Below are 57,671 nucleotides of genomic sequence, written 5' to 3'. Positions count from 1 at the left end.
GGCGCTTTTGTCCTTACGCCCAAAACTGGCGAAACCTATACCGCTGTGGTTAAACAGCAGGATGGAACAGAAAGGAGCTACTCCTTGCCTGTTGCCAAAAAATCTGGAGTTATATTTAAAGTAATTAATGAGCAATTGAGCGATTCGTTGCTTATCCAGTTCTTGGCTACGGCTGATCAGAGAGGAGGAAGCTATTTTTTTATTGGCCAAGCTCGTGGCGTGGGTTGCTATGGTGGTGTGGTTAAGCTAAGCGATTCCATTGTACAGATCAAAATCGGCAAAAATCTTTTCCCATCGGGCGTCATCAAATTCGTTCTATTAGACGGACAAAAACAAGCGATAGGCGAACGATTGGCATTTAACAGCGGCAATGATTTGTTAAAAGTAAGCCTCCAAACCAATAAGCCCAATTATGCCAACAGAGATAACATCGATCTGGATATAGCTGTTAAAGATGAAAAAGGAAATCCCGTTCAAGGCAGTTTTTCGCTTGCGGTAACAGACAACGGCCAGGTTAAAATAGACTCCATTAAAAATGAAAACCTGCTTTCGCGCATCTTGCTCAGCTCAGAGCTGAAAGGCTATGTAGAGGACCCGGGCTATTATTTTCCAAAGCAAATGACGGCAACAATTTGGAGCGATTTGGATCATTTGCTGTTAACCCAAGGCTGGACAAGCTACAATTGGAATGTAAAATACAAAGCCGTTGAACCTCGTTTTAAGCACGAATCGACTTATGCCATAAACGGCAACGTAAGTTCGGGTTTGGGCAAGCCAATGGAGAATGCCAATGTGGTGTTGTTGTCCAAAAAACCATCGCTTTTGCTGCAGGCCACCACTAATGCCAAAGGCGCTTTTGCCTTTAATGAAGTAAAGCCAGCAGATTCTGCAGTGTATTTTATCCAGGCAAAAAACAAAAACGGCAAGAGTTTTAATGTGGCCATTAAGGTAGACGAATTTACTGCTCCTAAATTCGATTCGGTTTACCATCTTAACAAGCCATGGTTTTTAAATATCGATACCAGCACGCTAGGTACGGTTAAAAACAGGATCGAAAATATCCAGGAACAACATAAGCGTTCAGGGAAAAAACTCAACGAAGTTGTCATTATAGGCAAGAAAACGGTTAAGGGCTCAAGTAGCCTAAACAATGGCGAGGCAGACCTTACCCTAAACGAATCGGATTTGAATAAAGCCAATAAAAAAAACTTGGGTCAATTGCTTTATCAGTATATCCCTGATTTAAGGATTGACGAAATGAAGCATGTGTACATGATCAGAGACCAGTTTGTGCATTTGGTCATCGACGGGATCGATGTGCGAACAATTAGGCCGCAAGGCATGACTTATCGCGATTTTTATAAAGATTACTACCTCGATTTAATGACCGCCGAAGACATTAAAGGCATAGAACTGATGCGTTCGCCAGGAATGATCGCCAATTATGGGAAGCGATTTTTAAACTCCTCAAAGGATGTGTTCGATTACCATGCCTTTATCGAAATTACCACCTATTCTGGCAACGGAGCTTTCATAGCCAAAACGCCAGGCACATTTCTCCTAAAGCCTCTTAGCATGGTTGAAGCCAAGCAGTTTTATAGTCCGAAATATACCGTAAAAGCCAATGTCTCGGCCGTAGATGCACGTTCAACGGTTTATTGGAATCCAAATGTAGTGACGGATAAAAATGGCCAAGCGCATGTCAATTTTTATGCTACCGATAAAAAAGGCTCTTACACCATCATTGTTGAAGGCAGCAACATGAACGGAGGCATCGGCAGGGAGAAATCGAATATTATTGTTAAATAGAATTTAAAATGAATAAAATAGTAGGCATTTTGGTCTTGGTGATCCAGCTGATCGTTTACCCCGCACTGGCTAAACCAAATAGCTCAATAACCACGATTAGAGTTGGGACGAATAGTCCGCATATTGCCCAAATCAATGCCAGCCAACTCCTATTGGTAACAGGAACGACCTATCGTTTTACGGTAGACACTCCCGAAGATAAAGGCTTAACCGCCACAAGGGCTACAGTGGCCGAAATCATCAATGAACTAGCTTCTACAGATGGTTCAGTACAGCAATATCAGATTAAAGACAGCAGTGGGGCACTGAAAAGTGAGGGTATAATCAAAGAAGATGATTGGCTACAGGTAACTGCCCAAGATGGAAAAACCATAAAAAAATATGCCATTGCATTTAAACAGCTGGCTTTGGGTGGAAAATTGAGCCTGCTCAAAAAGCAACTCACCCAAAATACCAATACCAGCATTACCCTTAGCTATACTGCCGGGCAAAGAAGCCCTAATGCAACCGTAAAATTGTTTTTTCCTTTGGGTATTGAACCAACTTTAAGCAATACAAGCGTAAACGTAATTGGAAGGGGCTTTGTGAAACTGGGCGAATTAAGCAGACAATCAATCGGCAGGGCGGGCTCGCTTTATTCTTATTCGAAAGTTGGAGAAGTAGCAATAACCAAATCTGCCAACGGGAGCATCCTCACTTTTAAAAATTTAGACCTCAGGCCAGCAAATGGTGCCGATCTGATCTTAAAAATAGGCGACGTTCGTTTAAAAAACAGCGGAGATCTCGTTTTCAAAGCTACTTACACCACTTCCTTGCCAGAGGTGTTGAGCAGTGCTGGTACCGGAAACGAAACCGTTAGCTTAAAAGTGACTAAAACTATAGCTGATTTCGAACGCGTGGTAGATAAGAATTTGGCCTATCAAGAAACCCCGGCTACCTATACCTCGGTAAAGTTCAAATGGCCGTTCATCAACGATGCTGAAAATATCCAGTTAGAGCAATCGCTCAACGAGGGCAAAACATGGTCGCTTATGCCAACAGCTGTGCTAGATGTGAAAACAGGTACGGCCAAAGTAAGCAATCTTCAATCTAATTTGCTGTATAGTTTTAGACTCGCGGTAAAAGATGGCGAGAAAAAGGGTTATTCTAATCAGGTACAGTTTTATACTGGAAAAATGGATGTCAAAAAGTTTGGTGTGAATGCTGATGACCAAACAGACGACACCCAAAAAATCAATGAGGCCATTGCTTACCTCCACAAAATTGGTGGCGGTACCTTGTACTTTGGCAAAGGCACCTACTTGGTTAAAACGGTTCATCTACAGAGTAATGTTTACTTGTTTGTGGACAAAGAAGCAACTATTAAAGCCATTAAAGGAGCTGATGCGCCAGAAGAGACCTGGTTTAGCGATAAACAATACCGCTCAGGATTATCGCCCACGGCTATCGGCCCTTATGCCGATCCAGAAAACTACCTTACCAAACAAGATGTGGGGCACCATTATTTTAGAAACACCATGTTTTTTGGCGAGCGTTTGGACAACATCAAAATTATAGGAAATGGCAGGATTACCGGTGATGGCAATTTGGTAAATGGCGATAATGTAATGAATAATGCGCCCGATAATAGGACTGATAAGATGTTTACGCTAAAGCTCTGCACCAATATAGAAATTGGCGGCCTGCCTAAAACCGAAGATTTATGGTACGATCCTGCAAAAGACGAACCTTATTATGTAGGCAAAGACGGCAGCAAAAACTTCGACACCCAAAACATGCTCAATATAGACCGGGCTGGGCATTTTGCCTTATTGGCAACAGGCTCTGATTCGATCAATGTGCACAACACTTATTTCGGCAGAAACAGTACCTCGAATGTACGCGACATTTACGATTTTATGGCTTGCAATGACGTAACCGTTACCAATATTTATTGTAAGGTAAGTTCAGACGATATCGTGAAACCTGGTTCGGATTGTTCCTTGGGCTATACCCGACCGGCTCGAAACTACAAGGTGCGTAACATTATTGGCGATACCAATTGCAACCTGTTTCAGATCGGATCGGAAACCGCCGATGACATTATGGATATCTGCGTAGACAACATTTATGTATTGGGCGCGAACAAGGCTGGATTTTCCATCTCAACCAACGATGGCGCCCATATCAAAAACATCCACCTTAATTGTGGACATACCGGTACTTTGCATGCCAGGTCTAAAATGTTGCGCAGCACCACACCATTTTTTATTTCGATTTCTAACCGTGGCAGGATTTTAGGCGCAGCTGTAGGCAGATACAACTTTACCGACAACGGCGAAAAACACAGCGAGCTCTTGGTCAAAAATATCAACATTGGGGTGGTTGAAGACATCATCATCAATGGGGTAGATATTACCGAAGTTTATGGAGGCAGTTCTTATGGCGATGCCGACAAACGTTGGAAAGCTTACGACGGCAAACAGCGCAAAGCAAGTCCCATTATTGCGGGTTATAAGTTGCCCGATAACGAAGCCGTAGAGGGAGGACTAAATTTTAAACTGCCCAATGGTCAGCATACCGGCTACATCAAAAACGTATCTTTTACCGATGTGCATGTGCTCGTTAAAGGCGGTAATGGGGTGGCAGATACTGCACAAAGTCCTCCAGAATTGGGTGTTGGACAATACAACGTATCCAATTTGAAAGTACAGCCTTCGTATGGCTTGTGGGCACGCCATGTAAAAGATTTGACAGTTAAGCAAAGTTCTTTCAATTACGAGAAGAGAGATAGCCGTTATGTTATATTTTTGGATGATGTAATTGGTGCCACATTCTCAGACCTTAAGATGGTAAAGCCTGCGGATAATCCTGTTTTGATTGGCCGGAAAAATGCATCACAAATTAGCATAGACAAAATAATGTACGATGATGATGTGCTGGGCAAAGATCCCAAAGCCTTATCAAAGCCGAACTAACTTTAAATAATCATTATTCAAAATAAATGAACCTTACTTTCCGATACCCTTCCGTTTTATTTTTTGCTCTTCTCTTTTCAACATCAGTTAGCTATGCCCAAAACAATAAAATCTACCATAAAGGTTGGATAGATTTTAACAAGAATGGAAAAATGGATGTTTTTGAAGATCCATCTCAACCCATCGATAACCGGGTGAACAACTTGTTGAGCCAAATGAATTTGGATGAAAAAACCTGTCAAACGGCCACGCTTTATGGCTACGGCAGGGTGCTGAAAGACGAAATGCCAACGGCCGAGTGGAAGACAAAAATCTGGAAAGACGGTATCGCCAATATTGACGAAGAACTCAACAGCTTACCTTACAATAAGAAAGCGGTAACCCAATATTCATTCCCTTTTAGCAAACACGCCAGTGCCATCAATACGGTGCAAAAATGGTTTGTAGAAGAAACCCGTCTCGGGATCCCGGTCGATTTTAGCAATGAAGGCATCCATGGGCTTTGCCACGATCGGGCTACGCCTTTTCCGGCACCTATCAACATTGGCAGCACTTGGAATAAAAACTTGGTTTTTAGAGCTGGCAGTACCGTTGGGAGAGAAGCCAAGGCTTTGGGCTATACCAATGTATATGCACCTATTCTCGATGTGGCCAGAGACCAGCGCTGGGGCCGTGTGGTGGAATGTTATGCAGAAGATCCTTACTTGATTGCAGAACTGGGTAAACAAATGACATTGGGCATCCAAGATCAAGGAGTAGCGGCTACTTTAAAGCATTATGCCGTTTATAGTGTGCCTAAAGGTGGTCGCGATGGCAATGCCAGAACCGATCCGCATGTAGCACCTAGAGAATTGCACGAAATGTTTCTCTATCCCTTTAAACGCGTGATCCAAGAAGCCAAACCCATGGGCGTAATGAGCAGTTACAATGACTGGGATGGCGAACCTGTAACCGGAAGCTATTATTTCTTGACCGATCTGTTGCGCAATCAATATGGTTTTAATGGTTATGTGGTTTCAGACAGTGAGGCGGTAGAGTTTATCTCGAGCAAACACCATGTGGCCGACGATTATAAAGGAGCAGTAAAACAAGCCCTGGAAGCGGGTTTAAATGTACGCACCAATTTTACCATGCCCGAGACTTTTATCCTGCCCTTGCGCGAGCTGGTGAAAGAAGGCTCGGTTTCGATGAAAACACTCGATGAACGCGTTGCTGATGTTTTGCGGGTGAAATTTAGATTGGGTTTGTTCGATAGCCCTTATGTGAATGAGCCGGCACTTGCCGATAAAAATGTGCATACACCTGCAGATGAAGAATTGGCTTTGCAATTGAACCGGGAGTCGATGGTGTTGCTGAAAAATGATAAAAACCTATTGCCACTCAATGTTAATCAATACAAAAATATATTGGTTACCGGTCCGCTAGCAACCGAAACGAAATACACCACCAGCAGGTACGGCCCTTCTAACAATCCAATTGTGTCTATTTTGGATGGAATCAAGACTTTTGCAAGCAAGTCTGCTACCGTTAATTACAGTAAAGGCTGCGAGGTAACCGATTCCAAGTGGCCCGAAAGCGAAATCATGCCTGTTGCGGTAACTGCCCAAGAGCAGGCCCAAATCAACGAAGCCGTAACAGCAGCCAGCAAAGCTGATGTGATTATTGCCGTAGTTGGTGAAACCGATGATTTGGTGGGCGAAAGCAAAACCAGAACAGGCTTGAATTTGCCTGGTCTGCAGTCGCAATTGTTGCAGGCTTTGTATGCAACCGGAAAGCCGGTAGTGATGGTTATGGTAAACGGTCGTCCTTTAACCATCAATTGGGAAAACAAATACCTGCCAGCAATTCTTCAAGCCGGATTTCCGGGGCCTTCGGCAGGTAAAGTTGTTGCTGAAACTTTGTTCGGAGAAAATAATCCTGGTGGCAAACTGACCATGACCTATCCCAAATCTGTTGGCCAAATCGAATACAATTTCCCTTTCAAACCGGCATCGCAAGCGGGGCAAAGCAAAAATGATGATCCAAACGGTTTTGGCAAAACCATGGTATTAGGCTCGCTTTACCCTTTCGGTTATGGCTTAAGCTACACCACTTTCGAGTTCAGCAATTTAAAGCTAAGTGCAACACAAATCCGCTCGCAGGGAGAAATACAGGTATCGGTTGATGTGAAGAATACGGGCAACCGCAAAGGCGATGAAGTGGTACAGCTTTATTTGAAAGATGTGGTGAGCAGCGTAACCACCTACGAAACGGTATTGAGAGGTTTCGAAAGGGTAGGCTTAGCTCCAGGAGAAACCAAAACTGTTCAGTTTACATTGAAGCCAGACGATTTGATGCTCTTGGACAAAAACATGAAATGGACGGTAGAGCCGGGTAAGTTCGAGGTGTTGATCGGCAATTCCTCAGAAGCGATTAAACTCAAGAAGGAATTTACGGTGATTAGATAGCTGCTGTTGTTAATCGAAGAAAAGAAGTTCTCGAAGAATGTAAGATGGAAAATGTAAGATGGAAGATAAAGTTAACAGAGAACCTGTCATCCAGAACGTAGTGAAGGATCTATATCCAAGATAGATGTCTTTCCCAGCAAATCTAGATCGCAATGACCTATCTTTCTTTGATTTAACCACAATGCCACAAAATTCTTTGGTAAGTGGTTTCTATTCCTCCCCCTACTCCCCTCCAAAGGGGGACAGAGACCTTGTTATCTTAGGTGGTAAAAATACTAACCACATAGGCACATAGAAAAGTTAAGGCTCAAAAGAGGGACAAGAGCCATAGCTAAGATGAACTAAGGTGTCTTATATGGTGGAAAAATTAACCACATAGGCACATAGAAGAAGTTAAGGCTCAAAAGAGGGACAAGAGCCATGGCTAAGATGAACTAAGGTGTCTTAGGTGGTGAAAAGACTATCTAAGGTGGTGAAAAAGAAAATCCTCATGCCAAAATACCTGATTTATTAGCTAAACTCTCTTACCTAATTCTTGATTTTTATAGATAGGTTGCATCATTATAAACCAGATAGTTTTCTTTATATGAAAAAAATCAACCTAATTGGCCTAGTACTGTTACTTGTACTGAGCTCATCGAGTCTTTTCGCAGCCACCATTACTGTGGCATCCATCGCAGAATTGCAAACGGCCCTCAATAAAGCCAAACCTGGCGATGTAATCTTGCTTAAAAAAGGCGTCTACACTACTAGAGAAGATATCACTGTAAATAAAGAAGGTACTGCCGGAAAGCCTATTGTCATTGCTGCGGAGCAAATTGGTGAAACGGAAATTACCGGAAAAGGAGGTTTTAATTTGGTAAAACCTGCCAAATACATCACTATTAAAGGCTTTAAGTTTACACACCTGGCCTCAAGAGCCAAAACAGGCAATGGCACCAGCTTTTGCAGGTTTACCCAAAACATTTTCGAAACGCCCGGCGATGGAGAAGATTTGACCGTGGCGGGTACCGATCAGGAAGTAGATTACAATACCTTCCAAAATAAAAATGCCATGGGCAGGTTTGTGGCCATTAGGGGCGAAGGTAAACAGATCGCGGAGCGGTTGCATATCCACCATAATTATTTCAATACGGCAACCAGTCAAGGAGGTAAAAACGGAGCCGAAGCTTTTCAGTTTGGCTTAAGCGGCTTTAGCATGTCACTGAGCAATAGTGTAGTAGAGTATAACCTGTTCGAGAAATGCGAAGGAGAAAACGAACTCATTTCTGTAAAAGTTGGAGGGGTAATTTTACGCTACAATACCATCAGAGATTGCCCGGCGCAGTTTACGCTTCGTCATGGCAATAAAAATCAGGTGTATGGGAACTACTTTGTCAACACGCCTGGCTTAAGGATTTTTGGAGACGACCATTTGGTTTTCAGCAATTATTTTGAGAACTGCAAGCCGGCAATTACCATTGGAAACGGTGGTGCAGAAGTAGCCGATGGTGCTCCATTAACCTCTCATGACAGGCCAGATCGGATTTTGATTGCCTTCAATACCTTGGTCAATAACAAAGAAAACATCGTGCAAACTCCTCGAAAAGACGGGTTGGGGGCAACTTATGTTACGGTGGCAAATAATTTGATCCAAGGCGGGAATTTGGCCACCAAAATTTCTGGACCAATGACCCAGGCCCAATGGAAAGGGAATGTTCTTTTTAACGTAGGCCCGGGTGATTTGCCAGGCGATTCTTACAGAACTATAGATCCGAAACTGGTGAAAGATGCTTCCGGTACTTTTCATTTATCGGCCAATAGCCCTCTAATCAATACCGTTAAAGAGGCTTACCCAGCGGTAAGTGTTGATATGGATGGCCAGCCAAGAGTTAGCCCTTTAGATGCTGGTGCCGATGAGGTGAGTACAGCTCCGGTAAAAGCCAGTATTTTATTGCCTAGCCAAGTAGGCCATTTAGCCAAGAAATAATTGCAGCACATGAACAAACTTAGCATCGCCTTTTTGTTGGCATTCAGTTTTATTATTGCTAACGAGGCATCCGCACAAAATAGCGAATGGGTTAAATACGACGATCAAAAGGGAAAACTCAATTACAAAGCTACTGCTAATGGCGACCGCATCATGGATTTCTCTCATGCGGGCTATCAAGGTGGAGGCGTGCCCTTGCCCAATATAGCTACCCAAATCAAGGTAAAACCATCGGGTACTGGTGATGACACCAAGACCATTCAAAATGCAATCGACCAAGTAGCCAAAATGCCTCTACGAAATGGCTTTCGGGGAGCAGTGGAGCTTTCGGCTGGGGTGTTTACCTGTGCAAGTTCTATCATCCTTTCAGAAAATGGCATCGTTTTACGTGGAAATGGCAGCGAAAAGGGCGGTACAACTATTAAAATGATTGGCGAACCCCATACAGCCATCGTTATTGGAAGAGGAAATACCAAAGTGGCGCTAGGCAATACAGAAGATAAAGAACAAATCGCGCTAGCTAGTACACATTTGGCAGCTGCCTACGTTCCGGCCGGCGCTTCCGTTTTTAAAGTGAGAGAGGCGAAAAGCTTTAAGGTAGGCGATACCATCGCTATACAACGCCCAGTTACCGATGCCTGGATCAGCTTCATGAAAATGGACGACATGTATCGGGAAGGCAAAAAGCAAACCTGGCTGGGAACAGGAAGACAAGAAATTTCGAAAAGAATTATCAAAGCCATTAATGGCAATCAGTTTACGGTTGATGTGCCATTAGCTGATTCCTATGATACCAAATTTTTGGAACCCATGGGTGCAAAAATTGTCAAGATCAGAACGTTGAACAGGGTAACGAATGTGGGTATAGAAGACCTGCACATCCAATGCGAACCTTTAGAAATCGACTATGGCCATGCACCTTATGCTGCGGTGAGGGTAGGTGGCGATGATTGCTGGGTGAAGAACGTATTTGCCGAAGAAACCATGAACAGTACCGTGTTGGCAGGAGATCGGATTACCATGCAAAAGATCAAAATCAAACATACCTATACTAATTTAGGCGCTTCAAAGCCTGCTGATTTCAGCTTAGAAGGGAGCCAGAATTTAATAGACCGATGCGAGGCCACTGGAGGAAATACGTATTTTGTATGGACTTCGAGTATGGTAACTGGTCCAAATGTGGTATTAAACTCTACTTTTAAAGGCATAGGCAGTCGCATCCAACCTCACCAGCGCTGGGCAACGGGCTTGTTGGTCGATAACTGTACCATTCCCGATGGCAATATCGATTTCATGAACCGCGGCATTGCTGGCTCTGGCCATGGCTGGACAATGGCCTGGGCAGTGGCCTGGAACTGTGTGGCCAAAAGTTACATCATCCAAAATCCGCCAGGCGCAGCAAACTGGGCAATTGGCTGTATTGGCCTCAGGGAACAAACTGCTAGATTATTCGACAGCAGCCCTGTTATTCCCGATGGCAATTTTGATTCGCATGGCAAACCCGTGTCCATTCAAAGTTTATATTTGGCACAATTGGAAGAAAGGCTAGGCAAAAAAGCCTTAAAAAATATCGGTTATCAAGCCAATCAAAGGAGCGAGTTTAACAATAAATCAATTGAGCCAACACCATTCAAGCCAGATAGCGATCCGCAGTTAGGTATAAATCTGGCCTATGAACGTCCGGTAAATACCAGCAACGTACGAGGCACTACCCGCCAATTCGGAGGCGAAAAAGCTTTAGATGGCAACGATAAGACCTATTGGGCCATTAACGATGGCTTGAAACAGGCTACTTTTGAGGTAGACATGGAAGGTCCCGTAGCAATTAATGCCCTGAAAATAGGCGAAGCTTTAGGACAAAGGGTGCAGGAGTATAAAATAGAAGTACAACTGGATAGCAAGTGGATTTTGATAGATCAGGGAACTACCATAGGCGAAAATAAAACCGTGAAGTTTCCGCAAATAACCGCTTGGAAAGTCAAGCTTACGGTGAGTAAATTCAGTGACTATCCGGCTATCAAAAACTTTGCTTTATACTTGGCCAAATAATAAGGAGTTAAATCAATCTCATTTACGCTAAAAGATACAAGCCTAGGTTTTTGATGTCAATATTGTTGAATAAAAGGACAATTGAACTGCGTAAAACCCGACTAATTATCACTTAGTTGCAGTATCAAATATAATTTCTTGTATGGCAAGCGGTATCAAAAAAATAAGCCTTTTGTTGTTTTTGCTGTCAGTGTTTTTTAGCGCAAAGGCAACAGATTTCGACGTCACCAAATTCGGTGCAATTGGTGATGGCCTAACGCTAAATTCCCAGGCTATTCAAAAGGCCATAGATGCCTGTCACCAAAGCGGTGGCGGCAAAGTCATTATTCCGGCAGGCAAATTCTTATCTGGTACCATCGCGCTCAAAGATAAGGTGACCCTCTCCCTACAAAAGGATGCGGTATTATTGGGTAGTATCGATTTAAAAGATTATCAGAATCTAGATCCCTTTACCGAAGGTTTGGGCATTGATGTAGGCTGGGCCTTGTTGGTGGCGGTTGATGCGAAAAATATCGGTATCGAAGGCGAAGGAACAATAGATGGGCAAGGCTCGGCCATCAAGGCTAAACATATTTTGACCGATACACGTCCAGAAGGCGAGCGTTGGGGCTTGAGGCCTTTTTTAGTACGCATTGTGCGTTGTACCGGCGTAACCGTGCGTGGCGTGACTTTGAAATATGCCGGTGCCTGGACTTCCCATTATTTTCAAAGCAAACAGATTTTAATCGAAAATGTAAAAATCGAAAGTGTTGGGGTTGCCCATAACGATGGGATTGGGATTGATGGTTGCCAACAAGTGCGCATTAAGGATTGCGATGTAATTAGTGGCGATGATGCCTTGGTATTCAAAACCACATCAAGGCTAATGGCCTGCAAAGATATTGAAGTAAGTGGATTGAAACTAAAAAGCAATCAGGCGGGTATCAAAATAGGTACAGAATCCATTGCCGATTTCGAAAACATCAAAATTACCAATTGCCATATTTACGATACTAAAAACGGAGGGATCAAACTCTTAACGGTTGATGGTGCCCATATCAGAAATGTATTGATCAGTGACATAACAATGGACGAAGTGAGAACGCCGATGCTGTTTCGTCTGGGCTCGAGGCTCAATGTATTCCGCAAAAATACCGAAACGAAAAAACCTACCGGAACTTTCGAAAACGTAACGATTAAAAACGTGAAAGCCAAGGCAGCCGACAATGCGCAGCTGACGCCACCATCGGGGATCTTGATTACAGGTGTTTCGGGTCACGACATCACCAACTTAACTTTAGAAAACATTGAAATTACCTTAGCTGGTGGTGGTACAGCAGAAGATTCGCGCAAGGTAGTGCCAGAGGCGATAGACCAATATCCGGAAGTGAAGACATTTGGACCAAAAATTCCGGCTTATGGCATTTGGGCACGTCATGTGAAAGGCCTCAAACTCATCAACGTCAAATTTAACTTAGCAAGCAACGATTTACGCCCAGCCTTGGTTTGTGACGATGGCAAGGCGCTAACCGTAAGCAATTGGAATTTGCCAGCAATCACAGGTGCCGAAGCCATTATCCGTTTAGAAAACGTGGTGGGTGCAAACATCAAGGATATAGCTGTAAAGGGTGACGCACAAGCTTTGGTGAGGATTGAAGGAGCCACTAGCAAAAGCATCAAGGTGACCAGCAATAAGGCATCAGCAATTAAAAAAAGAGCTAGAATTTGCATCAAACGCTAAGCCCAACTAATTACCACATCGCTATGAAAAGACATTTTAAACTATTGCTTTTATTATCCCTGCTCCAATTTAATGGCTTTGCACAAACCATGGATCAGATGTGGGACAGTAGCGTTGCGGGCAAGGAAAATCCAAACCTCAAATGGTTTAAGGAAGCCAAATTTGGTCTTTTTATCCACTGGGGATTGTATTCGAAGTTAGCTGGTGAGTATAAGAGCAAACGTTATTATGGCAGTGGCGAATGGATCATGAACCAAGGCAAAATTCCTGTAGCCGAATACGAAAAAGTGGCTTCAACCTTTAATCCAACCGGTTTTAATGCTGAAGAATGGTCGCAATTGGCGCAAGATGCGGGAATCAAATATATGGTGATCACCGCCAAGCACCACGAGGGTTTTGCCATGTACAACTCTAAAGTGAGCAATTTTAACATTGTAGCGGCTACGCCCTATCAAAAAGACCCCATGAAGGCATTGGCCGAAGCGAACCAAAAGCGGGGCATCCATTTCGGCTTTTATTATTCGCAGTTTCAAGATTGGCATGAACCCAATGGTGGCGGAAACGGCTGGGACTTTGTAAACGACAAGAAAGATTATCAAGCCTATTACAAGGAAAAGGCAATTCCGCAACTCAAAGAACTCTTAACAAATTACGGTCCTTTGGGCATCGTTTGGTTTGATACACCTGGCGGAATGACCAAAGCACAAACCCAAGACTTTGTAAACGAATTAAGGGTATTGCAACCCAAAACATTATTTAGCAGCAGGGTAGGCCAGGGTTTGGGCGACTACAAAGACTTTGGCGATTCGGAAGTGCCAACCACTCCGATCAAAGGTGCTTGGGAATCGATTTATACGCATAACGATTCTTGGGGCTACATTAAGCACGATATGAACTTTAAGAGCAGCAGGGAAATTATCCAGTTGTTGGCCAATGTGGCTTCGAAAGGTGGTAACCTGATGCTCAATGTGGGGCCAGATGGCGAAGGTAAAATACCCGAATATTCGATTAAATTTCTGCAGCAAACGGGCAAATGGCTCAAAGCAAACGGCGAAAGTATTTACGCCACTACTTACGGATTAATTCCGGCACAGCCATGGGGCGTAAGTACTTCGAAGCCGGGAAAGCAATACCTGCATGTAACGACTAGGCCAAAAAACGGTAAATTATTGCTCCCGAATTTTAACGCAAGCATTCAAAAAGTTTATGCTTTGGCCAATCGTAAAGCTTTAACTTTTAAAAAGATTGGCAACGAGGTATGGATTGACCTGCCCGCATTTGATCAAGATGCGGTTAACACTGTGTTTGTGGTCGAATACACAGGCACGATTCCCGAATATGACCTGCAAACACCCATCACCGTATCTGCTCAGTTTGATCAAAATACAATTGATGCTGTTTTTGCCAAAGTGAATGGAAACGGCAAAACCACTTCTTTAACCTATAGCCACTATTTCGGCGATTGGAAACACACCACCTGTGTAACCAATATGAAAGACAGTACCGATCAAGCTGTTTTTACCATTAAAGTAGCCGAAGCGGGCGACTATCATGTCATTGCCGAATACAATTGCCCACAAGAAAGTGCCAAGCTGGAAGGAAGCTTAAGTATCAACAACCAGGATTTTTTGTTTCGGACTTTGCGCACATCAGAATTTGATAAAAGCGCACCGCTCATGTTCATCAAACACACGATAGCCACTACCACCTTTACAAAACCCGGAGTTTATAGCATCGTTATACATCCGCTACAAAATGGCAAAGAGCTCTTTAAGTTGAAATCCATTATCCTCGAACCTGTAAAATAAGATGAAGAAATTTACCACCACACTATTGATTTGCCTATTTTTTGCAATTGTCGCAAAGTCGCAAACACTAAAAGACGCCATGCAGCCTGCCGTAAAAAACGGAGGTTTTAAAATGGAGGGCTATATTTTATGGTGCCCATCGGTAATCAAAGTTGGAGATACCTACCATATGTTTGCCTCTCGCTGGCCAGAAAAATATGGTTTGGGTGGCTGGACAACCTATTCGGAGATTGTAAGGGCAAGCTCAAAAAACCTGTATGGACCTTACGAATTTAAAGAGGTGGTGATCCAAAAAAGACCCGATTTCTGGGACAATGACCGGGCGCATAACCCAAAAATCGTAAAGGCTGGCGATACCTTTGTGCTGTATTACATTTCATCGGCCAATGAAACAGGCTACGCCTATAGTAAATCGATTACGGGCCCTTGGACAAGGATAGACAAACTGGCCATGCCTTTTTCTAATCCGGCACCTTTGGCTAAAAAAGATGGCAGTATTTATGTTTTTGGTAGAAAATCGGTTGATAACATCCGCATTGCCCAAGCGTACAAGGCGCCTGCTTTTAATGGTGAGTATCAATTAGTGAGTGATCAATATAATTTGTTGCCCGGTAAAAACCAATTGGAAGATCCAACCATTTGGTGGGCCAAAAACCAATACAATGTCATCTTGAGCGATTTTAGGGGCGATGCCACAGGCACAGGTAAAAACGGAGCACAATATGCCTCTAAAGATGGCATCAATTATACTTTGGTCTCAAAAGAATCGGTGTATACCAAAACGGTAAGCTATGACGATGGAACGGAGCAAACTTTTAGAAGAAGAGAAAGGCCGTTTGTTTTTGTGAACGAGAAAGAACAAGTTACTGCCTTTTTTACTTCTTGCCTAAGCCAGGCTAAAGACGGGAGCGAAAAATCGTGGATCGAGGTTAATCCGGTTAAAAACTATGTGCCTGTAGCACTCAAATAGAACTGAAAAGATGAGAAATCCCAACCTAGATGAAACTACCTTTTCGAGAAGGAAATGGCTGAAAAATGCAGCTGTTCCTGCAGTGGCCGCTATCGGTGCAAGCTTTATTGGCCAAAGCGTCCAAGCAAAAGAAACCGATATTGCAGAAGACCAATTGCTTGGTGCCAAAGTTTATAACATCAGGGATTTTGGTGCTAAAGGCGATGGACAAACCTTAAATACTTTAGCCATACAAACTGCCATAGATTTATGCCACAAAGAAAATGGCGGAACGGTAATGGTGCCTGCAGGAGATTTTGTAATCGGTACCATCGAACTTAAAAGCAATGTGACCCTACACCTGGCTAATCAGGGCAGGTTATTGGGCAGTGCGAAAAAGGAAGATTATTCGGGCGGAAAAGATGTGCCGGCTGGCAATGGAAACATCGTAATGATCTACGCAGCCAATGCCGTTAATGTGAGCATCCAAGGTAGGGGAACGATTGATGGCAATGGAACAGCCTTTTTTACCGGGCAAGGCGATAATACCGGCCCCAACTCGCAAGGCGGGGGCTATTTCGATAGGCCACACTTATTGATTTTTTACAAGTGCTACAACCTCTTGTTGCGCGATTCGTTTTACACCAAAAGCGCCTACCATTGCTTCAGGATTTTAAATTGCGAGCAGGTAAATATCGATGGCGTAAAAATTTATAACCGCGTAAACAAAAACAACGACGGTTTCCACTTCAACAACTGCAAATATGTACACATTGTTAATTCAGATGTACGTTGCCAAGACGATGCCTGTGCCTTATTTGGGAGCAATCAATTTGTAACCGTAACCAATTGCTCTTTCAGTACCCGATGGTCTATTTTTAGGTTTGGCAGTGGCGATGCCCAAAACATCAGCATCTCTAATTGCCTGATTTACGAAACCTATGGCTGTCCGATAAAAATAAGCGCAGGTAATGCGAGATTAGAAAACCTTACTTTCTCCAATATCATTATGCGCAATGTAACGGGGCCAATTGGTATCGGATTTAGTGGATCGGCAAAAAGAGGCCCCAATGATAAGACCCCTGCAACAACACAGCCAATCTTTGTAAGAAATATTGTTTTCAATGGTATTCGGGCCACAGTGGTACCTGTTCCCATTAATCACCCAGATATTCCTTTCGACGTAAAAGTGTATCCTGGAGAACATTTCAGTTGTATTACCTTAAATGCGTTGGGCAATAATTTCATCGAAAATGTAAGCTTTACCGATGTGCATGTGAGCTACGCTGGTGGTGGCTCTGTAGCCTTGGCCGCAAAAAAAGAGATCCCCCAAACGGCACAAGAATATTTTACGGTTTGGGATCCTGAACCTTCCGGTCCGCCAGCTTATGGCCTGTATGCCCGAAACGTGAAAGGCTTAACGCTTCAAAATGTGCGCTTGGAGTATGAGCAGCCAGATGCCCGACCAGCCATTATTTTTGATAACGTACAAGATTGCAGCATCACGGGCCTCGCCGTAAAAGGGAGCCCAACTGCCGATTGTACCTTCAAATTGATCAGTGCCAAAGAGGTATTGATTTCCTCGGCAAGACTGTTAAGTCCTGCAAAGGCATTTTTAAAACTAGTAGGGAGTGCCAATTCAGATTTAACACTAGATGGCGGTGATGTAAGAAAAGCCACAAAAGCCGTTGTTTTTGAAAATGGAGCAAACTTAAAAGCCATTAAGATCAGAGCGTAGCTATCGTTTTACCATAAGTTAACAGACAAGGGTTTTCCTGAAAAGGATTGCCCTTTTTATTTTTAAAGATTATTGGTGAATGGTAAAATCAATTAATAATCAGTCAATTGGCTTGATTTTTTATGGCCATTTTAAAGCTAGCTTTAGTAAAACAGAGCGGCCGAAAATCTTTAAAAGAGTAGGAGAAACTAATGCTTGCGCCTATAGAAACATCCATTTAATCATCCCCAAAAGGACAGAAATTTAACCTGTTTAAGTCGATGTCCATTGCAACCTCACGTTTAACGTGATTAAAAACCAACAATATCTTCAAACCTAATTTAACTTAATTGATGATGAAAAAGCTATTCCTAGTTTTATTCCTATCCTTTGCCTGCTCAAGCATCTATGCACAGGTAAAAGCCAACCAGCCGAGTGATGTAAAATACGCCAATGGCGATTCTTATGGATTTTATATTGAAGAAGTAGCCGATGCAGTGTCGTACACTTGGTCTGTTGAAGGCCCCGCTCAAGCCACTGTTTGGCCAGCTTGGGATACGGCCGTCGATCTTACCTTTTCGCATGCCGGTTATTGCATACTGAAATGTACCGTGGCCAAGAGTACAGGCCCAGATGAAGAATTTACCCTTTACATCGATGTTTACGATCCCGAAGAATAAAAAAGGCTGCCTTAAATAGGCAGCCTTTTTTGCAGATTAGATTTGCAATCCAATTATTTCGAAGCCCTCACCGCCTTAACCTGTGCTGCCGTGATTGCACTGGCCTTATTGCCAAAACCATTGCGTACAAAGCTCAGTACATCAGCCACTTCTTGGTCGCTCAAATGCCCTAATGCTGGCATTGGGTTGGCATAGCTCTCGCCATCTATTTCAATTTCTTTGTTCAATCCTTTTAAGATGATATTGATCAATCTTTTTTGATCGCCCAAAACGTAATCGGTTTTAATGAGGGGTGGATTTAAACCCATCACGCCTCCGCCATCAGCCTGGTGGCAAACGAGGCAATGCTTGTTGTATAGCAATTTGCCTTTAGCCAAAGATGGCCCCGCACTTGTAGGGGCAGTGGTTTTGGCTGGAGTTGTTTTCTTGGTTTGCGCATGTAAACTGATCGATAAACCGATCAACAAAAAAGCCATGCAGTATATCTTCTTCATAAAATCTATTTCTTAGCGGTATATCCAATTCTATAAACTGTGCCTTTCACGTCGTCGGTAACGTATAAAGAGCCATCTGGGCCTTGGGCCAATCCACAGGGCCTGTGCACGGCCTCTCTAGGAACCATTACGGCATCCATTCCAGAAAAACCATCTGCAAATACTTCCCATTTGCCACTGGGTTTTCCATTGGCAAAAGGAACAAAAACCACAAAATAGCCGGCTTGTTTTTCAGGCGCCCTGTTCCACGAACCATGGAAAGCAACAAAAGCTCCGTTTTTATACCTGGCTGGAAACATATTGCCTGTATAAAACAACAAGGCATTAGGCGCCATGTGCGCAGGGAAGTCAACTATCGGATCGATATAATCCTTGCTGCCTTCTTTTTTTCCGTCGCCACCGTATTCTGGAGCCAGGATCTTTTTATGCTGAAAAGAATCATAATAGGTGTATGGCCAACCTGCATTATCGCCTTTTTTAACCCTATACATTACCTCGGCAGGAGTTTCGGCCGATTGTTTTTCGGTAAAAAGCTTAGGCCATGAAGAATTTAAATTATCCCTGCCATGTTGCATGACGTAAAGCGTATTATCTTCGGTGTTCCAATCCAAGCCCATTACGTTTCTGATACCAGTTGCATACCTTATGCCATTGTTGTACGATTGGTTCAATTGGCTGGCCTTGAATTGCCAAATTCCGCCAGCCGAATCCAATATTGGACAACCTGCTTTGCCTTTTGATTCCAGTCCACGGTCGTTTTCTTGACACGAATTGGTAGGCGCACCAATATTTACATAAATGTTGTCTTCGTTATCCAATACAATGGATTTGGTTTGATGCTGTTTGCCTGCCAATAAGCCGGTAATGATTTTCTCAGGGTTTGCCGGATCGATCACCTGTTCGTTGGCATCGAGCTTGTAGCGAAATACTTCCTTGTCAGATGAGGCGTAGAGGTAACCGTTTTTAATGGTAATGCCGGTGCCACCGTAATTGCCAAACGAAGTTTGTACCTCATACTTGCCGTCTTTATCCTTATCCTGAAGAAACAAAATGCCTTTTCCGTTTACTACTTTCATCAGTTTGATATAAACGCTGCCGTCTTTGGTTACCACGATATGTCTGGCCTTGCCCAAGTTGTCTATCACTTTATTGGCCCCAAAACCAGTCGGCAATTTTAGCCCGGCATTATCGGCATCGGCTTTGAATGGCGTAATTTCCTCCCCATGCCTGTACATAAAGGCGCATAATGAGCCCACCAATAAAAAACTGGCGATGGAGAGTGGAATGATTGTTTTCTTTCTCATTTGATTTATTTATTAGCTATTTTTTAATACTTCCTATAAAAACATCTCTGTTGGCTACATCCAAAGTATTGTCGCCAGCTTCTGTAATCATTAATTTAATGGCCGGATTGGCATTGGTTATGGTATGCACCCGATCTACTTTTTGGCCTACATCAATAGTACTTTCCAATTTCCAGCTTTGGCCGCCATTGGTAGTGGCATAAACTTTTATGAAGTTATCAGATGGTTTGTAAACCCTAAAAGAATCTGCACCAAATTTTTCTAATTCTCTCGGATCTCTTAAATCCCGCACACTGTTGCCTGGGCTTTCGATATTGGTGAAGATCCATTTGCTGCCATTCCATGTGGCAGAGCTTGGTCCGCCACCAATCTGATTATCGAAATAGATAAGTGGCAAGCCATTGTCACGGTAATGAACCGACACCTGCAGGCCTGCCAAATGCCCGGTCTCTGGAATTCCAGTATCCAATACCTGGCAAAATTCATCCAGTTCCTTGGCATCAATGGTTGGGCCTAAGTCTTTGCCCTGTATATTATAAAGATGGTCGTTGGTTGGATCGAGGTAGGCGTAATAAACATTTCTGCCATAAGTAGCGTGGGCATGTTTGCCGATTTTTTCTCCAGCAATTGTCCATGCCAGATGGATTTTGGCTTTCTTGCCATTCATGGCGGGTTGGTAGGTTACCTTTCCGTTATACACTTCGCACATGTTGTCTGTAGTTCTGGGAAAAGGATCGATAGCCATTTGCCTAGACCAGGTTTTTCCATTATCGGTCGATTTAACGAATTGATAAGGCCTGTCATCAGAATAGCCCTTGGTTTGGCGGGTTTCTCTATAAAAAACATAAAAATTACCTTCTGTAGTAATTATTGGTGCCGGATAGGAAGCTTTTTCGGCCAAGGAAATAAACTGGTCCTGCCAAGTTCCGTCAATACTAAGCGGATTAGGCGAAACCGTCATTTTTAAGGTAGAGTTATGGCAACCATAAAAAACATAGATGCGGTTATCGCGTCCTTTTAGCATGCCTGGATAGTTGTGCTTGTCTACAAATGGAGAGGTGCCCACCACTTTATTGTCGCTCCACATCTTTTTGGTATGATCATAAGCCTTTATAATGGCTGTGCTTTTGGCGCCCATCCAAGTCATAAAAGTTTTGTTCGCTTTTTGATCATAAAAGCCAATGGAGATCGGCCGTTGGTCTGATCTGATGTTTGCATCCTCGCTAATTTTAGCCACCGCATACGTTTGCTGACTGTTTGCATTTTTGATGCTTGCTATACATAAACCTAATATAACAAAGTGTTTAATAGAGATCTGCTTCAAGATTGAAATATTTAAATGTATTTCAAAGCTAGCTGATGGCAGAAATCATAATTGCAGATTTTTGGCTTTTTATACAATTATTTTGGCATCAGATTAAAATAAATAGCGCCTATTGCCCTGTTGGCGAGCCAAAATTGATGACAAAAAGTTCACATTTTTGACATTGTTGCCAATTGTAGGATCGCTTTAAGAAATGTCACAATTATAGCATCAAGGCCTATTTTTATGAAAACAAGGGCGAAGAACAATTGTCTTTTTGGCCATCACTTTTTTGGCCGACTGTCAACTTTTTAAGCATGTTTAGATTGAAATCTATTTCGAGCATGTTAAAATAGCTTACTAAAACGCTAAAAATACTCACTAAAGCAAGGTTATAATTCCTTTCTATTGTAATACCAAATATAAACTATCATGACACTAAATCTGAGCGGTCTGCAAATTCATGCAGTCCAAAATCGACATCCTACGTGAATGAATTTTGAGCAGCCTTAAAACAATTCAAACATTCAAACAAAATATTCACTATATGGACAAGACAATTACTAAATTATTTAATCATAGCATTTGGAGAACACTGGTTTTCCTGATGGCTATGTCTCCATTTGCTTCTTTGGCTCAAACCATTACGGTTACGGGTACGGTAAAAGAAGTTTCTGGAGAACCAATTCCTGGGGTAGGCGTTAAGCTAAAAGACGGAACTGCTACCACGGTAACAGACAATACCGGTAAGTTTACCATTAAGGTGCCAGATTCGAAATCAGTACTTATTTTCACCTTTATTGGCTACAATGCCTACGAAGAACAGGTAGGCAACAGAAAAGAACTGGCTATCGTATTAAAGGAAAATGTAGGCTCGTTAACCGAAGTAGTAGTACAAGGTTATGGTGGCTTTGCCAAGAAATCTGATTTAACCGGTGCCACCGTATCTATTAATGCTACACAAATTGCCGAACGTCAGCCAACCAATATTTTCGATGCCATACAAGGACAGGCTTCAGGGGTATTGGTAGTTAACGATAATGGCGAACCTGGAGCCGAAGGTACCATCCAAATTCGTGGTGCTTCTACATTCAGCTCATCGGGTAACAACCCTTTATACGTAGTAGACGGAGTAATTACCGATGGTATCTCTAACATCAACCCGAATGATATCCAGAATATCGAAATCTTAAAAGATGCGGCTTCTACTTCTATCTACGGATCGAGGGCAGCCAACGGCGTAATTTTGGTAACCACGAAAAGAGGACAAGCCGGCAAGCCTCGTATCGATGTTTCCTACGGACTTAAAATGGGTAACATTGCCCACACCATCCAACAGGCCAACTCAAAAGACTTGCGCTTGTGGAGACAAATCCAGAACAACAACAACCCAAGCTCGGGCAGCAACACCGATTCCTTAAACGTAGCCTATAATGCAGATAACTATTTAGAAGAGATGCTGTTGGGCAATACCGCTTGGTTAAACGATGTGAAATTGGGGGTGAGTGGTGGTCAGAAAGGATTGACTTATTACTCGAGTTTGAACTATTTGGATGACCGTGGAAGCGTATTGAACACTTGGGCCAAGCGTTTGCAGGGCAGAATGAACATCGATTTTCAGGTGGCTCCCAAATTGAGAAACACCGCCAACATTACTTTTAACTGGAACAAGCGATCGACCTGGAGTACGGGTGGCTCTTTAAATCCGGTATTTGATAGGCCTAACAACTTAAGGATTTACCTGCCCGACGGCAGCTTAACAAGTTATACGTCGACCAAGCGTAACCCTATTGCGAATGCCTTGCTCGAAACCAATATTACCGATGGCTATGCTGCTTCGTTTACTGATATCCTCGAGTATAAAATCATCGACGATTTGAGGTTCACGACCACGGCAAGTGCTTCTTTGAGCAATACCAACAACAAATACTTCCAGCCACAGTTCTTAGACGATAACGGAAACGAGAACAGGGGATCACAAAGTTCAGGCATCAATTTTAACTGGACAGTACAGTCGTTCTTTAACTACGATAAAACCATTGGCAAAGACCATAGGTTCAATGCAACCTTAGGGGTAGAGGCTTCGAAAAACAATTCAAGATCATTGAAGTTTCAGGCCTTGCCAGGCTCATTCGTAAACGAGAATGTAACCAACTTTAACTTAAGTAATATCGATATCAGAAATAGCAATACTGGCGGTGGCGGTAACTCTTTGGCCTCATTGATCGGTCGTTTGGGCTATAATTTTAAGGGTCGCTACATCGTGAATGGTACCTACAGAAGAGACGGATCGTCTAAATTCGGTCCAGATAATAAGTGGGGCGATTTCCTGTCGGGATCATTGGCATGGCGTTTATCAGACGAGAAATTCATGTCGTGGGCCAAAGGAAAAGTGCTGAACGATGCCAAAATCAGGGTGAGTATAGGTGCGCAGGGTAACAATGGTATCGGCGATAACGAAGATGCCACTTTGGTGAGCTTCGGCGATGTGAGCTATTTGGGCAATGCGGGTGCAGTAATTTCAAACAGGTTGGGTAATCCCGAAATCCAATGGGAAAACACCATCCAAACCAATATCGGAACAGATATCAGCTTGTTTGGCGGAAGATTACTTTTGGTAATGGACTATTACCATAAAGCCACCAACAAGTTGTTGATGGATAACTTGTTGCCTAAAGAAACGGGTTTCCAAACCGTACGTGTAAACGCAGGCGATTTGTATACCAACGGGGCCGAATTCTCTATTTCTGGAACACCGGTTTCGAAGCCTAATTTTACCTGGTTCGTCAACGCAAACATCTCTTTTGAACAAGGTAGGGTGAAGTCTTTATTTAAGGATGAGCCTTTTATCACCGGATCGAGGTATTTGATTAAGCCGGGAGGTCGTTTGGGCGATTTTTATGGCTATAAGCAATTGGGCATTTATAGGTGGACTGCATCTAATGCCTATTCATCAGATTGGACAAGGTTAGAACCGGTAAACGTTGCTCCCGACGGCCAAACTGCTGAATATTATACGCTAAACGGACGCCGTTATACTGGTACGATCCAAAAACTAAGCGGACCAGCAGGTTTTCTTAAGGGTGGCGATACCGAATGGGATAACGTAAACAAAGATGGGGTGATTGACGATGCCGACCGCCAGGTAATTGGCAATGCAACACCAGATTTTTATTTGGGTCTTTCGAACACCTTTAGCTATAAGAGATTTTCTTTAAACGTAATGCTGAACGCAACTATTGGCGGACAAATCTACAATGCATTCAAAGAGAACTTCTCTACTTTCGGATCAACTAACGGAACTGCATTTCCAGAAGCGATTTATGGGGCATGGAGAAAAGAAGGCGATATTGCCATCTATCCTTATTTCCCTACCAAAGACAACAACGGAAACCAGAAAAGAGGGGTAAACAGCTATTATATTGAAGATGGCTCTTTTGTAAGGCTATCAAGCGCCAGGTTAAACTATTCTTTTCAGCCGGCCTTAGTCAATAGATTCATGCTGAAATCGCTATCGGTATTTGTTTATGGAACCAACTTGTTAACCTGGACAAACTACTCGGGTTTCGATCCAGAATTTAGCAACAGCAACCCATTAACGCCTTCAACCGACGGAGGTCAATATCCTAAGCGTAGGGAATTTGGTTTTGGTATTAACATTAGCTTATAATTATTTATGAAAAAGATATTCGGTATCGCTTTGCTAGCAACAATGATCACGCTAGGAAGTTGCAAGAAATTTTTAGAAATCCCACCTGTAACAGCTATCAGGGCAGAAAATTTTTATCAATCGGCTAAAGATATGACTGGTGCCATGGCTTCGCTATATGGCAACTTTCAGCAGGCCATGGTGGGCGAGTCTCAAGCTAACAACAAGTATACGATGTGGGGCGAGGCGCGATCAGACAATTATGAAAGAGGGGGCAACTCTAACGCTACCTATGCAGAGTTGCAGCTGAATGGCTTAACAGCTGGCAATCCTTTTGCAGATTGGTCTAGTATGTATAAGGTAATCAACATTGCCAATTTAAACATTAAATATATTCCGGGCATTGCCAATACAGAGCTCAATAAAAGCCTGATTACGCCATTGATCATCACTGACAATGTTGCGCAAAGCAGGGCCCTAAGAGCAGTTGCCTATTTTTATATCGTTCGTACTTGGGGCGATGCGCCAATCAAGTTGGTGCCTTTTGAAGATGCTACGAAAGATGCAAGACAGGGCAGAGATCCGGTTGACAAAATCTTTGACGAGGTAATCATCCCTGATTTGGTTTTTGCCTATAACAATGTAGACAATGCCAATTACAGCGTTTTTAAATTCGGCCGGGCCGCAGCCTGCGCAACCTTGGTTGATGTGTACATGTGGCGCAAGGATTATGCGAATGCCATTAAATGGTTCGGTTTGTTGGGTGCCACAAAAGCTCCTGCAAAGGCAACTTATGGCGGAAATGCGATTACAGATTTGGAGCCAACTGCCAACTGGAACAAAATGTTTTATGATCCATCAAACAGTATCGAAGCCATTTGGAATATCCACTGGAATACCACTACCAACGGCTGTCCATGTATGGCAGGTGTAACTGCTACGCCAAACAATACTCCTTTGGTAATCGATTATGGTATTTTTTACGATTGGCCATTGAAATATCCAACAGATATCAGGCATCGTGCCACCTACGATATTGCCAAAACCGATGCCAGAGACAGGGTTTGGAAGTTTTATAAAGGAACAGGAACTTTAGGTACCGCTGGCTATACGGTGTTGGCTGCCGATAGGGATGTAAACAACTCTACCGTTTATATTTCGATGTATAGGCTTGCAGATATGTATTTATTATATGCTGAAGCTTTGAATAAAACTGGCGACAGAACCAATGCCCTTAAATACTTGAATTTTATCCGTACCAGAGCAAACATTCCAGTATACACGGTAAACAGTCCAGAGGTTTCGGTTACGCCAGGCGTATTAGATCCAACGAAGTTAGAAGACGCCATTATCCAAGAAAGACAGTATGAGCTTTTTGCCGAGGGTAAAAGATGGTTCGATTTGGTGCGTACCGATAGGGTAATCCAGGTAATGGATCCAATTATCAAGGCACGCCAAGTAAGGGCTGGTGTATTGCCTGCCGAGGCAACTGGTTTTGGTACCGATAAGCGCAAATACCTATGGCCAATCAATAGGAATGTGATGAACTCCAATTCGCTATTGAAACAAAATCAACCCTATACTGACTAAGAAATTGATATCATGAACATGAAAAAAATATTTAATAGACTGATGGTAATGTTAGGCCTTAGTTTATTTATCACAGGCTGTAGCGTGTTTGGCTTAGATCTCCAAGAAGATTACGATTACAAAAAATCGCTCTTAGAAGAGAATGTGAATATGACCGCATGGGCCTACCTGAAAAAGAGAGCCGATGGCAATAATCCGAACGATACCGTTTTTAGATGGATGAAAAAAGCAATCGACTATTCTGGAATTGATACCCTCGAGTACACCAAACCAAATAGAACCTATATTTTTCTACATAACGAAGCCATCAGAAGGGTTAACGGTTCGCAGGTATTGCAAAACAACTGCTTCTTTTACGACTTCCCGATCATCAGTAAAAATCCAGATGGGTCAATCATTTTTACCACGCCTACCTCAGGCATTCCGGTAACGACTACGCCTACCAAAAGCTGGAAAGATTACGACAAGGAAACAGTTAAAAAGTACCTGTTGTACCTCATTGGTGTAGGAGAATATAATTACAGCAACTTAACCCAGGCCGAAGTAACGGTTCAATCGCTGTTGCAGCCTGGTAATGTGGCTACCAAAGAGTCGAGGTTAGGTTACATGATTACGCCTTCAACGGTTCCGGGCTTTACCACGGCAAGTACGGGCACACCAGCGGTATTCGGTTTCGATTATGTTGGTGCAAATGGAAAGGGCTTTGATCCTGAAGGTAAATTTACCCTCAAACTATCAAATACAGCCGATTCTAAGTTGTTTATTAATGGAGGACTGATTGTAAGATCTTCTAATTACAGGGCAACCAATGGAACCATCCACGTTTGGGGTGTTACCGTTCGTCCATCTAGATAATTCATTTTAACCGTATATATGATGAAAAAACTTTTATTTCTGCTCGTTATCCTCATGGCTAGCCATGGGGTATGGGCTCAAGAAACGCAATTTGGGGTTAAAATGGGAATCAACTTTCCATCGCTCCAGCCAAGAACGGGCTTTAGTCCAGGGTCTGAATATAAAATAAGTGCTAAATTTTTGGTGGGTGGCTTTGCCAATATCAAAATCGGAAAGTCGACCACTTTACAACCGGGCCTATCGTTTTCGGTGAAGGGAAATAAATCGGTTGAGCAACAGAACAGCATTTCATTCGGCTATCCTGTTCCTTACACTACCGAGCGCAACCTCAATATCTATTACTTAGAGCTTCCGATTAACGTACTTTACAACAAAGAGCTCAGTCTCGGAACCGCCTATGCAGGTGGTGGCGCCTATGCAGCCTATGCCATTAGTGGCAGGATCAGGTCTATCAACAAAAGAAATACCTACATAAAGAGGGGCAGCGCAGAGCGAATAGAGTTTGGCGAACAGCCCGAGCAGCTAGACAAGGCCGATTACGGCTTGAATGCGGTAGTAGGCTTTAGGTTAAAAAACAAAATTGATCTTAGCCTTAACTATGGTTTCGGCTTGGCTAATATCAGCAATAACCCTGCTTTCAAATCGCACAACAGAAATTTAGGCATCGCGTTAGGCTATATCTTCTAAATGATGCAATCTTGCATAAAGGCCTCCCGTTCCGGTTTATATCGAGACGGGAGCCTTTTTATGAACCACCCAACTATTTTTTATTAATTTTCAGTCCCATTTTTCAAGATGTTCAAAAGGCTTTTATTTTCTGTTTTAGGATTAGGATGCAGCTTGCTAAGCTATGCCCAGGGACAAAAAACCGATGCTACGCTAAAACTGTGGTATGCTAGTCCTGCCGCCAATTGGAATGAAGCATTGCCCATAGGAAATGGCCGATTGGGTGCCATGGTATTTGGCAACCCCGCCAAAGAACAATTGCAACTGAATGAAGAAACGGTATGGTCTGGGGGACCGAATCAAAACATTACCTCCGAATCTGGAACTGCAATTCCCGAATTGAGAAAATTGATTTTTGAAGGAAAATTTGAAGAAGCACAGGCCATTGCTGATGTGAAAATGTTCCCTAAGAAGAACAGCGGCATGGTTTACCAAACCGTAGGCGATTTGTTTCTGCAATTTGATGGGCATGAAAAAGCAACAAATTATTACCGAGACTTAAATATAGAAAAAGCCTTGGCTACGGTAACTTATGAGCTCAATGGCGTAAAATACAAACGGGAAATATTTTCTTCTTTTACAGATCAAGTGTTGATCATCAGGCTAACTGCCAACAAACCCGGCCAAATTTCTTTTGCCACCTCGATGGTTTCGCCACAAAAAAGCGAACAAAAAATAAATAAGGGCAAGCTGATCCTAAACGGAATTACTTCTGATCACGAAGGAGAAAAAGGACAAATCAAATTCGAGGCACAAATAAAAGTACTGCAACAAGGTGGAACGCTTAGCGCAAAAAATGGAACTTACGAAGTTAAGAATGCCAATGTTGCTACCGTTTACGTCTCTATTGCCACCAATTTTAAGAAGTACAATGACATCAGCGTCAATGCTTCGGCAAAAGCAGACAAGTTTTTAGATCAAGCTCTATTAAAAAACTATGATTTAGCCTTAAAGGAACATATTCAGTTTTATCAGCAATATTTTAATCGGGTAAAATTGCAATTAGGTAAGGCTGCTGCGGTAAACAAGCCAACCGACCAAAGAATTTTAGCATTCGCCAAATCAAATGATGCGAATCTGGCCACACTTTACTTTCAGTATGGCAGGTATTTGCTGATTTCTAGCTCACAACCGGGAACACAACCCGCTACCTTGCAGGGGATTTGGAACGATAAATTGCTTCCCCCATGGGATAGCAAATACACGATCAACATCAATACGGAGATGAATTATTGGCCGGCGGAAGTCACCAACTTAAGCGAACTGCACGATCCTTTGTTTAAAATGCTGCAAGATTTGTCAATTACCGGACAGGAAACCGCGAAAGTAATGTATGGTGCCAAAGGTTGGGTTACCCATCACAATACCGATTTGTTTAGGATCACTGGTCCTGTAGATCGTGTTTTTCCTGGCTTATGGCCAATGGGAGGAAATTGGCTCAGTCAACATTTGTGGGATCATTACCAATTTACTGGCGATAAGAACTTTTTGAAAACTTATTACCCCATCCTCAAAAGCGCCTGCGAATTTTACCTGGATATTTTGCAGGAAGAACCTTCGCACAAATGGCTGGTGGTAGTGCCATCGGTTTCGCCAGAGAATACTTATGTAGAAGGCAAAAGAGTATCTATTTCAGCAGGCACCACAATGGATAACCAATTGCTGTTTGATTTGTTCAGCAAGACCAAACGGGCTGGCGAACTCTTGAACCTCGATGCCGACTTTAGAAGAAAACTGAGCCTTACCATAGACCGATTGGCACCGATGCAAATTGGCAAACACAGTCAGTTGCAAGAATGGCTAACCGATTTGGATAGGGTAGACGACAAGCACAGGCATGTATCGCATTTGTATGGCGTGTATCCGAGTAACCAGATTTCGCCAAACCGCACACCCGAATTATTCGATGCCGCCAAAACCTCATTAATTTACCGTGGCGATCCGGCTACAGGTTGGTCAATGGGCTGGAAGGTAAATTTATGGGCCAGGTTTTTAGATGGCAATCATGCCTACAAACTCATTACAGACCAGTTGCGTTTGGTGGGAAGCAGGCTAGATACCGTAAACGTAAAAGGTGGCGGTACTTATCCCAATATGCTCGATGCGCATCCGCCATTTCAAATTGATGGAAATTTTGGCTGTACGGCAGGCATAGCCGAAATGCTATTGCAATCGCATGACGGTGCAATATACCTTTTACCTGCGCTGCCAGATGTATGGGCAGATGGAGAAATCAGCGGTTTAATTGCGCGGGGAGGTTTTGAAGTCGCCATTACCTGGAAAAACAAAAAGATTACGCAACTTAAAATCAAATCCAAACTGGGTGGCAATTGCAGGTTGCGCTTAAACGATAACCAAATTGATAAAAGCAGGATCTCGCTTACATTAGCCAAAAACAAGAATCCGAATACTTTTTATGAAATGCCCCAGGTTAAAGCACCATTGATTTCGCCTTTAGCCAAGTTGAACATGGTGGTTATTCCCAAATCAACCGACTATGATTTGTCGACCTTAGCGGGCAAAACCTATATCTTTAACTTTTAGCTATGAAGAAATACATTTTCCTTTTCTTAGTTTTTTTTGCGTTCTCGGCAAGTGCTCAGGTAAAAGAGCCTTTAAAGTTGTGGTACACAGCCCCGGCAAAAATTTGGGAAGAAGCCTTGGCTTTGGGAAATGGTAAAAATGGCGCTATGGTTTTTGGAAGGGTAAATAAGGAAAGAATTCAGCTCAATAATGCCACGCTTTGGTCGGGCTATCCTGATGCGGGAAACAATCCGAAAGGCGTAGAAGCTTTGCCACAGGTTAGAAAAGCGGTTTTTGAAGGCGATTATGCAAAGGCAGCCACTTTATGGAAGCAAAATTTACAGGGAACCTATTCGGCAAGGTATTTAACCATGGCCGATCTCTTTCTTGATTTCGGATTAAATGATTCGACCGCTGCCAACTACAATCGAACACTGGATCTAAATACGGCTGTTCATACCGTAACCTACAACATCAAGGGAATCAATTACAAGCGGGAAACTTTGGTGAGTTACCCAGATCGCGTACTAGCCATAAGAATTACTGCCGACCATAAAAATGCAATCAGTTTTACCACCAGTTTGACCAGTAAATTGCGCTATCAAACCACTGCTGTTCAGTTCAATTACCTTGTTTTAAAAGGAAAGGCGCCAAAACATGTGGCACATCGGGCCAGTGAAGCGCAGCAAATTGTGTACGACGAGAAAGAGGGGATGAACTTTGAAGTGCACCTGAAACTTAAGAACGAAGGTGGAAATGTGAAAGCTATTGGTCATGATATCAAAGTTTCAAGAGCAAATGCGGTGACCATTTACCTAACAAGCGGCACCAGTTTCAATGGTTTTGATCGATCACCTGGCTTGGCAGGAATAGATCCCTCAATTGAGGCTAAGGCCAATTTGAAAAATGCGGAAGTTAAATCTTTCGCAACCTTAAAAACTGCACACTTGGCCGATTATCAAAAACTCTTCAATCGAGTGAGTTTTAACCTCCAGGCAGATCCGGCACTGATTAAATTGCCTACCAATATCCGTTTATCCAGGCAGGGGCAAAACGGAAATGACCAAGGCCTGCAAACACTTTATTATCAGTTTGGCCGTTACTTGATGATTGCCAGTTCGAGGCAGGGAGGACAGGCAACCAACCTACAAGGAATTTGGAACGATGCCGTACAGCCACCATGGGGAAGCAATTATACCGTAAATGCCAATACGCAAATGAATTATTGGCTGGCCGAAAATACCAATCTTTCAGAGTTGCATCAGCCACTTTTCGATTTTATTGCTCGCTTGGCCAAAAATGGTGCAGTTACGGCCAAGGTCAATTATGGGATCAATCAAGGTTGGGTAGTGCACCACAACAGCGATATTTGGGCAAAAACATCGCCCAGTGGTGGCTATGATTGGGATCCCAAATCTGCAGCCCGATGGTCGGCTTGGCCTATGGGTGGCGCTTGGCTAAGTACCCATTTGTACGAACATTATCTTTTTACAGGCGACAAGGTTTTCTTAAAAGAGAAAAGTTATCCTTTAATGAAAGGCGCGGCCGAATTTATGCTCAATTGGCTGGTGGAAGATAAGAACGGCTATTTGGTAACGAATCCCTCTACTTCGCCAGAAAACGTATTTAATGTCAATGGAAAAGATTACGAGATCAGTATGGGCAGTACCATGGACATGAGCATCATCAAAGAACTCTTTACCGATTGTATAGCATCGGCACAGGTTTTAGGCATAGACAAAGAATTTACAGCCAGGTTAGTCCAAGCGAAAGCAAAACTATATCCTTACCAAATTGGACAATATGGGCAACTGCAAGAATGGTTCAATGATTTAGACAACCCTAAAGATACCCATAGGCATTTATCGCATCTGTTTGGTTTGTATCCTGGGCAACAAATCAATCCTACCCAAACGCCAGAACTTGCGGCTGCGGCCAAGCAATCTCTAATTTATAGGGGCGATGTAAGTACGGGCTGGTCTATGGCTTGGAAAATCAATTGGTGGTCGAGGCTGCAGGATGGAAACCATGCCTTAAAGATTTTAAAAGCAGGCTTGACTTTGATCGATCCGGCCAAAACCGTAGAACCTGCTGTACCAGCTAACCCGCAGGCCCAATTAACCAATGTACAAATGAGTGGTGGCGGTACTTATCCCAATATGTTTGATGCGCATCCGCCATTTCAGATTGATGGCAACTTTGGTGCTACTGCTGGAATAACCGAAATGCTGTTGCAAAGCCAGAATGGAGAGCTGTACTTGTTGCCAGCCTTGCCTAATGAATGGGCAATTGGTTCCATTAACGGAATTAAAGCCAGGGGAAATTTTACGGTAAACATCAGCTGGAGAGACAATCAATTAATCAAGGCAACAATCACCTCCAATGTAGGTGGCAACTGCAGGTTAAGGACAACTATTCCGGTGAAAGTGGTAGAAACACCATCACGTGAGGCTACGGGTGCTAACCCAAATCAGCTCAACAGCCAGCCTAAAGCAGCGGTGTTTAAGAAAAACGGGGATGCTAAACTATTGGAGTTGCCTATTGCCAAAACTTATGTAATTGATTTCAATACAATTAAAGGTCGTTCGTATACCGTTGTGCCGTTATAGGCCTTTGTCATTCCTATCCTTTGTCATTCCGAGGCACGAGGAATCTATTTCACGAATTTCTCCTTAATAGATCCTTCGCTTCGCTCTGGATGACAAATGTTGCTCTGGATGACAAATGCTGTTTTGGATGACAAAATTATTGTAGATTATAAGTGCCATTCTAAGCCTTTTGTCATTCCGAGGCACGAGGAATCTAACTCACGGAATTCTTCTAGTAGATCCTTCGCTTCGCTCTGGATGACAAATATTGTTTTGGATGAGAAGTTGCTTTGTGCAATTTGGACTTGAAGTTTGACATACTTTTCAGTAACTTAAATTATGCGCCATCATAATTACTTTGTATACATCTTAACTAACTTTAATCGTACTGTGTTGTATACAGGTATTACAAATGACCTATCTATCAGGTTGAAGCAACATTTTGAAGGAGAGGACGGTCTGGCATTTACAAAAAGATACAAATGCTATTATTTGATTTATTTTGAACGACATCAGTATGTTAATGATGCGATAGAACGTGAAAAGGAAATCAAAGGCTGGTCTAGGGCAAAAAAAGTAGCGCTGATCAAAGCTGAAAACAAAGACTGGAAGTTTTTGAATGATGAAGTTATTGAGGAATGATCTTTTGTATCAGTTCTTTTGTTATTCCAATCCTTTTTGTCATTCCAGTTTTTTTGTGATTACGAGGCACGAGGAATCTATTTTGCAGAATCCTCCTCAATAGATCCTTCGCTTCGCTCTGGATGACAAGTATCGTTTTGGATGGCAAATCATTCAGACTCTTTTATCATTCCGAGGCACGAAGAATCTAATTTGCAGGGTCCTTCTCAATAGATCCTTCGCTTCGCTCTGGATGACAAATGTTGTTTTGGATGACAAATGCTGTTCTGGATGACAAATGTCATTAGCTGTACTTGATGATAGATTTAGTATTCAACTAAATATCCCTATTATTTTTAATTCATCTTGATCAGATGCCAATTTTGTTGAATAAAGTGCACAGCAGATGGATTGAAAAGAAGCTAAAAATCCTTTACTTGCTTATCGTTATTTTGATCAACCAAATGTATAAACCTGTAACCAAACCTAAACACGCAATACTCTATTGCCTGCTTTTTTTTGCCACGATCTTTAACTCAGAAGCACAAGAAATAGCTTGGACGCAAATAGAACCAGGAGTGTGGAAGGGCGTATTTGGTACGCCAGAAGCCTACGATCTGTTAAAGGCATCAGGTGCCCAGCCCAATCACGAATCACTAGCCAAATTAGGCTCGGTTGCCTTTCCTTTTGCCAACCAGCCCATCATAGCCCAACTGAACGATGGCAAAACCTATTTGCGCATCCCTTTAGATAAAACCGAACAGTTATATGGCTTTGGCCTAAACTTTCAGACGGTACATCAACGCGGCAAAATATTAGAACTCCATGTAGACCATTATGGAGGCAAAGACAATGGCCGAACCCATGCGCCAACTCCTTTTTATGTCTCTTCCAACGGCTATGGTGTTTTCATCAATTCGGCCAGGTACCTCAAAGTGTGGACCGGCACCGGAATGAGAAAAGACAGCAAAAATTTCCCAACACCAAAAGACAGAAACTCAGATAAAACCTGGTCATCTCGCAATAATGGCGATGAAGTAGAAATTTTGGTGCCTGCTGCGGGTGTAGAATTTTATGTTTTCGGCGGTCCAAATACCTTAGATGCGATCAAAAGATATAACCTTTTTAACGGTGGTGGCTATTTGCCTCCTCGCTGGGGACTAGGCTTTACACAGCGCGTAATGACCCGTTCTACGGCTGCAGATGTAGAAAAGGAAGTAAACAGTTTTGAAGAAAAGGGCTATCCGCTTGATTTTGTGGGCTTGGAACCAGGTTGGCAGAGCAAAGCCTATCCAGGTACTTTCTCTTGGGATAAAAACAGGTTTGCCGAGCCTGCCAGTTTTGCCAAAAGCATGTTGGCCAAAGGTATTCGACTTAATCTTTGGATCAACCCATACGTCTCCCCAGATGCCCCATTTTATAAAGAAATCAGGCCTTTAACAGGCTCGCATACCGTTTGGCTGGGGGCCGTTCCAGATTTTACAATGCCCAAAGCCCAAGAACTTTTCTTTGGCCAGCTAAAAAAAGACCAGATAGATATTGGCATCAGTGGCTATAAAATTGACGAGGTTGATGGCTATGATCATTATTTATGGCCTGATGTAGCCACTTTCCCTTCGGGAATTAGCGCCGAACAAATGCGCCAGACCTATGGCCTGTTGATGCAGCGCTACTCTGCGGCCCTATTCAAAAATATGAACAAACGTACATTTGGTTTGGTAAGAGCATCTAACGGCGGGGGAACTTCATTTCCTTATGTAATCTACAACGATTACTATAACCATGAAGATTTTATTACCGCACTCATCAACAGTGGTTTTGCTGGTGTGCTGTGGACCCCCGAAGTTAGGGCTTCCAAAACCGGAGAAGAATGGTTGAGGAGGTTTCAATCCAATGTGTTTTCGCCTATGGCCATGATCAATGCCTGGGCCAGTGGTACCAAACCATGGACTTACCCAGATGTAGAAAAACAGGTAAAAGAGTTTGCACTTTTGAGGATGAAGATGATGCCGTACTGGTATACCGAATTTGCCAAATACCATTTTGAAGGTACACCTCCTTTTAGGGCTATGAATCTGGAAGAAGGCTTTAAACAAGAAATTAAAGTCGAAAAGGCCAATACCAATCTGGAAGAAAATCCTTATGCAGAAGCAACGGCAAAAGAAATCAAAGATCAGTACATGGCAGGAGAATATCTTTTGGTAGCGCCAATGTTTACCGGCCAAACCCAAAGAAAGGTAATTTTGCCAAAAGGCAAGTGGTACGATTTTTACACGGGTGTTTTTGTGGGCGATGGACAGGTGATTACAGTTACACCTGGTTTGGATAAAATACCGGTTTACGTAAAAGACGGTGCGATCATTCCGATGATGCCAGCCTTGCTCCACGCACCAAAACTTGGCGAAAAAGTAGACCTGGAAATCCGCCACTATGGCGAAAAAGCAGGCGAATATAATTTATACGATGATGATGGAGAAACCTTTGATTTTGAAAAAGGGCAGCTGTCGTGGCGAAAAATTAAAGTTGAACGCCTTAAAAACGGACAACTAAAAGGAAGCATCAGCGCTGCGGAAAAAGGAAAGCCAAATACCATTGGCAAGGTAAGTTTTACGTTTATGACCAAATAAGAATGAAAAGGCTAATCAATATGATGTTCTTATTGGTGCTCGCAACGCCAATGGCTTGGGCACAAAATGGAGACGAGGACAAGGAAATGTTCAACCAGTCAAAAAACCGGGATCAGAAAGCAATTGATGAAGCGGTGAAAACCTGGTGGACAGCTTCGATGAAGAATCACGAACAAAGGATCCAATGGTGGCGCGATGCCAAATTTGGTATGTTCATCCACTGGGGCGTTTATTCTTTGCCAGCCGGCGAATGGCAAGGTAAAAAAGTAGGTGGCTATGCAGAGCATCTGATGCGCAAGGAAAAGATCTCGAAAAAGGATTACTTAGCCGTTGCCAATAAGTTTAATCCGATTCTTTTTGATGCCGATAAATGGATTTTAGACGCGAAGAAAGCCGGGATGAATTACTTTATCATCACCGCCAAACACCACGATGGCTTTGCAATGTACGATTCGAAAGTATCAAACTTCGATATCATGGATCAAACGCCATTTAAAAGAGATCCGATGGCCGAGTTGGCTGCTGCGGCCAAAAAACGCGGCATGAAATTCGGTTTTTACTATTCGCATGCTTTCGATTGGGAAGATCCAAATGCGCCAGGAAATGATTGGGAGTATAAAAATCCGGGGGGAGATTTAGGCTTGCATGGCGGTGTAAACTGGTATGTGGAGCATCCAGAATTATTGCCAAAAGCAGTGAAGTATGTGGATGAAAAGGCAATTCCTCAAATCAAGGAGCTGCTTACCAAATACCATCCCGATATCTTGTGGTTTGATACGCCACAGAAATTGCCACTTTCAGAAAACATCAGGATTTTAAAAGCTATTCGGGAAACTGATCCTAATGTAGTGGTGAATGGACGATTGGTAAGAAACGCCAGTGCCAATTTTGGAGATTATAAAAATACTGCAGATCGACCAGCCGAGTTTTTCCCTGTAGATGGAGATTGGGAAGCCATTCCGACTACCAATGAATCATATGGCTACAGTAAATATGACGATTCGCATAAACCAGCCAGCTTTTTTATCCAGTTATTAGCCAAAGCAGCTTCTAGAAATGGTAACCTTTTATTAAATATTGGGCCAAAAGGCGATGGTGCTTTTGATGCCAAAGATTTACAGATATTAGGTGGCATTGAAAAATGGATAGCCAAAAACTCGGAAAGCATTTATAAAACCCATCAAAGCAAAATGCCCCTGCAAAGCTGGGGCGTGACTAGCCAAAACGGCAATAACCTGTACCTGCATGTATTCAGTTGGCCAAAGGATGGGAAATTGTATGTGGGTGGCTTGAAATCTAAAATAGAGAAAGCTTATTTGCTCACCGATCCTAAAAAAAACAAACTGTTAACTCAGGCCATGAGCAACATCGATTTTTACATCAACGTGCCTACTAAAGCACCAGATACGGCCAATACCGTAATTGTGTTGGCTCTAAAGGAGCCAATCCAAACAGATAGCGTACGTTATGTAGCTCCAAATGTAACTCCAACCAGACTATTGGCATTCGATGCCGAACTCAGCAAGGGCTTTAAGTTTGGCGATGGCAAAACCGATCGTTTTTATGTAGAAAATTGGACCAAAAAAGACCAAAGCGTAAAATGGGAATTTAGAACAAGTGCGCCACAAAAATTTAAATTTATTCTCAAATATTTGGCAAACAAAGACAGCGGTGGAAACTTTAATTTCAAAATTGATGAGCAAGAAATTGAACAGGAGATACTCATTGGCAATAACATAGTCCTTACACAAAGCATAGCCGAAATTCAATTGGATAAAGGCGTACACCATATCACGATAAGTCCAAATACCATTGTAAAAACTGAACTGATGAAGCTTTTAGAAGTGCAGTTAATTCCCATAAATGAATGATGAAGACAATTAAATACCTAGCGAGCTCCCTTGTTTTATTGGCGTTGCAGAGCACTGTTTACGCGCAAAAAATAGACGTACAAAAAGCGTTTGCACAGGCGGCATCTCAAACAACCTTGATGTTGCAGGAGATAGAAAAGGCAAAAGACCCAACCAAGCCAGAACTGGTTTCGCCAAGAACGTTGGCAGAGAATGGCAAGCTGAAACTGGTAGCCACCAGAGATTGGACCAGCGGATTTTTTCCAGGCGTGCTTTGGTATTTAGATGAATATTACCAAACCGAACAATGGAAATCCGCAGCCAGAAAGTTCACCACCTACATGGAGCAAGAAAAAACCAATGGCACCACACACGACATGGGTTTCAAGGTTTTTTGTAGCGTAGGGAATGCCTTTAGGTTAACCAACAACGAACACGATAAAGAAGTAATCATCGAAGCGGCAAAGACTCTAGCCACCCGTTTCAATCCTAAAACTGGAGTGATTTTGTCTTGGGACCATAGTCGCGATAAATGGGTAAATCCTGTGATTATAGATAACATGATGAATTTGGAGCTATTGTTTGAGGCAACTAAACTAACTGGCGATTCTTCATTCTACAAAATTGCAGTGAGCCACGCCAATACCACCATGAAAAACCATTTCCGCCCAGATTATAGTTCTTATCACGTGGTGGATTACGATCCGCAGACAGGGGCAGTATTAAAGAAGACCACACACCAAGGCTATAGTAATTCATCTGCCTGGGCCCGCGGACAGGCTTGGGGCTTGTACGGCTACACGCTCTGCTACCGCTATACCAAAAATCCGATCTATTTGAAACAGGCCGAAAATATTGCCAAGTTCATCTTCAGCAACCCAAACATGCCAAAAGATTTGGTGCCTTATTGGGATTTTAATGCGCCTCAAATTCCCAACGAACCGAGGGATGTATCAGCAGCTGCGGTAATTGCCTCGGGTTTATACGAATTAAGTAAGTACAGCAAGCAAGGGAAGGATTACTATCAGAAAGCCAATCAGGTTTTGAATATCTTAAGTACCAAATATATCGCGCCCTTAGGCACGGCAAAAGGCTTTATCTTGTTGCAGAGTACAGGCTCAAAGCCATCAAACAGTGAAGTGGATGTGCCCTTGAGCTATGCCGATTATTATTACCTCGAAGCCTTGTTGCGCTACAAAAACTACCAAACAAAAACCTATTAAACCTTAAAATATTATAATCATGCGTGTTAAATTTCTAGTTCTTGTCACCGTTCTCAGTTGCTTTTACAGCTTCGGCTATGCGCAACAAAAAACTGCCCACGACCAAAAAATGGAATGGTGGCGCGAAGCCCGTTTCGGAATGTTCATCCACTTTGGCGTGTATGCGCAAATGGCAGGCGAGTACAAGGGGCACCAACAGGCCAGGGGCGGGGCAGAATGGATCATGAACCGCATGAAAGTTCCAGTGGCCGAATATAAAACCATGGCTAAGCAATTTAACCCTGTAAAATTCAATGCCGATGAATGGGTGAGGATGGCCAAAGACGCAGGAATGAAATACATGATCATTACCGCTAAACACCATGATGGTTTTGCTTTGTTCGATTCAAAAGCCAGCAATTGGGATATCGCAGACGCTACGCCCTATAAAAAAGACTTGTTAAAGCCTTTGGCTGCAGCTTGTAAAAAATATGGCATCAGGTTGGGTTTTTATTATTCGCAGGCCCAAGATTGGGGCAATGCGGGTGGTGCCGTAGCCAGAAAGGTAATGGCAGAGGGCTGGCCAAATCCAGATAGCACCAAGATTAATACCTATACCCAAGAGCATAAAGGGCACTGGGATCCCGTGCAAGAAACCTCAACTTTTGATCAATACATCGATCGTGTAGCGGTGCCACAGGTAAAAGAGCTAATGAGCAATTATGGCGACGTAGCCGTTTTATGGTGGGATACCCCAACCAATATGACAGACGAAGCAGCCAAGAAGCTGCAAGATCAATTAAAGTCGCAACCCAATATCATTACGAACGATAGGCTCAAACGTCCTAACTTTCCAGGGGATACCAAAACGCCTGAACAAAAAATACCAAACCTGAGCGAGCTGGATGGCAAGGATTGGGAAACCTGTATGACCATGAACGGCACCTGGGGCTTTAGAAATTCGGATGTGAACTGGAAATCATCAACCACTTTGATCCGCAATTTGGTAGACATTGCCTCAAAAGGAGGAAACTATTTGTTGAATGTAGGTCCAAAACCTGATGGTTCTTTTCCAGAAGCCAGCGTAGAGCGATTGAAAGATTTAGGAACTTGGATGAAGGTGTACAGTGAGGCGATTTATGCTACGCAAGCCAGTCCAATTCCAGCACAAACTTGGGGCAGGGTGACTAGGAAAGACCAGGCCAATGGTAACACCACTTTATACTTATCTGTTTTCGAATGGCCTAAAAACGGCGAACTGGTGGTTAAAGGTTTATCGAATGAAGTCCTTTCTGCACAGTTGCTCAACAATAAAAACAAAGTAAGCTGGAATAAAGCTGGAGACCAGGTAACCATCAAGTTGCCAACTACAGCTCCAAATGAAGTAGCCAGTGTAATTAAGGTGGAAGTAAAAGGAAAGATGCAAACCTGGTTTGGCGAATCGGGCAAAGAGAAAATGAAAACAGGAGCTATCGATTAGTCTATGGTCTTTTAGTCGATAGTCAAAGCGTATAGGCATCATGCTGTCCCCCTCTTTGAGGGGGTAGGGGGAGGAAATAGAGATATTTCTTCCCTTTTTGATTACTTATTCCGTTCGGCATGACGATTTTTTCTAATTGGATTTGTCATTCCTTTACTTTTGTCATTCCGTGTGCAACGAGGAATGTGCATTTACCCATTCTTTTTACAGTCTTTTCCATAAGTATCATGCTATCCCCCTCTTTGAGGGGGCAGGGGGAGGAAATAGAAAACATTTCTTCCCTTTTTGATTCCTTTGCCTGTTTGGCATGAGGATCTTTCTAATTGGATTTTTCATTCCTCTACATTTGTTGCTCCGAGTGCAACGAGGAATCTAACTCGAGAATAGATCCTTCACTGCGTTCTGGATGACAAAATGCCTTAGATAATTTTATGTTTTTCACTGCCTCAAACACCTAAGGTTGGTGATAACTAGGGTGTACTAGTTTTTCTTAGGTGATGAACTAAACCACATAGGCACATAGTTTATATGTCGTTAATTCTAATGAACTATTGAACCAATGAACTAATGATTTTTTCTAGCCTGTAGCTGTGCCAGGTACAACGAAACCGGCTTAACACCCGTTTGGTTTTGGTTTTCCCAAATTCCATCGGGTCTTCCTTTAAATCGGCCATCGTATTTGCCACCTTGCGTACCAAAGCTATAGTTTTGTCCATTTGTCCAAGGGCTTTGCACGGCAGCTCTTTTCACCTTGCAGTTCCATAAAACCTGTGTTACGCCAGCCCAGCCATGTCCGCTGCCCCAGTTGCCTCGATCTTGTACATTGATCTCGCCATCGGTTTGGATGTTATCGTACAAAGTGCCAGCTGCCCAACGGTGGTGCGGACCGATATCTGCATGGGTTCTAGTCGCTTTGCACTGCGTAAAAACATTTGGCCCCAAGGTTTTCGAACCAGTTACGTAATCGTGCCTCGCATCGGTAGATTCTAAATTAATGAACAAGTTCAGCTGCCCATCGTTGTTGAACGAATATCTTCTCCCGCCAGTAATTACCGATTTGGCATCCAAACACTTCGAGTCTTTAACGGTAATCTGTTTCGAACTTGCTTTAATGCTTACTGCCGCATAGCCAAAATATTTGGTGGTGATGTTTCTTGCCCAGCCATTTTGCACTTTGCTAAATTCTACGGCAACCCAGCCATGGTCCTCATCGGTATCAGTCGCATAGTCAGATTCGATGTACATATTTTCTATCCCCACTTCATTTAATCGCCCTTCAAAAGAAGCCTTGTAAACTTCGGCACCGCCATATTTTTGTTCCATCTCCATCACTATCGGATTATCCAGGGTAATTTTATTGCCTTCAATCTTGGTAATGCGTCTTTCGAATTCCAAGTTATATTCTTTGGCCTGCCACTGTTTGGTGCCATCCCTGGCCTCAATCTGATCCATTTTCAGGTCTTTGATCCATTGATCGGTACCTGGCCTGAATACCACAATTTCGTCGCCAATTTTGAATTTGCTGGCATCTGTTAAAGTCAGCGAAAAAGTACCTACAGGCACAAATTGATCCTTTACCTGCACCCTTGTCCCCTTAATTTCTTTCAAGGCACCATCACCACCAAAAACGATTAAAGATCTTTGTCCCTTACCGGTGGCGATCAGTTTGGTGGCATTTTCTCCTTCGCCCCTTAATACAATGCCACTTTTATTAATGTGCAAGGTGCCCGCAATTTTATAGGTTCCCTTTTTAAGCAGGAGTGCACCACGAAATCCATCCTTGTTTAAAGGCAGGCGAGCGACCTCGTCTATCGCATTTTGCAAAAGCTGTTGACTGTCTCCACCTTCGTTTGCGCTAACGGTTTTTGCCACGGCTACATCTGGAATGGCTTTGTCGCCCTGATGATAACCCACATGGCTAAAATCTGGAATAATGTTTCTTTTTGCATCGGGAATGTATTTTAGGGAACCATCGGTATTTACCCTGATGTATTTAGACTCTTCTAACTTTTTGATTATCGTTTTAAATGATACGAGTACAAAAAGGGCTGTGCTTAACAATAAAATGTTTTTGATCATGATTTCATCTGACTAAAATTAAATGTAGCTAGAAGCAGCTTTAATTGGTTGTGGGATATTGGCAATACAATATGCGATTTTACCTTTCCTATTTTAAAAAATCAATCGCATGTACATGCCTTTGGTTATTGCAAAGCTTTTGATGCTAAAATTGCTGATCGAGTAGCCAATCCAGTAAACTATCTGCATGCTCAATTTTTGTTTATTGCATTAACCAAATAGAAAACTCATATGAAAAGATCTATACCTGTAATCTTCGGATTAATATTGGCCTGTTCAGGCACAAGCTTTGCCCAATCTGCAAATTTAACCTCATGGCCAAAAGATGCCTCGCCACAAGAAGTAGGCAAGCGGGTAGCGGCCAGGTTTGTTGCCACGCCACATACCAATTTTAACAGGCCAACGCCGCCTTCGGTATTTACCTATCCAGAAAGCTGTACCTGGTATGGTGCCTTAAAATTCTCAAAAGCTACTCATGATGAATCCTTGAAAAGCGACCTCATCAAAAGATTTGAACCTATATTTACTACTGAAGCGAAAATGGTGCCACCGGTAACCAATGTTGATTGGGCTGTTTTCGGTTCGGTTCCCTTGCAGTTATACATGCAAACCAAGGATAAAAGGTATTTAGAACTGGGGCAAACCATTGCCGATAAACAATGGGCAAAGCCTGAGGCCAACGTAAAAGTAAAACCTGAGCAAATGGAAGCCTTTGAAAAGGGCTACTCTTGGCATACACGAATGTGGATAGACGATATGTTTATGATCACCGCTTTGCAAACCCAGGCTTATAGGGCAACGGGCGATGTAAAGTATATCAATAGAGCAGCCAAGGAAATGGTGCTATACCTTGATTCTTTGCAAAAGCCTAATGGCTTGTTCTATCATGCACCAGATGTGCCCTTCTTTTGGGGCAGAGGCGATGGCTGGATGGCCGCCGGTATGGCCGAAATCCTGAGTTCGCTGCCAGAAAACAATCCAGACCGGGCGCGCATTATGAAAGGCTATAAAACCATGATGGCCTCTTTATTGAAATACCAAGCTCCATCAGGCTTATGGCGACAGTTGATCGATGAACCTAGCTCATGGGAAGAAAGTTCGTCGACTGGTATGTTTACCTATGCTATGGTGGTAGGGGTTAAAAAGGGCTGGCTCGATAAAAAAGCCTATATGCCGGCCGCACGAAAAGCATGGTTGGGTCTGGTTTCTTATATTGACGAGAACGCCGATGTAAAGGAAGTTTGCGAAGGCACCAACAAGAAAAACGATAAGCAATATTATTTAGACCGAAAAAGGGTAGTTGGCGATTTACATGGACAGGCCCCAATTTTATGGACGGCTGCAGCGCTAATCGATAATTAATCACCCTGTTATTTTACTAGAAAATGAGATCATTAGCTATTCTTTCCGTTATTCTGTTTTTAGGATTTCATGAGCCCGTTGTTGCGCAGGTCAAATTAACGCCACAGCAAGACCGTTGGACTATCCAGCCTGATGGGAGCATCAACTGGAAGCTGGACAAAAGGTTGCCACACACCGACCACATCGAAATGAGTGGCGAAAAAGTATCCCTATGGGTAGAGTATGGCATAGACAGCGCGGGCAGGTCAACCATTAACAGAACCGTTGTATTTCCAACTTTTAGAATGTTGCCCGATGCAACGAGAACCCATATTTCTTACAGTTTTACCGATAACGACCTGCCACGTTTCTACATCAACAACAGGTTGCTGAAAACCAACTTGGCTAAAAGCGGGAAGTCTGGAGATTTGTCGTACAAGATAACAGACATTAGTCAAAAGGGGGTGATGACAGTGAATGCCGAATCGGGAACGCCGGTTTTGGCAAAGATCCAACGCAAGTTTTATCCTTCGGTAAATCAGCCTATGGCCTTAGAAAAATTCACCTTTACCAATGTAACAGATAAAGATGTGACTTTTGCCATGGAATACCTGAGGAAGGAAATACGCACAGATAGCCTTAGAACCAAAGGCAAACAACACAGCATCATTACAGGTACTTTAGGTGCAGGAAGCAAAGTAATAGCTCCTGGCAAGTCGGTCACTTTTACGGTTTATTATTTAGCTACAGACAATCCTGGCGAAGTGCCGAACATCAATGCCGATGCAGAAGAAACCGCAAGGAAGAACCGTGTTGCCGGATTAATGGATAAGCTGCAATTGGTAACACCAGATCAGGTTTTAAATACCACATTCGATTTTGCAAAAATCAGAGCCACCGAAAGCATTTATAAAACAAAGGGCGGCTACATGCATGGGCCTGGCGGATTGGCTTATTACGCTGCCATTTGGGCGAATGACCAAGCAGAATATGTAAATCCGTTTTTTGCCTTTTTGGGCGACGACGTGGGCAATCAATCAGCCATGAACGCCTACCGATGGTTTGGCAAATACATGAACGCAGATTATAAGCCCATTCCCAGCTCTATTGTAGCCGAGGGCGATGGCATGTGGAAAGGCGCCGGCGATAGGGGAGACCAAGCCATGATCGCCTATGGAGCTTCAAGATACGCCTTAACTTACGGCAATATTGATTCGGCCAAGGTTTTATGGCCATTGATCGAATGGTGTTTGGAATATAGCCATAGAAAGTTAAATGCCGAAGGTGTAGCCAGTTCAGACAGCGATGAATTAGAAAACAGATTTCCTGCCGGGAAAGCCAATTTATCAACCAATAGCTTGTATTACGATGCACTTCGCTCGGCAGCAATGTTGGGCAAATTGCTGGGCAAGCCGAAAAGCCAAACAGATACTTACACCAAACAGGCTGATGAGCTCAGGGCAAATATGGAAAAGTATTTCGGCGCCAATGTAGAAGGTTTTGATACCTACAAATACTACGAAACCAATACTACCTTAAGGGCTTGGATTTGCCTGCCTTTAACGGTTGGCATTTACGACCGCAAAAAAGGAACCATTGATGCCTTGTTTTCGCCTAGGCTGTGGACGGCTGATGGTTTAGCGACCGAAGCTGGCAAGGTTACTTTCTGGGACCGATCTACGCTTTATGCCTTGCGTGGCGTTTTTGCTGCGGGCGAAACAGAAAAAGCGATGAATTTCCTAAAATATTATTCGCAAAGGCGATTGTTGGGCGAACACGTACCTTATGCGGTGGAAGCTTATCCTGAAGGTAACCAGAGACATCTTTCCGCAGAAAGTGGTTTGTATTGCCGCATTTATACCGAAGGCCTTTTCGGGATGCGTCCAACGGGTTTTAACAGCTTTGACTGTACACCGCGTTTGCCAAAAGACTGGAATCAGATGGCTTTGAATAAAATCAATGCATTTGGAAGCCAATTTGATCTATTGGTAGAAAGAGCCAATGGGAATAAGCTGAAAATTAGTATTGCTCAGGCCGGCAAAAAAGCCAAAACCTATTTAATTAACGATGGGGCAACCTGTAAAATCACATTGTAATGAAAGATAAAATATTATTGTTATTCCTTGTTTTAACTACGTTTTCAATTCTCTATTGCAAGAAAGCGAGTAAACCAGTAGAAAATAAAGAGGTAGATCCACCGGTGGTTGCACCCAAATTAGGGGTAATGCTCCAGGCAGATGGACCTGGAAATACTTATGAGCTGATCAATAGCAAATTAGGTGGCGATGCTGAAGAAACCCCTGATTGTGGACATACAGCTTTTGGTCGCCATATTGCCGAAGTATTTGATGATGTTTTGAAGAAAAACGTATTCGAATTTTATATCCATGTTACGCCTGATGATGATCGCTGCAATGGATCGACAGATCGGCAACGAAATGAAATCAAAACCTATGGCCCATCGCCAGATAATGTAAAGGGAGCCTTGGGAGAAACCGTAACCTATCGATGGAAGTTTAAGTTGGATGCAGGTTTTAAGCCTTCGCCAAGTTTTACGCATATTCATCAGATCAAGGCGGGCGATGGCGATGACGGTTCACCGTTGATTACCATTACCCCAAGATATGGCAACCCGGATAAGCTCGAAATTATTCATACTGCGGGATCTTCTGCTACATCTTTAGGAAAAGTAAAGACAGTTGACTTGGCACCATTTAAAGGCAATTGGGTTGAAGTAGCCGAGAAGATCAAATACGGAACCAACGGTACCTTTGAAATCAGCATCAAAAATGTAAGCGATGGCACGGTGCTGTTGAGCTATTCCAATAGCAACATCGATTTATGGCGCACAGGTACCACGTTTTGCAGACCTAAATGGGGCATTTACCGAAGCTTAAATAATACGTCTTACATCAGAGATGAAAAAGTAAGGTTTGCCGATTTCTGCATTGCAGAAGGAGATGCGGTTTGCCAGTAATCAAGTAGAAAACTTGAAGATGGGTTTTACCACCTTAAACACCTTAGCTAATCTTATTTTTTTAACCACTGGTTTGTCATTCCGAGTGAAACGAGGAATCTAACTCGAGGTAGATCCTTCACTGCGTTCTGGATGACAAACCACCTCACATTGCAATCTCAATCTTAGTTATTTGAGGTGTCTTAGGTTGGTAAAAAAACCTAGGAATTACTTCAACTGATAAGCAGTAACCGTCTTGTTGTAAAAAGAAGGCACATAAAGTATTTTCCTTGTCTGATCATAAGCTAAATCGGCAGTATTTACCCTAGGCTCGTGGCTGTCTAACAGCGTTTCAACCTGACCATCTTTACTTACATAAAAAATATAGCCTCCCCAGCTGGTCGCTAAAAAGTCGCCATTGCCAATAGGTTCTAAACCATCGCCTCCTTGTGGCAATTGGGCAATATCTGTTTCCTTTTTGTTGGCATCAACCTTAAAAAACCTTTTTCCGCCTAAAATATACAGTTCATCGCCAATGGCTTTTAAGCCGTTTACGCCAGCTATATTTTCCATATAGGTACTCAGTTGCTGGTTAACAATTTGATGGATTTTTTTTGTTCGCGAATCAGAAAAGTAAATAACGCCTTTATCGCTAGCCGTTACATCATTGAGCATGCCGGCACCTTCTACAGGATATTTTTTAATGATCTTACCTTTTTTGATATCGATTACTACTAATTCGGTTAAGTCGGCCACATACAGTTCGTTTCCTATCCTTGCCAAGCCCTTTGGCGAATGTAAGCCCTTAACCCAGTTTAAGTCGATCAGCTTCCCATCCATAGACAGTTTGCCAACGCCGCCGTTCTGGTCAAAGGCCGATGCATTTCCAGGTCCGATTTCAGACACATACAATATCTTCTCCTTAAAATCTATCAATATCGATTCTGGAACGGCTACTACGCTATCGGTTTGCCAAAGTTTAACCAATTGATGTTTTTGCTGCGCCTGAATTTTGCCACTCATGGCAATGGCAAAGGCTAAAAAAATAAGTTGCTTCATTTATTTGCTTGTAATTTCTAAAACAATACTGCTCAAAGGCCTTAGTTTGGCAGGAGCTACGTTGAGGCCGATATTCATTAAATAGCTGCCACTGTAAACTTTGCCGTCTTCAGGACTTTCTGCCCCCGCTCCAGGTATTAGATTAATTTCTTTAATCGTATATTCCTTAGCCGGATCAAGGCCTTGCAGCTTTACTTTCCCGAAGATCTGTTTTTTTCTCAAGAATAGGTTATAGCTGAATAGAACTGCTTTGTTTTTTGTGGAATCGGCATACATCAATACGGCCCTGTCTTCCTCATAAGGAGAAGCCAGGCGATAAAGATCTCCAAGCCAGATCACATTACTTAGCCTGTTATAATTGGCTACAGCCGCGCTGCTAAACGCAATTTCTTCAGGGGTCATTTTGTCCACACTGATGTCATAACCCAGTTTGCCCATCATGGCTACATCTGTCCTGAATTTCAGGGTTTGCTTGCCCATAGAAGTCACATGGCTCGAAATGGTGTTTGAAGGGAAGAAGTGCGAGTAGCCCCATTGAATGAATACCCTTTCGGCCGCATCGGTATTGTCGCTTGGCCAAAAAGAGTCGAAATATTTTAGTGCACCATAGTCCGTTCGGCCACCGCCACCAGCACAAAGCATAATAGGCAGGTGTGGGTATTTGGCCCTTATCCTTTGCATCACCTGATAAAAACTTAAGGTATAATCAATAAATAGGCGAGACTGGTCCTTGCCCAAATAAGGCGAATAGGCATTGGTCATGAACCTGTTGTTGTCCCATTTAATGTAAGCCAAATTCGGGTTTTCGATCATCATTTTATCTACCAGGTCAAATATAAAATCCTGAACCTTTGGATTGATCAGGTCTAAAATCAGCTGATTACGCTGATAATTGTCTGCCCTGTTAGGAAGCTTTAAAGCCCAATCTGGATGCTTTTCGTACAACTCGCTTTTCGGACTGATCATTTCCGGTTCCAGCCAAATTCCGAATTTAATTCCCTTTTTGGTGGCCTCCCTTACCAAATAGCCAATGCCATCAGGTAGTTTTTTGCGGTCTTCCTGCCAATCGCCCAAGCCTGTTTTGTCATCGTTCCTGGCATATTTATTTCCAAACCAGCCGTCATCCAGCAAAAATAAATCGAGCCCTAGTTTTTTGGAACCGTCAAATAGTTCAACCAGTTTTTCTTGGTCGAATTTTACGTGTGTGGCTTCCCAATTGTTCAATAAAATCATTCTTGGCTTGCTGCCGTCTAAAACCCCATAATTACGTGCCCAATTGTGCAGGTTTCTGCTGGCTTGTCCCTTGCCGCTATCGCTGTACGTGAAAATAAATTCTGGTGTAGAAAAATGTTCGTTCGCTTTTAAGGTTAGGGTAGAAGCATAGGGATTGATCCCCGAAATTACCCTCAATTTATTCGTCCTGTCTAACTCAAATAAAAACTGGAAATTTCCGGTCCAAGCCATTGTTCCGGCAATTACTTCACCTTCGGTTTCTGTAGCCGTTTGGTTGGGCGATAACAAGAAAACCGGCGTTTGATACATGTTGGTACGACTCCCCAATTTACTGTCAATAATCTTGATGCCACTGGTCAGCTTGCTTTCCTGCATGTCTACTTCGCGCGCATAATCGCCATGAAACTGGGTCAGGTAATAGCTGTCGGCATCAAAATGGAGCATGGAAGAAGCATAATTGCTTAAAACAACACTGCCTTTTTCTTTATTGATGATTTCTGTGGCGCTGCTCAGTACATTTGATTTGAAAGCTGCCTTCAAATGCAAGATCACCCCGGTTTGGTAAACAGGATCTTTTAAATAAATGTCGGTTTGGGTAACATCGTCGTCGATTTTTTTGATTTCAACCTTGTTAAAGCGTAAATCCAATGAGGGGTTTCCATCTGCATGCACTATACGAATGGCTGGTTCAAAAACATCCTCCATTCCGGCACCAATGTACGCCTCTATGCCGTTTCTTAATTTGGCATAACTGTCTTTTGGCTGTGCTTTGCCAAAGTAGCGCTGCATTAATTTACCACCTTGATCAGCCGTAAAAACCAAAGCCGTATGTTGGGTTTCGATTACAATTGAATTGCGGTTTTGTGCCCAAAGCACAGAAGAGCAGAGGGAACAAAACGTAAAGAGAAAAATTTTAAGGTTCATGACATGAAATAAGCAATTCGCTGAGGTATTTGAATAGTATTTATGAGCAAATTATTCAATGCGATTAGCAAAATAAAAGAGCAACCCCAACGAGGCTGCTCTAATTGAGACAATCACATTAAACCATTAGCTGTTGTAATGTGAGATGTATTCTTTTTGATAGCTTAACGGACTTTTGCCAGTAGTAATCTTAAAGTATTTATGGAAGCTGGCCAGGTTGTTAAATCCGCTTTCATAGCACAGTTGCTTAATGTTGAGTTTGTTTTCGATTAACAGCTTGCAGGCATGGCCCACTTTTATTTCGGTTAGGAACCTGGAGTAGGTTTTTCGCGTTTTAGATTTAAAATACCTACAGAAAGAATTCGGACTGATGACGGCTACGCTTGCAATTTCTTCCAAATGGATTTTCCTTCTGAAATTTTCCAGCGTGTAGTCGTAAATGGCGTTGATCCTGATGTTTTCGGATTCATCATAGGCCTGTTTAAAACCAATTGACGAAAGTTTTACCGTTTGGTTGCAATTGGCGATCAGGGAAAGCGCTTCTATAAGCAGGATAATTCTTTGTGGTCCTTCAGAAACCAGCATCTGCTCTAGCAGTTCGGCAACTTTCAGTTTTATTTTTCCGTTCACCTGCAGCCCTCTTCTGCTGTTTTCCAATAGCGATTTGATCGCTTTGTTTTCTGGAAGGTTAAGGAATTGCTCGCCCCAAAAGTTTTCGCTAAAGTGGGCAACCCTCACATCGGCACATGCCTTAGATTGGTCTTTGAAATAAATGTCGTCGAATCTCCAATAGTGCGCCAAATGGGGGCCAACTAATACGATGTCGCCTGATCTGAAGCTCTTGATACTGTCGCCGATAAACTGGGTTCCGACGCCTTTTTTGAGATGGATGAGTTCAACTTCTGGGTGGTAATGCCACTTGTTGTTCATGTGCGGTACAAGGTCTCTCCGTACACTAAAAGATTGCGCGGGGCCTGTTGAAACTTTTAATAACTGCGGTTTCATACTTATGGGGATGGTTTATAAAATTGGTCAAATAAATATACATCATAATTGTGTAATGTTTGATGTGGATGCCAATATTGCTGAATAAATGGGTAATTCGAGCAAGTTTTAGATTTCTAAGGATTCGTTATTTGTATTGACCAAACTATTTGAACTTTTAAAAAACCGATAATTATACGATATGCTGTGTACTTTTAATTGCAGCTGTTATGATGTGCCCACTCATCATTCGTTCGGTAATAGCAAAATGCCTGGTTAAAACCCGAAGAGATTGGGTTTAATGAAACACTTGAGTTATATTTATTATTATGATCGATACGCAAATAAGTTATCTGCAAATCCATCCGAAAGATAACATGTTGGTTGCCTTAAAAGACTTGGATAAAGGTACTCCAATAGATTTTAATGGGGCAACCTTTTACCTGAACGACAATATCCAGGGGAAGCATAAATTCAGCATCGCCGATCTTCCAATAGGCTCTCCTCTTTATATGTATGGCGTGCTGGTGGGCAAAACCACCCAGTTTGTCCCGATAGGTGGAGCCTTAACCGTAACCAACGTAGCTCATGCGGCCACTTCTTTTAGCATGGGCCAACGCAAACTCGAATGGCAAAAACCTGCCGTTTCAAGTTTTGAAAACCTAACCTTTAATGGTTTTGCGCGTAGCGACGGCAGTGTTGGCACTGGAAATTACTGGCTGGTTATTCCAATGGTGTTTTGTGAGAATAGAAATGTAGCCGTATTAAAAGAAGCACTTATAGAAAAACTGGGTTATAAAAAGGCAAAAACCTGGGAAACAGAAGTAGATCAGTTAATTGGCTTGTATCAAAACGGACAGGCTGTTCACGATATTTTAGCTACAGAATTTGCGGATTCTAAAGCTGGCAAACAGGTAGATAGGGTATTCCCGAATGTAGACGGTATTAAATTTCTTACGCATGATTTAGGCTGTGGAGGCATTCGAATGGATTCGGACGCTTTATGTGGCTTATTGGCGGGTTATATTACCCATCCCAATGTAGCGGGAGCAACGGTACTTTCTTTGGGCTGCCAGCATGCGCAAACGAGTATATTGATGGATGAAATCTATAAACGCGATGCCAAATTTGACAAGCCTCTTGTGGTGTTGGAACAGCAGATTTCTGGTACTGAAAATCAGATGCTGAAAGATGCATTGAAACAGACATTTGCAGGCTTGATAAAAGCTAATGAGCAAAAAAGAACACCTGCACCTTTGAACAAACTGTGTATTGGTCTCGAATGTGGTGGCTCTGATGGCTTTTCGGGTATTTCGGCCAATCCCGCCATCGGTTATGTATCAGATTTATTGGTTTCCTTAGGTGGTTCCGTCATCTTGTCGGAGTTCCCAGAACTTTGCGGCGTTGAACAGGAGCTAAGCGATCGATGTGTGAACGAAACAGTAGCGCAACGTTTTATGGATTTGATGACCACCTACAATGCCAAAGCAGAACAAGATGGGTCTGGCTTTCATGCCAATCCATCGCCAGGAAATATCAACGACGGGCTGATTACCGATGCCATTAAATCGGCAGGAGCCGCCAAAAAAGGGGGCAATTCTCCAGTAACCGCAGTGCTCGATTACCCGGAAAAGGTTACCAAACCTGGATTGAACTTGCTGTGTACACCAGGTAGCGATGTAGAAAGCACAACAGCCGAAGTAGGTGCAGGAGCGAATATTGTTTTGTTTACCACGGGCTTGGGCACGCCAACCGGCAATCCGGTAGCGCCTGTAATCAAGATTTCGACCAATACGGCACTGGCCAGAAAAATGCCTGATATCATCGATATCGACTGCGGTACCATTATAGACGGTACAGAAAGTATCGAAGAAGCCGGTGAAAGGATTCTACATTACATCATCGCGGTAGCCAGTGGCGAAGAAATTCCAAAGGCTGTACAACTAGAGCAGGACGACTTTATTCCTTGGAAAAGAGGAGTGAGTTTGTAAGGTTTATCTCACAAAATTTCCTCGAAGACCTGTAATCAATGCATTGAGCTGGATTTTGTTAATTTCAAAAATAAAACATTGAAGTATTTCGATGTTTCTATATATATTTGCACCATGGAAGCAAAACAGTTTGAAAAGGTCTCCAAGGCACTGAGCGATCCGCATCGGATTGAGATCTTGCAGGCTTTCAAAAACCGTAAGGAATGCCTGCCATGTACCGAAGTTCACGAGTTTATTGATTTGGCCCAACCTTCCATATCCCATCATTTGAAGCAACTGGTAGAAGCCGATCTGCTCCTGCCAGAAAAAGAAGGCAGAAACATCAAGTACCGACTCAACGAAGAGGTGCTGGATAATTATATCCGCTTTGTACAGGCCTTCAAAAACAACCTATAAAACGAATAATAAATCAGCAATACAATCATTTCATTAAATAAATCGAAACATTTAAATATTTGAATAAATGAAAAAATCTATATACATTATGGCCTTGGGAGCCTTTGGGATCATCACCACTGAATTTGGCGTTATTGGCATATTGCCTATGATTGCCAAGGATATGAATATCTCTATCGAGACTGCAGGTTGGCTATTGAGTGGCTTCGCTTTAACCATTGCCCTTACCGGTCCATTTACCGTACTCGCAACGGCAAAGGTCAATCGCCGTACGATGATGTCGTTAGTGTTGCTCATTTTTGTCATTTCCAACATTCTTTCGGCGGTGTCGCAGAGCTTTACGATGTTGATGATCGCCCGAATACTGCCGGCTATCCTTCACCCTGTGTTTTGGGCGGTAGCTACTGTGGCGGCGGCTAAGCAAGTGGATCCCAAAGATGCACCCAAAGCAGTGTCTGTAGTGCTGGCCGGTTTAAGTACGGCAACCGTGTTGGGCGTGCCTCTAACTACTTATGTAGCAGATTTAACGAGTTGGCAATATGCTTTTGTGGTATCGGGAGCCATTAATTTGGTAGCTTGTTTGGCCTTGCTGACCATGGTTCCATCAATGCCCGTTAAGGAGAAACTGTCTGTAAAAAGCCAGCTAAATGCTTTAAACAGTAAACAGTTGTGGCTAAATCTGATCGCTACAACATTGATGATCGCCGGAATGTTTTCTAGCTACAGTTACTTGGCAGAATTCTTAGAAAAGATTACCCACTTGAATGGGGCGCAAATTAGTCTGATGTTATTGCTCTTCGGCGGTGCGGGTATTGCTGGAAATTGGCTTACCGGAATAGCTTTAAGCAAAAATGTACTGCTTACGGTAAGAGTATTTCTAGTTGCGTTGGCAGGAATTCATGTGCTGGCCTATGTTTTTGGGGGTTGGTTCGGACCAATGGCGATTATACTCTCTTTGTGGGGATTTATCCATACAGGCGGTTTCTTAATTGGCCAGATCCGTACCACTGCAGAAGCGCCAGAAGCACCTGAATTGGCTTCCAGCTTAATGGTTTCCTTCGGTAATGCCGGAGTAACTTTAGGAACGATGCTAGGTGGATTTGCCATAGCATCATGGGGAATCCAAGGATTGGTTTGGATTAGCATTCCCTTGTTGTTTACGGCTTACCTGCTCACTTTTGTACGGTTTGCCAGTGCTAAAAGCACTAACTTGGCACCCTTGGAGGCTTTACAGGCGCATTAAATAGGCATGAACACTTTGATGTTCCTCATACCCTTCCAAGATCAAGCTAGCAACTAATTGTCTTTGCTATCCTCGTAAATTGGTCCATAAAGACCTGGTACTTTATTTCCGGTGGCACGGAGATACACAATCATTTCGCCTCTGTGGTGGTAGATATGGTTGAAAAGAAATCCCCGTGCCACAATCCCTCTGGGCATAGGACCAAGTACTACCTTATCGCCAACTTTCATGGTCCAATCGTCTTGCAGTTTTTGTTCGGTAAGGGATTTTAGAGCCGTTCTGGCTTTTTCCACATTGCTTTCAAAAAGAACAAGGGTGGCTTGAATATCATTGACTTCGCCACGCTCCAGGTGGTCGGTAGCCATATCATACACATCTTGGGTCAAGGTGCCTACATACCAATAATAAATGGTGGCAATATGTTGGGCCAGTTCACCCATTGTCCAGGAAATTTCCGATGGTTTATAATTGATATCTTTCTCGGGAACAGCTTGGAGCAATTTACGGGTGCTGTTTGTTTCTTGTTCGAATTCGGCTAGGAGGTTTTCTAATATCATAACGCAATGGTTTAGAATGAAATAAGTAGATGATATTTTAACAATTGGCTATTTGATCTGGTTTTGATTTTTTTAGATGGCGAGGATTTCAAAACAAAAAAACATGATCAACACCAATCCTAAGAAAAAAGAGTCAGATAGATAGTTTCTTGCTGTCTTTCGAGGTCTTGTTTCCCCAATTTTACTCTTTTATTTCCCGTTTCTCCCCCTTAATTGAAAGTTAATACTGCTATTTAACTATGTAGACAAGGCTTTTACCTGTTTGGCTGTTGCTTTGAGTAAGGATGAGTTATAGTTTGCCCAGTAATCTACATCAATTACGAATTAAGCTAGCTAAAAATTTAATTATCATCCCCCTTGATCGCCCCCTCGATCATCCCTGTTGTGTTTCCTCCATACTTAATGGTATGGGGCTTTATTTGCACAATTTTTTAAACCAGCGGTATAATTAAATTATCTAAATGAACAAATCACTACTTATTGCCCTATCTCTATTTATCTGTTCTATTGCTACAGCTCAACAAAAAGTAAAAGATGGTACCCTTAACAATGGTAATTTACCAAACAAGGATGCCATATTAGATCTTGAAAGTAACAACAAAGGGCTCTTGCATGCCAGGGTTTCTTTAGTGAGAACCACAGATGCCAGTCCTTTAACTGCTCATGTAGCTGGAATGATGGTTTATAACATAGCTACGGCTAATGATGTTGTTCCCGGAATCTATTACAATGACGGAACCAAATGGATTTTTATTAAATCGGCAACCGGAACAATTAATGTAGAAGGTCAGCCTGGAAAAACTGGTCAGCCAGGAACTCCTGGACAGCCAGGTGGTCCCGGTGCAGGTGTTACAATCGTAACTAACGATAGCGGTACTTGGGTGTACAATGCTACAACAAATACCTGGACCAACATCAACGGTGCCAAAGGCGACAAGGGAGATGCTGGCGTAGTGGGCGTTCAGGGGCTTCCGGGCACTTCTGGCACTCCGGGCACACCTGGTTCAGGCCAGCCTGGCGCACCGGGTGCAGGCATTACCGTGGTAACCAACGACAGTGGCACCTGGGTTTATAATCCGACAACGAATACATGGACCAACATCAACGGTCCAAAAGGCGACAAGGGCGATAAGGGCGATGCAGGCGTAGTGGGCGTTCAGGGGCTTCCGGGCACTTCGGGTACTCCGGGTACACCTGGTTCAGGCCAGCCTGGCGCACCTGGCGCGGGAATTACTGTGGTGACCAACGACAGCGGTACCTGGGTTTATAATCCGACAACAAATACATGGACGAACATCACCGGTGCAAAAGGCGACAAGGGAGATAAGGGCGATGCGGGAGTAGTGGGCGTTCAGGGGCTTCCGGGCACTTCCGGTACTCCTGGAACACCTGGTTCAGGCCAGCCTGGCGCACCTGGTGCGGGCATCACTGTGGTTACGAACGACAGCGGTACCTGGGTGTACAATCCGACAACAAATACATGGACCAACATCAACGGTGCAAAGGGCGATAAGGGTGATGCGGGCGTAGTGGGCGTTCAGGGGCTTCCGGGCACTTCGGGTACTCCGGGCACTCCGGGCTCTGGCCAGCCTGGCGCACCTGGCGCGGGCATCACTGTGGTAACCAACGACAGCGGCACCTGGGTTTATAATCCGACAACGAATACATGGACCAACATCAACGGTGCAAAGGGCGACAAGGGCGATGCCGGCGTGGTAGGCGTTCAGGGGCTTCCGGGCACTTCCGGTACTCCGGGCACACCTGGTTCAGGCCAGCCTGGCGCACCTGGCGCAGGCATCACTGTGGTAACCAACGACAGCGGCACCTGGGTTTATAATCCGACAACGAATACGTGGACCAACATAAACGGCGCAAAAGGCGACAAGGGAGATAAGGGCGATGCTGGCGTAGTGGGCGTTCAGGGGCTTCCGGGCACTTCCGGTACTCCGGGCACACCTGGTTCAGGCCAGCCTGGCGCACCTGGCGCAGGC

General features: G+C 43.1%; 36 protein-coding genes (1 of these 36 only partly in view). 28 read left to right on the top strand and 8 right to left on the bottom strand.

What is annotated here, in order from left to right:
* The 10 genes from AC570H_RS14160 to AC570H_RS14115 form a co-directional block, all read left to right on the top strand.
* On the top strand, positions 1-1,809 hold the 3' portion of the coding sequence (locus AC570H_RS14160; RefSeq protein WP_497355893.1) for a hypothetical protein. Its footprint begins 957 nt before the window's first position; 1,809 of the gene's 2,766 nt are visible here — the last part of the coding sequence; its start codon lies beyond the left edge, outside the window; its stop codon occupies positions 1,807-1,809.
* A gap of 8 nt (positions 1,810-1,817) precedes the next feature.
* A complete protein-coding gene (locus AC570H_RS14155; protein ID WP_497355892.1) occupies positions 1,818-4,766 on the top strand; it encodes a glycosyl hydrolase family 28-related protein in 2,949 nt (982 codons plus the stop codon).
* Positions 4,767-4,792: 26 nt separating this feature from the next.
* Positions 4,793-7,213, top strand: a complete 2,421-nt coding sequence (locus tag AC570H_RS14150; RefSeq protein WP_497355890.1) for a glycoside hydrolase family 3 N-terminal domain-containing protein — start codon at positions 4,793-4,795, stop codon at positions 7,211-7,213.
* A gap of 586 nt (positions 7,214-7,799) precedes the next feature.
* Positions 7,800-9,182 (top strand): polysaccharide lyase 6 family protein, encoded by a 1,383-nt coding sequence (locus AC570H_RS14145; RefSeq protein ID WP_497355888.1) that lies wholly within the window; start codon positions 7,800-7,802, stop codon positions 9,180-9,182.
* A gap of 9 nt (positions 9,183-9,191) precedes the next feature.
* Positions 9,192-11,231, top strand: coding sequence for a discoidin domain-containing protein (locus tag AC570H_RS14140; protein ID WP_497355886.1), 2,040 nt, complete (start codon positions 9,192-9,194; stop codon positions 11,229-11,231).
* A 142-nt stretch (positions 11,232-11,373) separates the two neighbouring features.
* Complete coding sequence (locus AC570H_RS14135) at positions 11,374-12,951, top strand: glycoside hydrolase family 28 protein (protein ID WP_497355884.1); 1,578 nt, start codon at positions 11,374-11,376, stop codon at positions 12,949-12,951.
* A gap of 23 nt (positions 12,952-12,974) precedes the next feature.
* Positions 12,975-14,759 (top strand): alpha-L-fucosidase, encoded by a 1,785-nt coding sequence (locus AC570H_RS14130; protein ID WP_497355882.1) that lies wholly within the window; start codon positions 12,975-12,977, stop codon positions 14,757-14,759.
* Position 14,760: 1 nt separating this feature from the next.
* Positions 14,761-15,729, top strand: coding sequence for a glycoside hydrolase family protein (locus tag AC570H_RS14125; RefSeq protein WP_497355880.1), 969 nt, complete (start codon positions 14,761-14,763; stop codon positions 15,727-15,729).
* 10 nt (positions 15,730-15,739) lie between these two features.
* Entirely contained in the window at positions 15,740-17,446 is a 1,707-nt protein-coding gene (locus AC570H_RS14120) for a glycoside hydrolase family 28 protein (protein ID WP_497355878.1), read from the top strand.
* A 335-nt stretch (positions 17,447-17,781) separates the two neighbouring features.
* Entirely contained in the window at positions 17,782-18,105 is a 324-nt protein-coding gene (locus tag AC570H_RS14115) for a hypothetical protein (protein ID WP_497355876.1), read from the top strand.
* A 53-nt stretch (positions 18,106-18,158) separates the two neighbouring features.
* Here the strand turns inward: AC570H_RS14115 and AC570H_RS14110 are convergent, their stop codons facing one another.
* The 3 genes from AC570H_RS14110 to AC570H_RS14100 are packed head-to-tail and all read right to left on the bottom strand — an operon-like array spanning position 18,159 to position 21,227.
* On the bottom strand, positions 18,159-18,599 hold the full coding sequence (locus AC570H_RS14110) for a c-type cytochrome (protein WP_497355874.1): 441 nt from the start codon (positions 18,597-18,599) through the stop codon (positions 18,159-18,161).
* 5 nt (positions 18,600-18,604) lie between these two features.
* Positions 18,605-19,903 (bottom strand): PQQ-dependent sugar dehydrogenase, encoded by a 1,299-nt coding sequence (locus AC570H_RS14105; protein WP_497355872.1) that lies wholly within the window; start codon positions 19,901-19,903, stop codon positions 18,605-18,607.
* A gap of 16 nt (positions 19,904-19,919) precedes the next feature.
* Positions 19,920-21,227: a BNR-4 repeat-containing protein gene (locus AC570H_RS14100; RefSeq protein WP_497355870.1), complete on the bottom strand. Its 1,308-nt coding sequence runs from the start codon at positions 21,225-21,227 to the stop codon at positions 19,920-19,922.
* A 526-nt stretch (positions 21,228-21,753) separates the two neighbouring features.
* Between AC570H_RS14100 and AC570H_RS14095 the strand changes: the two genes are divergently transcribed.
* From AC570H_RS14095 to AC570H_RS14045, 11 genes are all read left to right on the top strand, one after another.
* The gene (locus AC570H_RS14095) at positions 21,754-24,876 is read left to right on the top strand and encodes a SusC/RagA family TonB-linked outer membrane protein (RefSeq protein WP_497355868.1); all 3,123 of its coding nucleotides are present in this window, start codon (positions 21,754-21,756) and stop codon (positions 24,874-24,876) included.
* A gap of 6 nt (positions 24,877-24,882) precedes the next feature.
* Positions 24,883-26,445, top strand: a complete 1,563-nt coding sequence (locus AC570H_RS14090) for a RagB/SusD family nutrient uptake outer membrane protein (protein ID WP_497355866.1) — start codon at positions 24,883-24,885, stop codon at positions 26,443-26,445.
* 18 nt (positions 26,446-26,463) lie between these two features.
* On the top strand, positions 26,464-27,300 hold the full coding sequence (locus tag AC570H_RS14085) for a hypothetical protein (RefSeq protein WP_497355864.1): 837 nt from the start codon (positions 26,464-26,466) through the stop codon (positions 27,298-27,300).
* Positions 27,301-27,318: 18 nt separating this feature from the next.
* Entirely contained in the window at positions 27,319-27,987 is a 669-nt protein-coding gene (locus tag AC570H_RS14080; RefSeq protein WP_497355862.1) for an outer membrane beta-barrel protein, read from the top strand.
* Between the two features lie 108 nt (positions 27,988-28,095).
* Complete coding sequence (locus tag AC570H_RS14075; RefSeq protein ID WP_497355860.1) at positions 28,096-30,570, top strand: glycoside hydrolase family 95 protein; 2,475 nt, start codon at positions 28,096-28,098, stop codon at positions 30,568-30,570.
* A gap of 2 nt (positions 30,571-30,572) precedes the next feature.
* A complete protein-coding gene (locus AC570H_RS14070; protein WP_497355858.1) occupies positions 30,573-33,158 on the top strand; it encodes a glycoside hydrolase family 95 protein in 2,586 nt (861 codons plus the stop codon).
* A 318-nt stretch (positions 33,159-33,476) separates the two neighbouring features.
* The gene (locus AC570H_RS14065; protein WP_497355856.1) at positions 33,477-33,779 is read left to right on the top strand and encodes a GIY-YIG nuclease family protein; all 303 of its coding nucleotides are present in this window, start codon (positions 33,477-33,479) and stop codon (positions 33,777-33,779) included.
* A 353-nt stretch (positions 33,780-34,132) separates the two neighbouring features.
* The gene (locus AC570H_RS14060; protein WP_497355854.1) at positions 34,133-36,385 is read left to right on the top strand and encodes a glycoside hydrolase family 31 protein; all 2,253 of its coding nucleotides are present in this window, start codon (positions 34,133-34,135) and stop codon (positions 36,383-36,385) included.
* Positions 36,386-36,387: 2 nt separating this feature from the next.
* Positions 36,388-38,256: an alpha-L-fucosidase gene (locus AC570H_RS14055; RefSeq protein WP_497355852.1), complete on the top strand. Its 1,869-nt coding sequence runs from the start codon at positions 36,388-36,390 to the stop codon at positions 38,254-38,256.
* Positions 38,256-39,458 carry a glycoside hydrolase family 88 protein gene (locus AC570H_RS14050; protein ID WP_497359155.1) on the top strand — a complete coding sequence of 401 codons (1,203 nt, stop codon included), beginning with the start codon at positions 38,256-38,258 and terminating at the stop codon, positions 39,456-39,458. The genes AC570H_RS14055 and AC570H_RS14050 overlap by 1 nt, the downstream gene beginning before the upstream one ends.
* Before the next feature lie 19 nt (positions 39,459-39,477).
* Positions 39,478-40,917, top strand: coding sequence for an alpha-L-fucosidase (locus AC570H_RS14045; protein WP_497355850.1), 1,440 nt, complete (start codon positions 39,478-39,480; stop codon positions 40,915-40,917).
* Between the two features lie 564 nt (positions 40,918-41,481).
* Here the strand turns inward: AC570H_RS14045 and AC570H_RS14040 are convergent.
* The gene (locus AC570H_RS14040; protein ID WP_497355848.1) at positions 41,482-42,996 is read right to left on the bottom strand and encodes a hypothetical protein; all 1,515 of its coding nucleotides are present in this window, start codon (positions 42,994-42,996) and stop codon (positions 41,482-41,484) included.
* 231 nt (positions 42,997-43,227) lie between these two features.
* Here AC570H_RS14040 and AC570H_RS14035 point away from each other — a divergent pair, with 231 nt between their 5' ends.
* From AC570H_RS14035 to AC570H_RS14025, 3 genes are read left to right on the top strand one after another with little or no spacing between them, the layout of a single operon-like run.
* Positions 43,228-44,358: a glycoside hydrolase family 88/105 protein gene (locus AC570H_RS14035; protein ID WP_497355846.1), complete on the top strand. Its 1,131-nt coding sequence runs from the start codon at positions 43,228-43,230 to the stop codon at positions 44,356-44,358.
* A 23-nt stretch (positions 44,359-44,381) separates the two neighbouring features.
* Positions 44,382-46,433: a glucosidase family protein gene (locus AC570H_RS14030; RefSeq protein ID WP_497355844.1), complete on the top strand. Its 2,052-nt coding sequence runs from the start codon at positions 44,382-44,384 to the stop codon at positions 46,431-46,433.
* Positions 46,433-47,314: a heparin lyase I family protein gene (locus AC570H_RS14025; protein WP_497355842.1), complete on the top strand. Its 882-nt coding sequence runs from the start codon at positions 46,433-46,435 to the stop codon at positions 47,312-47,314. Before AC570H_RS14030 ends, AC570H_RS14025 begins: the two co-directional genes overlap by 1 nt.
* Positions 47,315-47,521: 207 nt before the next feature.
* On the opposite strand, the gene AC570H_RS14020 is transcribed toward AC570H_RS14025, so the two are convergent.
* The 3 genes from AC570H_RS14020 to AC570H_RS14010 form a co-directional block, all read right to left on the bottom strand.
* The gene (locus tag AC570H_RS14020; RefSeq protein WP_497355840.1) at positions 47,522-48,352 is read right to left on the bottom strand and encodes an SMP-30/gluconolactonase/LRE family protein; all 831 of its coding nucleotides are present in this window, start codon (positions 48,350-48,352) and stop codon (positions 47,522-47,524) included.
* A complete protein-coding gene (locus AC570H_RS14015; protein ID WP_497355838.1) occupies positions 48,353-50,509 on the bottom strand; it encodes an alpha-galactosidase in 2,157 nt (718 codons plus the stop codon). It abuts the gene before it with no gap.
* Positions 50,510-50,635: 126 nt separating this feature from the next.
* Positions 50,636-51,514, bottom strand: coding sequence for an AraC family transcriptional regulator (locus AC570H_RS14010; protein ID WP_497355836.1), 879 nt, complete (start codon positions 51,512-51,514; stop codon positions 50,636-50,638).
* Between the two features lie 308 nt (positions 51,515-51,822).
* Between AC570H_RS14010 and AC570H_RS14005 the strand changes: the two genes are divergently transcribed.
* From AC570H_RS14005 to AC570H_RS13995, 3 genes are all read left to right on the top strand, one after another.
* Positions 51,823-53,484 carry a UxaA family hydrolase gene (locus AC570H_RS14005; protein WP_497355834.1) on the top strand — a complete coding sequence of 554 codons (1,662 nt, stop codon included), beginning with the start codon at positions 51,823-51,825 and terminating at the stop codon, positions 53,482-53,484.
* A gap of 114 nt (positions 53,485-53,598) precedes the next feature.
* Positions 53,599-53,880, top strand: a complete 282-nt coding sequence (locus AC570H_RS14000; RefSeq protein ID WP_497355832.1) for an ArsR/SmtB family transcription factor — start codon at positions 53,599-53,601, stop codon at positions 53,878-53,880.
* A gap of 67 nt (positions 53,881-53,947) precedes the next feature.
* Positions 53,948-55,123, top strand: coding sequence for an MFS transporter (locus AC570H_RS13995; RefSeq protein WP_497355830.1), 1,176 nt, complete (start codon positions 53,948-53,950; stop codon positions 55,121-55,123).
* A 53-nt stretch (positions 55,124-55,176) separates the two neighbouring features.
* Here the strand turns inward: AC570H_RS13995 and AC570H_RS13990 are convergent, their stop codons facing one another.
* Positions 55,177-55,680 carry a DinB family protein gene (locus tag AC570H_RS13990; RefSeq protein WP_497355828.1) on the bottom strand — a complete coding sequence of 168 codons (504 nt, stop codon included), beginning with the start codon at positions 55,678-55,680 and terminating at the stop codon, positions 55,177-55,179.
* A 461-nt stretch (positions 55,681-56,141) separates the two neighbouring features.
* Here AC570H_RS13990 and AC570H_RS13985 point away from each other — a divergent pair.
* Positions 56,142-57,671: phage tail-like protein (locus AC570H_RS13985; protein ID WP_497355826.1), on the top strand; the 1,530-nt coding region annotated here is incomplete at its 3' end.

The organism is Pedobacter sp. B4419 (assembly GCF_059693725.1).
This window is presented reverse-complemented; position numbering and strand designations above follow the sequence as displayed.

Bases quoted from the DNA above. Each gene is read 5' to 3' on its own strand.
- AC570H_RS14155 (WP_497355892.1), top strand. From the start codon at position 1,818: ATGAATAAAATAGTAGGCATTTTGGTCTTGGTGATCCAGCTGATCGTT.
- AC570H_RS14150 (WP_497355890.1), top strand. From the start codon at position 4,793: ATGAACCTTACTTTCCGATACCCTTCCGTTTTATTTTTTGCTCTTCTC.
- AC570H_RS14145 (WP_497355888.1), top strand. From the start codon at position 7,800: ATGAAAAAAATCAACCTAATTGGCCTAGTACTGTTACTTGTACTGAGC.
- AC570H_RS14140 (WP_497355886.1), top strand. From the start codon at position 9,192: ATGAACAAACTTAGCATCGCCTTTTTGTTGGCATTCAGTTTTATTATT.
- AC570H_RS14135 (WP_497355884.1), top strand. From the start codon at position 11,374: ATGGCAAGCGGTATCAAAAAAATAAGCCTTTTGTTGTTTTTGCTGTCA.
- AC570H_RS14130 (WP_497355882.1), top strand. From the start codon at position 12,975: ATGAAAAGACATTTTAAACTATTGCTTTTATTATCCCTGCTCCAATTT.
- AC570H_RS14125 (WP_497355880.1), top strand. From the start codon at position 14,761: ATGAAGAAATTTACCACCACACTATTGATTTGCCTATTTTTTGCAATT.
- AC570H_RS14120 (WP_497355878.1), top strand. From the start codon at position 15,740: ATGAGAAATCCCAACCTAGATGAAACTACCTTTTCGAGAAGGAAATGG.
- AC570H_RS14115 (WP_497355876.1), top strand. From the start codon at position 17,782: ATGAAAAAGCTATTCCTAGTTTTATTCCTATCCTTTGCCTGCTCAAGC.
- AC570H_RS14110 (WP_497355874.1), bottom strand. From the start codon at position 18,599: ATGAAGAAGATATACTGCATGGCTTTTTTGTTGATCGGTTTATCGATC.
- AC570H_RS14105 (WP_497355872.1), bottom strand. From the start codon at position 19,903: ATGAGAAAGAAAACAATCATTCCACTCTCCATCGCCAGTTTTTTATTG.
- AC570H_RS14095 (WP_497355868.1), top strand. From the start codon at position 21,754: ATGGACAAGACAATTACTAAATTATTTAATCATAGCATTTGGAGAACA.
- AC570H_RS14090 (WP_497355866.1), top strand. From the start codon at position 24,883: ATGAAAAAGATATTCGGTATCGCTTTGCTAGCAACAATGATCACGCTA.
- AC570H_RS14085 (WP_497355864.1), top strand. From the start codon at position 26,464: ATGAAAAAAATATTTAATAGACTGATGGTAATGTTAGGCCTTAGTTTA.
- AC570H_RS14080 (WP_497355862.1), top strand. From the start codon at position 27,319: ATGATGAAAAAACTTTTATTTCTGCTCGTTATCCTCATGGCTAGCCAT.
- AC570H_RS14075 (WP_497355860.1), top strand. From the start codon at position 28,096: ATGTTCAAAAGGCTTTTATTTTCTGTTTTAGGATTAGGATGCAGCTTG.
- AC570H_RS14070 (WP_497355858.1), top strand. From the start codon at position 30,573: ATGAAGAAATACATTTTCCTTTTCTTAGTTTTTTTTGCGTTCTCGGCA.
- AC570H_RS14065 (WP_497355856.1), top strand. From the start codon at position 33,477: ATGCGCCATCATAATTACTTTGTATACATCTTAACTAACTTTAATCGT.
- AC570H_RS14060 (WP_497355854.1), top strand. From the start codon at position 34,133: ATGCCAATTTTGTTGAATAAAGTGCACAGCAGATGGATTGAAAAGAAG.
- AC570H_RS14055 (WP_497355852.1), top strand. From the start codon at position 36,388: ATGAAAAGGCTAATCAATATGATGTTCTTATTGGTGCTCGCAACGCCA.
- AC570H_RS14050 (WP_497359155.1), top strand. From the start codon at position 38,256: ATGAAGACAATTAAATACCTAGCGAGCTCCCTTGTTTTATTGGCGTTG.
- AC570H_RS14045 (WP_497355850.1), top strand. From the start codon at position 39,478: ATGCGTGTTAAATTTCTAGTTCTTGTCACCGTTCTCAGTTGCTTTTAC.
- AC570H_RS14040 (WP_497355848.1), bottom strand. From the start codon at position 42,996: ATGATCAAAAACATTTTATTGTTAAGCACAGCCCTTTTTGTACTCGTA.
- AC570H_RS14035 (WP_497355846.1), top strand. From the start codon at position 43,228: ATGAAAAGATCTATACCTGTAATCTTCGGATTAATATTGGCCTGTTCA.
- AC570H_RS14030 (WP_497355844.1), top strand. From the start codon at position 44,382: ATGAGATCATTAGCTATTCTTTCCGTTATTCTGTTTTTAGGATTTCAT.
- AC570H_RS14025 (WP_497355842.1), top strand. From the start codon at position 46,433: ATGAAAGATAAAATATTATTGTTATTCCTTGTTTTAACTACGTTTTCA.
- AC570H_RS14020 (WP_497355840.1), bottom strand. From the start codon at position 48,352: ATGAAGCAACTTATTTTTTTAGCCTTTGCCATTGCCATGAGTGGCAAA.
- AC570H_RS14015 (WP_497355838.1), bottom strand. From the start codon at position 50,509: ATGAACCTTAAAATTTTTCTCTTTACGTTTTGTTCCCTCTGCTCTTCT.
- AC570H_RS14010 (WP_497355836.1), bottom strand. From the start codon at position 51,514: ATGAAACCGCAGTTATTAAAAGTTTCAACAGGCCCCGCGCAATCTTTT.
- AC570H_RS14005 (WP_497355834.1), top strand. From the start codon at position 51,823: ATGATCGATACGCAAATAAGTTATCTGCAAATCCATCCGAAAGATAAC.
- AC570H_RS14000 (WP_497355832.1), top strand. From the start codon at position 53,599: ATGGAAGCAAAACAGTTTGAAAAGGTCTCCAAGGCACTGAGCGATCCG.
- AC570H_RS13995 (WP_497355830.1), top strand. From the start codon at position 53,948: ATGAAAAAATCTATATACATTATGGCCTTGGGAGCCTTTGGGATCATC.
- AC570H_RS13990 (WP_497355828.1), bottom strand. From the start codon at position 55,680: ATGATATTAGAAAACCTCCTAGCCGAATTCGAACAAGAAACAAACAGC.